This window comes from Pseudoalteromonas ulvae UL12, assembly GCF_014925405.1.
GTDB lineage: Bacteria > Pseudomonadota > Gammaproteobacteria > Enterobacterales > Alteromonadaceae > Pseudoalteromonas > Pseudoalteromonas ulvae.
This window is the reverse complement of the sequence record NZ_AQHJ01000026.1, coordinates 115,344-160,009: the sequence shown is the minus strand read 5'-3', so window position 1 is coordinate 160,009 and position 44,666 is coordinate 115,344. Positions and strand designations below refer to the sequence as shown.

General features: G+C 42.0%; 36 protein-coding genes, 22 tRNA genes and 1 riboswitch (1 of these 59 only partly in view). Of the genes, 42 read left to right on the top strand and 16 right to left on the bottom strand.

Features of this window, described 5'->3' with window-relative positions; translation table 11 throughout:
* Positions 1-105: 105 nt before the first annotated feature.
* The 7 genes from PULV_RS08100 (at position 106) to PULV_RS08070 (ending at position 3,029) form a co-directional block, all read left to right on the top strand.
* Positions 106-182, top strand: a tRNA-Asp gene (locus PULV_RS08100).
* A gap of 38 nt (positions 183-220) precedes the next feature.
* Positions 221-297 (top strand) — tRNA-Asp (locus PULV_RS08095).
* Positions 298-328: 31 nt separating this feature from the next.
* A tRNA-Asp gene (locus PULV_RS08090) sits at positions 329-405 on the top strand.
* Between the two features lie 27 nt (positions 406-432).
* Positions 433-509, top strand: a tRNA-Asp gene (locus PULV_RS08085).
* Between the two features lie 33 nt (positions 510-542).
* Positions 543-619 (top strand) — tRNA-Asp (locus PULV_RS08080).
* A gap of 759 nt (positions 620-1,378) precedes the next feature.
* Complete coding sequence (locus PULV_RS08075) at positions 1,379-1,963, top strand: ABC transporter ATP-binding protein (protein WP_086743589.1); 585 nt, start codon at positions 1,379-1,381, stop codon at positions 1,961-1,963.
* On the top strand, positions 1,956-3,029 hold the full coding sequence (locus PULV_RS08070; RefSeq protein ID WP_193331413.1) for a DUF6136 family protein: 1,074 nt from the start codon (positions 1,956-1,958) through the stop codon (positions 3,027-3,029). Before PULV_RS08075 ends, PULV_RS08070 begins: the two co-directional genes overlap by 8 nt.
* Here PULV_RS08070 and fadE read toward each other — a convergent pair.
* Positions 3,026-5,473 (bottom strand): acyl-CoA dehydrogenase FadE, encoded by a 2,448-nt coding sequence (fadE, locus tag PULV_RS08065; RefSeq protein WP_193331412.1) that lies wholly within the window; start codon positions 5,471-5,473, stop codon positions 3,026-3,028. The genes PULV_RS08070 and fadE overlap by 4 nt on opposite strands.
* Before the next feature lie 163 nt (positions 5,474-5,636).
* Here fadE and PULV_RS08060 point away from each other — a divergent pair, with 163 nt between their 5' ends.
* A complete protein-coding gene (locus tag PULV_RS08060; protein WP_086743586.1) occupies positions 5,637-6,401 on the top strand; it encodes a class II glutamine amidotransferase in 765 nt (254 codons plus the stop codon).
* 37 nt (positions 6,402-6,438) lie between these two features.
* On the opposite strand, the gene PULV_RS08055 is transcribed toward PULV_RS08060, so the two are convergent.
* The 5 genes from PULV_RS08055 to cmoA form a co-directional block, all read right to left on the bottom strand.
* Positions 6,439-7,107: a DUF3108 domain-containing protein gene (locus PULV_RS08055; RefSeq protein WP_227009376.1), complete on the bottom strand. Its 669-nt coding sequence runs from the start codon at positions 7,105-7,107 to the stop codon at positions 6,439-6,441.
* 37 nt (positions 7,108-7,144) lie between these two features.
* Complete coding sequence (gene purN / locus PULV_RS08050) at positions 7,145-7,789, bottom strand: phosphoribosylglycinamide formyltransferase (RefSeq protein WP_086743585.1); 645 nt, start codon at positions 7,787-7,789, stop codon at positions 7,145-7,147.
* Complete coding sequence (gene purM, locus PULV_RS08045) at positions 7,790-8,839, bottom strand: phosphoribosylformylglycinamidine cyclo-ligase (RefSeq protein ID WP_086743584.1); 1,050 nt, start codon at positions 8,837-8,839, stop codon at positions 7,790-7,792.
* A 200-nt stretch (positions 8,840-9,039) separates the two neighbouring features.
* The gene (gene cmoB, locus PULV_RS08040) at positions 9,040-10,008 is read right to left on the bottom strand and encodes a tRNA 5-methoxyuridine(34)/uridine 5-oxyacetic acid(34) synthase CmoB (protein ID WP_086743583.1); all 969 of its coding nucleotides are present in this window, start codon (positions 10,006-10,008) and stop codon (positions 9,040-9,042) included.
* 10 nt (positions 10,009-10,018) lie between these two features.
* Entirely contained in the window at positions 10,019-10,744 is a 726-nt protein-coding gene (gene cmoA, locus PULV_RS08035) for a carboxy-S-adenosyl-L-methionine synthase CmoA (RefSeq protein ID WP_086743582.1), read from the bottom strand.
* 142 nt (positions 10,745-10,886) lie between these two features.
* Between cmoA and PULV_RS08030 the strand changes: the two genes are divergently transcribed.
* On the top strand, positions 10,887-11,567 hold the full coding sequence (locus PULV_RS08030; protein WP_193331410.1) for a DUF3334 family protein: 681 nt from the start codon (positions 10,887-10,889) through the stop codon (positions 11,565-11,567).
* A gap of 29 nt (positions 11,568-11,596) precedes the next feature.
* On the opposite strand, the gene PULV_RS08025 is transcribed toward PULV_RS08030, so the two are convergent.
* Both PULV_RS08025 and PULV_RS08020 read right to left on the bottom strand, forming a co-directional pair.
* Entirely contained in the window at positions 11,597-12,106 is a 510-nt protein-coding gene (locus tag PULV_RS08025; protein WP_086743580.1) for a M48 metallopeptidase family protein, read from the bottom strand.
* A gap of 55 nt (positions 12,107-12,161) precedes the next feature.
* The gene (locus PULV_RS08020; RefSeq protein ID WP_086743579.1) at positions 12,162-13,010 is read right to left on the bottom strand and encodes a DUF72 domain-containing protein; all 849 of its coding nucleotides are present in this window, start codon (positions 13,008-13,010) and stop codon (positions 12,162-12,164) included.
* Positions 13,011-13,242: 232 nt separating this feature from the next.
* On the opposite strand from PULV_RS08020, the gene aspS reads away from it, so the two are divergent.
* The 28 genes from aspS to PULV_RS07880 all read left to right on the top strand — a co-directional run bounded on the left by aspS (position 13,243) and on the right by PULV_RS07880 (position 26,655).
* The gene (gene aspS, locus PULV_RS08015; protein ID WP_086743578.1) at positions 13,243-15,006 is read left to right on the top strand and encodes an aspartate--tRNA ligase; all 1,764 of its coding nucleotides are present in this window, start codon (positions 13,243-13,245) and stop codon (positions 15,004-15,006) included.
* 137 nt (positions 15,007-15,143) lie between these two features.
* Complete coding sequence (gene ruvC / locus PULV_RS08010) at positions 15,144-15,665, top strand: crossover junction endodeoxyribonuclease RuvC (RefSeq protein ID WP_086743577.1); 522 nt, start codon at positions 15,144-15,146, stop codon at positions 15,663-15,665.
* 7 nt (positions 15,666-15,672) lie between these two features.
* Positions 15,673-16,290: a Holliday junction branch migration protein RuvA gene (ruvA, locus tag PULV_RS08005; protein WP_193331409.1), complete on the top strand. Its 618-nt coding sequence runs from the start codon at positions 15,673-15,675 to the stop codon at positions 16,288-16,290.
* Between the two features lie 18 nt (positions 16,291-16,308).
* Positions 16,309-17,313 carry a Holliday junction branch migration DNA helicase RuvB gene (ruvB, locus tag PULV_RS08000; RefSeq protein WP_193331408.1) on the top strand — a complete coding sequence of 335 codons (1,005 nt, stop codon included), beginning with the start codon at positions 16,309-16,311 and terminating at the stop codon, positions 17,311-17,313.
* Positions 17,314-18,019: 706 nt separating this feature from the next.
* On the top strand, positions 18,020-18,712 hold the full coding sequence (tolQ, locus tag PULV_RS07995; RefSeq protein ID WP_193331407.1) for a protein TolQ: 693 nt from the start codon (positions 18,020-18,022) through the stop codon (positions 18,710-18,712).
* The gene (gene tolR, locus PULV_RS07990; RefSeq protein ID WP_086743573.1) at positions 18,712-19,137 is read left to right on the top strand and encodes a protein TolR; all 426 of its coding nucleotides are present in this window, start codon (positions 18,712-18,714) and stop codon (positions 19,135-19,137) included. The genes tolQ and tolR overlap by 1 nt, the downstream gene beginning before the upstream one ends.
* A gap of 2 nt (positions 19,138-19,139) precedes the next feature.
* Positions 19,140-20,075, top strand: coding sequence for a cell envelope integrity protein TolA (tolA, locus tag PULV_RS07985; RefSeq protein ID WP_193331406.1), 936 nt, complete (start codon positions 19,140-19,142; stop codon positions 20,073-20,075).
* 8 nt (positions 20,076-20,083) lie between these two features.
* On the top strand, positions 20,084-21,439 hold the full coding sequence (gene tolB / locus PULV_RS07980; RefSeq protein ID WP_086743571.1) for a Tol-Pal system beta propeller repeat protein TolB: 1,356 nt from the start codon (positions 20,084-20,086) through the stop codon (positions 21,437-21,439).
* A 42-nt stretch (positions 21,440-21,481) separates the two neighbouring features.
* Positions 21,482-22,015 carry a peptidoglycan-associated lipoprotein Pal gene (pal, locus tag PULV_RS07975; RefSeq protein ID WP_086743570.1) on the top strand — a complete coding sequence of 178 codons (534 nt, stop codon included), beginning with the start codon at positions 21,482-21,484 and terminating at the stop codon, positions 22,013-22,015.
* A 17-nt stretch (positions 22,016-22,032) separates the two neighbouring features.
* Positions 22,033-22,779, top strand: coding sequence for a tol-pal system protein YbgF (ybgF, locus tag PULV_RS07970; protein ID WP_193331415.1), 747 nt, complete (start codon positions 22,033-22,035; stop codon positions 22,777-22,779).
* Between the two features lie 203 nt (positions 22,780-22,982).
* Positions 22,983-23,058, top strand: a tRNA-Lys gene (locus PULV_RS07965).
* Positions 23,059-23,127: 69 nt separating this feature from the next.
* Positions 23,128-23,203: transfer RNA gene (locus PULV_RS07960), tRNA-Lys, on the top strand.
* Positions 23,204-23,272: 69 nt separating this feature from the next.
* A tRNA-Lys gene (locus PULV_RS07955) sits at positions 23,273-23,348 on the top strand.
* A 69-nt stretch (positions 23,349-23,417) separates the two neighbouring features.
* A tRNA-Lys gene (locus PULV_RS07950) sits at positions 23,418-23,493 on the top strand.
* Positions 23,494-23,562: 69 nt separating this feature from the next.
* Positions 23,563-23,638 (top strand) — tRNA-Lys (locus PULV_RS07945).
* Positions 23,639-23,707: 69 nt separating this feature from the next.
* A tRNA-Lys gene (locus tag PULV_RS07940) sits at positions 23,708-23,783 on the top strand.
* A gap of 69 nt (positions 23,784-23,852) precedes the next feature.
* Positions 23,853-23,928: transfer RNA gene (locus PULV_RS07935), tRNA-Lys, on the top strand.
* Between the two features lie 69 nt (positions 23,929-23,997).
* Positions 23,998-24,073: transfer RNA gene (locus PULV_RS07930), tRNA-Lys, on the top strand.
* Between the two features lie 69 nt (positions 24,074-24,142).
* Positions 24,143-24,218 (top strand) — tRNA-Lys (locus tag PULV_RS07925).
* A gap of 69 nt (positions 24,219-24,287) precedes the next feature.
* Positions 24,288-24,363 (top strand) — tRNA-Lys (locus tag PULV_RS07920).
* A 69-nt stretch (positions 24,364-24,432) separates the two neighbouring features.
* Positions 24,433-24,508, top strand: a tRNA-Lys gene (locus PULV_RS07915).
* A gap of 69 nt (positions 24,509-24,577) precedes the next feature.
* Positions 24,578-24,653, top strand: a tRNA-Lys gene (locus PULV_RS07910).
* 69 nt (positions 24,654-24,722) lie between these two features.
* A tRNA-Lys gene (locus PULV_RS07905) sits at positions 24,723-24,798 on the top strand.
* Positions 24,799-24,867: 69 nt separating this feature from the next.
* A tRNA-Lys gene (locus PULV_RS07900) sits at positions 24,868-24,943 on the top strand.
* A gap of 69 nt (positions 24,944-25,012) precedes the next feature.
* A tRNA-Lys gene (locus PULV_RS07895) sits at positions 25,013-25,088 on the top strand.
* Between the two features lie 69 nt (positions 25,089-25,157).
* Positions 25,158-25,233 (top strand) — tRNA-Lys (locus tag PULV_RS07890).
* Positions 25,234-25,356: 123 nt separating this feature from the next.
* On the top strand, positions 25,357-26,409 hold the full coding sequence (gene nadA, locus PULV_RS07885; RefSeq protein WP_086743568.1) for a quinolinate synthase NadA: 1,053 nt from the start codon (positions 25,357-25,359) through the stop codon (positions 26,407-26,409).
* A gap of 158 nt (positions 26,410-26,567) precedes the next feature.
* Positions 26,568-26,655: transfer RNA gene (locus tag PULV_RS07880), tRNA-Ser, on the top strand.
* A gap of 49 nt (positions 26,656-26,704) precedes the next feature.
* On the opposite strand, the gene PULV_RS07875 is transcribed toward PULV_RS07880, so the two are convergent.
* Positions 26,705-29,098 carry an EAL domain-containing protein gene (locus PULV_RS07875; protein ID WP_086742343.1) on the bottom strand — a complete coding sequence of 798 codons (2,394 nt, stop codon included), beginning with the start codon at positions 29,096-29,098 and terminating at the stop codon, positions 26,705-26,707.
* A 200-nt stretch (positions 29,099-29,298) separates the two neighbouring features.
* Between PULV_RS07875 and pyrC the strand changes: the two genes are divergently transcribed.
* Positions 29,299-30,327, top strand: coding sequence for a dihydroorotase (gene pyrC / locus PULV_RS07870; RefSeq protein ID WP_086743172.1), 1,029 nt, complete (start codon positions 29,299-29,301; stop codon positions 30,325-30,327).
* 109 nt (positions 30,328-30,436) lie between these two features.
* On the opposite strand, the gene PULV_RS07865 is transcribed toward pyrC, so the two are convergent.
* Positions 30,437-31,492: a phospholipase effector Tle1 domain-containing protein gene (locus PULV_RS07865; protein ID WP_193331405.1), complete on the bottom strand. Its 1,056-nt coding sequence runs from the start codon at positions 31,490-31,492 to the stop codon at positions 30,437-30,439.
* Between the two features lie 241 nt (positions 31,493-31,733).
* On the opposite strand from PULV_RS07865, the gene PULV_RS07860 reads away from it, so the two are divergent.
* Entirely contained in the window at positions 31,734-32,801 is a 1,068-nt protein-coding gene (locus PULV_RS07860) for an OmpA family protein (protein ID WP_193331404.1), read from the top strand.
* Between the two features lie 194 nt (positions 32,802-32,995).
* Here the strand turns inward: PULV_RS07860 and PULV_RS07855 are convergent, their stop codons facing one another.
* From PULV_RS07855 to PULV_RS07845, 3 genes are read right to left on the bottom strand one after another with little or no spacing between them, the layout of a single operon-like run.
* On the bottom strand, positions 32,996-35,779 hold the full coding sequence (locus tag PULV_RS07855) for a coiled-coil domain-containing protein (protein WP_193331403.1): 2,784 nt from the start codon (positions 35,777-35,779) through the stop codon (positions 32,996-32,998).
* Positions 35,779-36,321: a condensin complex protein MksE gene (locus tag PULV_RS07850; protein WP_086742338.1), complete on the bottom strand. Its 543-nt coding sequence runs from the start codon at positions 36,319-36,321 to the stop codon at positions 35,779-35,781. Before PULV_RS07850 ends, PULV_RS07855 begins: the two co-directional genes overlap by 1 nt.
* A gap of 1 nt (position 36,322) precedes the next feature.
* The gene (locus tag PULV_RS07845) at positions 36,323-37,585 is read right to left on the bottom strand and encodes a hypothetical protein (protein WP_086742337.1); all 1,263 of its coding nucleotides are present in this window, start codon (positions 37,583-37,585) and stop codon (positions 36,323-36,325) included.
* 160 nt (positions 37,586-37,745) lie between these two features.
* Here PULV_RS07845 and nhaD point away from each other — a divergent pair, with 160 nt between their 5' ends.
* Positions 37,746-38,999, top strand: coding sequence for a sodium:proton antiporter NhaD (gene nhaD / locus PULV_RS07840; protein ID WP_193331402.1), 1,254 nt, complete (start codon positions 37,746-37,748; stop codon positions 38,997-38,999).
* Positions 39,000-39,107: 108 nt separating this feature from the next.
* A riboswitch (Lysine riboswitch) is annotated at positions 39,108-39,282 on the top strand.
* Between the two features lie 87 nt (positions 39,283-39,369).
* Entirely contained in the window at positions 39,370-40,713 is a 1,344-nt protein-coding gene (lysC, locus tag PULV_RS07835) for a lysine-sensitive aspartokinase 3 (RefSeq protein ID WP_193331401.1), read from the top strand.
* Positions 40,714-41,104: 391 nt separating this feature from the next.
* Here lysC and PULV_RS07830 read toward each other — a convergent pair whose 3' ends face one another.
* Positions 41,105-41,854 carry a 4'-phosphopantetheinyl transferase family protein gene (locus PULV_RS07830; protein WP_193331400.1) on the bottom strand — a complete coding sequence of 250 codons (750 nt, stop codon included), beginning with the start codon at positions 41,852-41,854 and terminating at the stop codon, positions 41,105-41,107.
* Positions 41,855-41,983: 129 nt separating this feature from the next.
* On the opposite strand from PULV_RS07830, the gene PULV_RS07825 reads away from it, so the two are divergent.
* Complete coding sequence (locus PULV_RS07825; protein ID WP_193331399.1) at positions 41,984-43,306, top strand: sodium-dependent transporter; 1,323 nt, start codon at positions 41,984-41,986, stop codon at positions 43,304-43,306.
* Positions 43,307-43,385: 79 nt separating this feature from the next.
* Here PULV_RS07825 and PULV_RS07820 read toward each other — a convergent pair whose 3' ends face one another.
* Positions 43,386-44,363 (bottom strand): 2-hydroxyacid dehydrogenase, encoded by a 978-nt coding sequence (locus PULV_RS07820; RefSeq protein WP_193331398.1) that lies wholly within the window; start codon positions 44,361-44,363, stop codon positions 43,386-43,388.
* A gap of 1 nt (position 44,364) precedes the next feature.
* Positions 44,365-44,666: the 3' portion of a glutathione peroxidase gene (locus tag PULV_RS07815; RefSeq protein WP_086742331.1), read on the bottom strand. Its footprint extends 178 nt past the window's final position; the window shows 302 of its 480 coding nt (coding positions 179-480); its start codon lies off the right edge, out of view; it ends in the stop codon at positions 44,365-44,367.

Below are 44,666 nucleotides of genomic sequence, written 5' to 3'. Positions count from 1 at the left end.
TTAGAATACCGGCCTGTCACGCCGGGGGTCGCGGGTTCGAGTCCCGTCCACTCCGCCAAATACTTACATCGCCGAAAGGCACTTTATTGAGTTATATTCCTTTGTGGAGTGGTAGTTCAGTTGGTTAGAATACCGGCCTGTCACGCCGGGGGTCGCGGGTTCGAGTCCCGTCCACTCCGCCAACAGAATATAATTTAATAAGTTGAATAACGCATTATGCGGAGTGGTAGTTCAGTTGGTTAGAATACCGGCCTGTCACGCCGGGGGTCGCGGGTTCGAGTCCCGTCCACTCCGCCAACATGCAATATTCAACAGATTTACTTACAGCGGAGTGGTAGTTCAGTTGGTTAGAATACCGGCCTGTCACGCCGGGGGTCGCGGGTTCGAGTCCCGTCCACTCCGCCAACAAGTAAATAGCATTAATATCTCTGCGGAGTGGTAGTTCAGTTGGTTAGAATACCGGCCTGTCACGCCGGGGGTCGCGGGTTCGAGTCCCGTCCACTCCGCCAACAGATATTAAGCATCAAGTTATATACCACTGCGGAGTGGTAGTTCAGTTGGTTAGAATACCGGCCTGTCACGCCGGGGGTCGCGGGTTCGAGTCCCGTCCACTCCGCCACTTGATTTATCAAGTCTCTCAGATTTATCCTAAAATCCTAAAATCCTAAAATCCTAAAATCCTAAAATCCTAAAATCCTAAAATCCTAAAATCCTAAAATCCTAAAATCCTAAAATCCTAAAATCCTAAAATCCTAAAATCCTAAAATCCTAAAATCCTAAAATCCTAAAATCCTAAAATCCTAAAATCCTAAAATCCTAAAATCCTAAAATCCTAAAATCCTAAAATCCTAAAATCCTAAAATCCTAAAATCCTAAAATCCTAAAATCCTAAAATCCTAAAATCCTAAAATCCTAAAATCCTAAAATCCTAAAATCCTAAAATCCTAAAATCCTAAAATCCTAAAATCCTAAAATCCTAAAATCCTAAAATCCTAAAATCCTAAAATCCTAAAATCCTAAAATCCTAAAATCCTAAAATCCTAAAATCCTAAAATCCTAAAATCCTAAAATCCTAAAATCCTAAAATCCTAAAATCCTAAAATCCTAAAATCCTAAAATCCTAAAATCCTAAAATCCTAAAATCCTAAAATCCTAAAATCCTAAAATCCTAAAATCCTAAAATCCTAAAATCCTAAAATCCTAAAATCCTAAAATCCTAAAATCCTAAAATCCTAAAATCCTAAAATCCTAAAATTTCATGACGTAACTATTCAGTTAATGTCCTCATTTGGGTGCTTGAAAGTGTTCAATGATTATTGAAATGGTGTAGGTTTCGTTGATTGGTTGATATCATGACGAAAAACTTAATCGGTGTATTATGTTAGCCATAACAGGTTTAAATCATCATTTTAATAATAAACCCCTGTTTCAAAACTATTCTGTGTGTCTTGCATCGACGAGGACATGCTTAGTTGCAGCCAATGGGCGAGGGAAGACCACTTTATTTGCCATTATTGCAGGGCTAATTAAGGCTCAATCTGGCAGTCTTGAGCTTTTTGGCCAACAACTAAAAAATGCAAATCAACAGGTGGCTTTGGCGTCGGATAAAATTCAATTCCCTGAGTTTCTGACTGCAAAGCAAGTCATAGAGCTGGTGTGTGCCTGCTGGCAATTGCCTTGGCCTGTAGCGCTTATTACAGGGCTGTCTTTTGATATTCAATTAAATACTCAGGTTGGCGATTTATCTTCGGGCAGTTTAAAAAAATTACAATTGATCACAGCATTAGCTCGTGATGTCCCTTTAACCTTGTTAGATGAGCCTAGTGCTGCCTTGGATGAAACAAGCCTGCAATTTTTATTAACCTTACTGACGAAGAGAAAAGGTCAGGTGATCATTACTTGCCATGAACCCGACCCCTTTGTAGGCATTGGATTTGAATTACAGGCTCTTGATAATGTTTAGCGCGTTTTATCGTTATCGTAGCCAAGCCTTTCGATATGAAATCAGTCTGTTATCGCAGCAATTAAAGCAATTGTTAGGCTTTTTATTTATGCTGTTGGCCAGTGCACTGCCTGGCATTGTTTTGCTGATTTTTATGAGTTTAGGCAAAGTCATTAAAGCGCAAGGAGGCGAGGTCGTCCAAGCATGGGTGGCGTGGTGTTTTTTGGCAGGTCAAACGCTTTATTTTTATGCGCTTAATCATGCACTATTAAATACAAAACAGCGTAGTTTTCAACGCAGTTTAGCCCAAAACTCTTGGTGGTTATGGCTCGCTGATGCACGTAATTTACTACTGTCACATGTATTTATTTGGTGTTCGCTGTTTGTATTATTGTCGATGAACGCCGCACAAATTAAGCAAAACAGCCCGTTTATTCTCTTTATTGTTTTACAGCTCTTACTTGGTTTTTTATCTTTGTATCGGATGCAACAAAGTGTGATTTTCTGTTTCCTCGCTGCGATATCGAGTGTGTATTGGTCTGAATTAAGCTTATTCGCTATTATGGTGAGTTGGTGCTTTATCACGCTGTTATGTCTGTTTATACCACCTATTAGTTGGCAAAGTCGCTTTTCAGTCACAGATCAAAGACGGCTATGGCTGAGCTTTTATCTTCATCATTATCAGATATTGCTTTGGCGTATGGCGTGTATTCTGGTGATTTTTTCTGCGATGTGTGTGTTGGCGACTGAACGAGCTGATATGATTTATTTGGCGGGTTATTTCTCTGGCTTTTTAACCTTGCTGTTATTACTTACACTGCATATTGAGGTCAAGAAGATAGCCAAAGACTACGAGTTATTTTTGCTTTCACTTAATCAAGCTTGGCCATTTAAACGCATGCGCTTATTGAGTAGTGTCGTTGGCTGTACTTTACTGACTATCGCTATATTTGTTGTGTTTGGTCAGGGTTATCTTGCCATCATTTTATGGTGGATCAGTATCATGTGTTTATATTTTGCAGAAAAAAAACCAGAGCACATCGCTCTGGTTTGGGGAATATATCTGGTTGGAGGCTTATTTATTTAAGCCGCTTTACTCTTTTTACTGCTGCGTGCTGCACCAGCTTTAAGATCTTCAGGATCAAAGTCATCAACATCAATGACTTGTAATCGAGCGACTTCTGCCTTAATCAGCATGTCAGCTTCTTTTTCATTGATCACATTTAGTTCAAGACCCATTGCTGCGACTTTATCTAAAGCAAAGAATGGCAGTTTTTGACCTTTAGCTAAGCAGATTTTATCAAAGATAGGCTCAACAGCTAAAATATCCTTTAGTGTCTGTTCCTGACGTCCGATTAAGTTATTCGGTTCATTAGTGAGATAAATATGATTGGCTAGGCGATCACGTGTTGCACTTGGAACTTGTAATAAGTGTGCAACTTTATGTTCTAATGTATCCGTTGGTTTGCGAACGGGACGGCCCCAAGGGAATAAAATAACCTTTAACAATGCACGTAACGGTGCAAAAGGCATGTTATTAATTAAGTCCGCCAATGCGCGTTGGCAGTGATAGAGATGCTCTTGACAGCTCCACTGTACCAGTGCGAAGTCTTCTTTTTTGCGACCTTCATCGTTATAACGCTTAAGTGTTGCTGAGACTAAATAAAGATAACTGAGTAAATCACCTAAACGAGCAGATATCCGCTCTTTACGTTTTAATGAGCCACCAAATACCGCCATACAAATGTCTGACATAAGTGCTAACGAAGCACTAAAGCGAGACGCTGTTTGGTAAAACTCAGCGGTTTCATCTTTAAACGGTGTTTTTGCAAATTTAGCGCCGGTTAATCCTAACCAGAATGTGCGGACAAAGCTTGAGATGGTGTAACCGATATGACCCATTAATGCGGTATCGAAGGCACGTAGGGCCTCTTCTTTATCTTCAATAGAACATGATGCAAGCTCATCTAATACAAACGGATGGCAACGGATTGCACCTTGACCATAAATGATCATGTTACGGGTGAGGATATTGGCCCCTTCTACAGTAATTGCAATAGGCGCACCTTGATAACCGCGACCAAGATAATTGTTTGGCCCAAGCATGATCCCTTTACCACCATGAATGTCCATAGCATGCATAGTTGAATCACGCATTTGCTCAGTCAAGTGATACTTAATAATTGCAGAGACAACCGAAGGTTTCTCACCTAAATCGACAGCACCAGTTGACATGCTCACAGCGGCATCAGAGCTATACGCATAACCGGCTAATTTAGCCAAAGACTCTTCAACACCTTCCATTTGGCCAATCGGTAAACGGAACTGGCGACGAATACGACTATACGAGCCACTCGCTAGTGCAATTGCTTTTACACCACCGGCTGAATTAGATGGCAGAGTGATCGCACGACCAACAGAAAGACATTCAACCAACATTCTCCAACCTTGGCCGGCCATTTTTGGACCACCAATGATGTAGTCGATAGGCACAAATACATTCTCACCTTTGGTTGGACCATTTTGAAATGGCACATTGAGTGGGAAGTGACGACGGCCAATCTCAACTCCAGGCGTATCCGTAGGGATAAGGGCGCACGTGATCCCAGGCTCTTTATTGTTTCCAAGCAAGCCATCAGGGTCGCGCAGTTTAAACGCTAAGCCTAGTACTGTCGCAACAGGAGCAAGGGTGATATAACGCTTGTTCCATGTTAAATTCAAACCGAGTACTTCTTCACCTTGCCACATTCCTTTGCAGACCACACCATAGTCAGGAATGCTACTCGCGTCAGAGCCTGCTTCAGGAGAGGTAAGGGCAAAACAAGGGATTTCTAGTCCACTGGCTAAGCGAGGTAAGTAATGATCTTTTTGCTCTTTCGTTCCATAGTGCTGTAATAGCTCACCTGGACCTAACGAGTTAGGAACACCGACGATTGATGAAAGTAGGGTTGATTTACTGGTCAGCTTTTGTAACACACATGATTGTGCAAATGCTGAAAACTCAAGACCACCGTATTCTTTTTTGATGATCATGGCAAAAAACTTATTGTCTTTTAAATATTGCCAAACATCTTGTGGTAAATCGGTTAGTTCATGAGTCGCTTCCCAGTCATCGAGCATGCTACACACAGTCTCAACTGGACCATCCATAAACGCTTGCTCTTCAGTGTTCAAACGAGGAACTGGGTATTTGTGGAGTTTATTCCAATCAGGATCACCACAAAATAAATCCGCTTCCCACCAAGTTGTTCCGGCATCGATAGCAGATTTTTCTGTTTCACTCATGGTTGGCGTCACTTTTTTAAATGCCGCAAAAATAGGTTTTATAATGTATTGCTGGCGTAAACTTGTTACAGACAGCGGAAGTACAATTGCCAAAAATATCAACCAACTGAACGTTGAAAATGCACCGAGGATACTGCCTATCAACATAAACGCGATACTTATACCTACACAAGTATGCCAGTTTGCACGGTGATAACTGGCGATTGCTAAAAATGTTAGCAAGCTGGCTACCAAGATAATTGTCATGTTTATTTTCCTTATTAGAGGTCTGACCACTACTGTGTAAGAGTAGCGTGTTGTGAAATTGGTTGCAAGTAGTGAAATTTATAATAATTCATAGTGCTGAAATTGCTATTTTTAATGGCTTGAGTAAACTGCCAATAAGTTCGAGTTGTATGAGTTTTGTTTTATGTGTGAGTTACTTGGCATGTCTGCAAATGTGCCGACAGATATATGTTTCAGTTTTTCTGGCTTATTAGAGCGTGGCGGTAATACAGGCCCGCATCGTGATGGCTGGGGGATTACTTTTTATGAAGGCAAAGGCTGTCGTACTTTTAAAGACCCACTACCCAGTTGTGAGTCAGAAATAGCCAAGTTAGTCAGGGCCTACCCAATCAAAAGCTGCTCTGTGATCAGTCACATTCGTCAAGGCAATCGAGGGCGTACGTGTCTTGAGAACACTCATCCCTTTACACGAGAGTTATGGGGTAAAGAAATAACCTATGCTCATAATGGCCAACTTTCTAACTATCAAGACTTAAAACCCGAGTTTTATCGGCCGGTTGGCAACACAGACTCTGAACTTGCGTTTTGTTGGTTGCTTGATAAAGTGCGAGAAAAATACCCAAATAAACCAAACAGCATGCTGACGGTTTTTCGATATATCGCTAAGTTAGCCCATACACTCAGAGAAAAAGGGGTGTTTAATATGTTATTAACCGATGGCGTGTATGTTTTAGCATATTGTACGAATAACTTGCATTGGATCACTCGTCGAGCGCCGTTTGGAAAAGCGACGTTAATTGATGCTGATTTGATTGTCGACTTTCAAAAAGAAACGACTCCCAATGACATTGTCACCGTAATCGCCACTCGTCCGCTTACGAACGATGAGCAATGGCATCAAATGGCACCTGGTGAGTCAGTGATTTTTAAGCTGGGTGAAATTCAATAAGAAAACGTCTCCAGAGGAGACGTTTATAAGTTGATGATTACTGTTTGGGGTTAAATGATTTCAGTTGAACATCGAACTGTTCAACATTTTTTTCACCTTTCCACATTCTTACCAATAAATAGTCCATTTCAGGGCAGAGCCAAGCGATGGCTTGGCGTTTGTCATTATCGTAAACGCGTTCGATTTTAATCGCTTCGACATTGCCAATCGGTAATGTGATGGTTTCTTTGCCGAGCACCTTAAATTTATAATGACGAACATTGCCTTTTTTATCGACTAGCTCGTAATCAAACTCTTCTTTACCTTGCTTGAGTTCTTGGCGCATCTGTACTTGATATGAGATCCCATCTTGCCAATGATCATCCCATTCAATTTTAAGGGGGAACTTCTCTTGATTGCTGATCACTTGTTTTTTATCGGTATCAAAAAACAGTTGATAGTCTTTGTCCCGGCCTGTGCCTTCACGGAGCATGCGATAATTGATAGGGGTGATTTGACCTTCTAAATAAGAGAATACTGATGACTCGGTACGTTTATCAGAAAAAACCATCCAGCTAATATCGCTTTTATAACGAATTTCGTAGTGGCCATCATCACGTTGTGTAAGTGTGCGAGTTGCACTGCCGTAACGCTCGCCTTTACGTAATACATCGTATTCAGCAGAATATTGGCTTAATTGAGTTGCAAAAGAGGGGGAAATAATCAAAGCGCTCAACAGTAGAGAAAGAGCACTTTGATTGTTTTTAATTGTATTGCGCGCCTTCAGAAGGAAGTTCTTTGTTATCAAGAACAGCATAATGTGCTTCCATAGTTAGTCGTTGTTCACTGAACCACTTGACCACCAAAGGATAAATAATATGCTCTTGTTGATGAACGCGTTGCGCGAGTGTATCGGCTGTATCATTTGGAAGGATATCAACTTTGGCTTGTACTATGACAGGACCGCCATCTAATTCTTCTGTCACAAAATGCACACTTACACCGTGAACGCTGTCACCTGCATCAATCGCTCTTTGATGGGTATTCAGACCTTGATACTTAGGCAACAAAGAAGGATGAATGTTCAACATTTTTCCTTTAAATTTTTGCACTAAGCTTGGGGTTAGAATACGCATAAAACCAGCTAATACAACCAAATCTGGTGTAAAACTCTCAATTTTATTCATCAAAGCGGCATCATATGCATCCCGAGACTCAAATTCTTTATGATCAAGAGTCACGGTTGTGATGCCTGCTTTTTCTGCACGTTCCAGACCCAACACATTGGGTCTGTTACTGATCACAGCGCAAATATCGGCTTGGATATCACCCGCTTGAACCGCGTCGATGATGGCTTGTAAATTCGAGCCACTGCCCGAAATTAACACCACAATCCGAGTGCGGTTCATTTATTTAGCGCTCGTGATTTCAACTTGCTCTTCGCCAGCGGCTGCATCTTGGATTTCACCAATATGCCATGCATTTTCGCCAGCAGCTTTGAGGATGTCTAAGCTCTTCTCAACATCTGCAGCCGGAACAACGATGATCATACCGACACCACAGTTAAATGTGCGATACATTTCGTGAGTTTCGATGTTACCGTTTTCTTGTAACCAGTTGAAAACAGCAGGCCATTGCCAGCTATCGCCCTTGATAACAGCTTTTGCTGATTCAGGAAGTACACGCGGGATATTTTCCCAGAAGCCACCACCTGTGATGTGTGACAATGCGTGCGCATCAACTTGCTTTAGAAGCTCTAAGACGGGTTTAACATAAATACGAGTTGGCGTTAATAGGTGTTCACCTAGCGTTTTACCTTCAAACTCGGCATTAGTATCAGCGCCTGAAACTTCAAGTACTTTACGCACTAATGAGTAGCCATTCGAGTGAGGGCCACTAGATGCTAACGCAATGATTTGATCGCCCGCTGCGACTTTTGTACCGTCGATAATTTTTGATTTTTCAACAACACCAACACAGAAACCAGCCATGTCATAGTCTTCGCCTTCGTACATACCTGGCATTTCAGCAGTTTCACCACCGATTAATGCACAGTTTGAAAGCTCACAACCTGCGCCAATACCTGTCACAACATCTGCAGCAGTATCGACATCAAGTTTGCCCGTCGCATAATAATCAAGGAAAAACAGTGGTTCTGCACCTTGAACGATGAGGTCGTTGACACACATAGCAACAAGATCAATACCGACGGTATCGTGCTTTTTAAGGTCAATTGCAAGACGAAGTTTAGTACCAACACCATCAGTGCCGGCTACGAGTACGGGTTCTTTATAACCAGTTGGTAATTGACAAAGCGCGCCAAAACCACCAATTCCGCCCATAACTTCAGGACGTCTGGTTTTTTTTACAACGCCTTTAATGCGTTCAACCAGTGCGTTGCCTGCATCGATATCGACACCGGCGTCTTTATAACTTAGAGACTGTTTTTGTTCGCTCACAGAATTTCCTTAACAGTTGCATGTGGGTTGCATAGAAAACTGGCGCATTTTACATGAAATTCGCGGGTGCGGCTAGGACTAAACGGGAGGTAATCGGGGAATTTCCCTCAATCGGGTTGGCTTTTAATAAATGTGTCATAAAACGAAAAAGGTCATACCAGCGTATGACCTTATAACTGCACCAAGAAACCCTATTTTACTTAAACAGTTGCAATAAAAATTGCACGCAGTGGCGCGGGATACCCTTCGATGGTTTTAGTTGGATCGAGAGGATCAAGGAAATCACTTAAAGACTCAGTGGGCATCCATGATGTTTTACGTTGCTCGTCTAGTGAAGTGACATCTTTATTCACTACTTTGATATCTTTAAAGCCAACGCGTTCCATCCATAATTTAAGTGCATCACAGCTTGGGATATACCAAACATTACGCATTTTCGCATAACGGTCAGTAGGCATCAGAACGGCTTGTTCATCCCCTTCGATGACCAATGTTTCTAGGACTAACTCACCTCCTGGTTTGAGCTGGGCTTTAAGCTGAGCTAAGAAATCAATGGGCGAGCGACGATGATATAATACGCCCATAGAAAACACGGTATCAAAGGCTTTTAATTCTGGTAAGGCCTCGACTCCTAAGGGGAGTAAATGGACATTTGGATCAGGGTTATAGTGCTTGATTGCTTGGAATTGACATAAAAACAAGTCAGAAGGGTCAATACCAACAACAAATTTTGCCCCTGCGCCGCGCATGCGCCATAAATGGTAACCTGAACCACAGCCGATATCGAGTACCGTTTTATCCTGTAAAGGGGAGATATGCTCAACTAATCGATCCCATTTCCAATCGCTGCGCCATTCGGTATCAATTTCAACACCATGAAGTGTAAACGGCCCTTTTCTCCACGGCATTAAGCCTTTGAGTAGATGTACCATTTGCTTTTTTTGGCCATCAGAGAGCTCATCTTCGAAACCAAATTCGACTTTAGAAGTAATATTGATATGCGAAGTGGTGGATACGGGCAAATTTTTCAGTGCTTTTTGCCATTTAGGTAAATCACCGTGAGCGGCTTCTTTTTGCCAATGAGCTAATTGAGCAGGCAAGGTTTCTAGCCAAGCACTCAGCTGCGTTTCGGCAATTTGGCCGTAAAATTGATTAAACCAATTGTTCATATTGTCTCTTCTATTTAATCGCGATCATTGAGCAAAAGTTAAAGCATTGATACCACACTTGCGTTTGGCTAAAGCCTATTGATTGCAAACGGGTGAGATGTTGTTCCAGTGATTCTGGTCGCATCACGTTTTCGATAGCGGTGCGTTTTTGACTAATTTCTAATTCAGAATAGCCATTTGCTCGTTTAAAATCATGGTGCAAATCAATTAGTAATGAATCAGCTTGTTCGTCATTACCACGGAATTTTTCACTTAAAAGTAAAACGCCACCGGGCTTTAAACCTTGATATATGTTGCTCAGCAACGCTTGACGTTTTTCAAGAGGAATGAATTGTAAGGTAAAATTAAGTGCCACCACCGATGCATTTTCAATATTTGATTGCGTGATATCACCTAAGCGGATATCAACCGGGACCTGCGAGCGAAAGCCACTTAAATGGAGTTTACATCGTTCTACCATTGCAGCGGAATTATCAATTCCGATGATGGCGCAGTTCTCTTTATCAATATTACGGCGCATCGATAAGGTGACCGCACCTAATGAACAACCTAAGTCATACAAATTTGAGTTGTTTTGTGCAAATTGGCCGGCTAATTTACCCATTGTGCTGACAATGGTCGCGTATCCTGGCACTGAACGCTGGATCATATCAGGGAAAACTTCAACCACTTTGGCATCAAAAGTAAAATCTTCTACAGCCTGCGTGGTGGCATAAATGTTGTCTTTATTGCTCACGCTATTGTACCTATACATCAATAATTGGCGTATTTTACGCATTTTCATCGCATTCGTCAGTGTTAAATTGTCATGACGTTAAGTTCGGCAAAAATATTTATCACTTCTATACTAAGGATAAGTCTTTCTAAGAGTGAAAAAAATGACGAAAAATAAAGTAATTAGCACAGAAGCAATCTTATCGACATTATGTAATTCCGTGACGGAAGTTTTATCATCAGCCAGTGGCAATGAAATTGGTTACTCAGCAATGGTGCAAAAAATAACACGAACCTGTATGCGCCCAGATATTGGCTGTTTTGTGTTGTTTGATGGAGGATTTACCGGGTTGGTGATTACTAACTTTACATCACAAGCTGCGATGGAGATTTATGGTGATTATATGCGCAATATGGGAATGCCAGAATCTGAAATCGCCCATAGCCATTTATCGGATGATGTCTCTAATGTTATGGGAGAGCTCATGAATCAGATTGTAGGTGATTTTACTGGGAAAGTACGTTCGCAATTACACACCTCTATTACTCAAAATCAGCCAAAAATGATGGCGATTAATAAACAAGTACAAATCTCCGTTGATACCAATATGGATCGTCCTCAAGCACGGCGAGTGACGTTTACAACAGGCAATCAAAATATTTTTTATCTTGAACTGGCGATGGATAAAACCGAGTTCATTAAACTGCATGATTTTGACATCGTAGAAGATGAAGATCCCGATACCATTATTGCAGCAACAAAAAAACAGCAAGAAAGTAAATCTGCTAAAGCGGCTGAGCCAACAGATCTCGATGATGATTTTATGGCTGATTTAGGACTGTAAATATCGATGTTTTGGGCGCAGGATGCGCCTTACTTTTCATATAACCCTTCAAAAAACTCACATTGGTAGATAAACAAACGTAAATCAAGCTCCAGTTGATGATATTCAGGCAGCATATGCTCACATAAATTATAAAATGCTTTGTTATGATCTTTTTCTTTAAAGTGGGCTAATTCATGCACCACTAAAACTTTTAATAACGGCTCAGGTGCATTTTTTAGCTGCATTGCGATGGCTATTTCATGGCTACTTTTGAGTTTACCGCCATGATTTTTACTGCTGAAGGTGTGGGTTCCTAAGGCATTTTTGACCAGATCTTTTTGTTTTTTATACAGTGCTTTATTAATCACAGGTGTATTTTTTAAATAGCGCTGCTTTAGCTCATTTGTATAGTGAAACAATGCTTTATCAGAAATAATCTGATGGGGGCTTGGGTACTTATTTAACAAATAATGCTTTAGCTTTCCTTGTGTGATCAGTTGACTAACTTGCTGCTGAATAGCCGGTGGATAACCTAAAAAGTACTGCTTTTCACTCATTCATTTTGCCCCTTATTAAAATGAAAGTTTACCAAATCTAGTCTCAAAAGTAGCGCTAAAAAAGACTGTTTTGCTGCATTTGTTTTTCGGCCGGAAAAGGCTCCAAAACAGGGTGAGATTGCTGCAGATCGCGCATAAATTGTCTGGCCAGTAAGGGGGAATCGTGATTGTCAGCGGTATGAAAAAAAACATACGGTGACTTACCTTCATCGAGCCAGAGTTTAATTTTGCTCAACCAAGGGCGATAAAAAGCACGATTATTTTCCAGTTCACTGCAGCCGACAAAGCGGATAATCGGAGTGTTGGCCGTACTAATGACATGCAGTGGCACTCGGGGCTTCTTTTGCTGTGCATCAATAATCGCGGCGGTTGTGGCGGCTTCATTAAATAGCGGGCGAGTGTCCATCATCACACGATCAACGTTATGCTGCATAAGCAATTGATTGAGGTATTTTTCATTATCATCTTTTTTGAAAAAATCTAAGTGCCGGACTTCCACACTGAGTTGCAACTGCTCAGGTACTTGCTGCAAAAAATTTTCGAGCAAAGGCAAATGATAAGGAGAAAACTGACTGGGCAGTTGTAGCATGACACTGCCAATTTGTGCAAATAACGGGCTGAATAAGTGACACCATTTCGCAAAATCTGCGTCAATATGCTGCAAGGCCGACTCATGAGAAATTCGCTTTGGCACTTTAAAGGTAAAACGAAAATCAGGGCCAACGGCATCGAGCCAGCGGGTTAAGGTTTCAGGGCTAGGATCAGCATAAAAACTTGTATTCCCCTCAACGGAATTAAATATTTGGCTGTATTGATGCAGCATGTCGGCATTTTTACAATCAGCACTGAAAAATCGACCTCGCCAGTGTGCCGAGCCCCATTGTGGACAGCCTAGATAAAGCATAACAATTTACTCACAGAACAAATAAATGGAAATAATAACAAAGGCGTCACTGCTAGGCGATGAATCTGTCCCTTGGCTATCAAAAAACCGCAGTGATTAAAAATAATTGGTGAGATTGTACATCCCGTGATGACATTAACTGTGATTTTTATATAATTGGCGATTAATTTGTTAAATGAATCGAGTTTCCTCGCCAAAAATTTAGGCTTGAGGTGACATACACAGGATAAATATGCGCTCTATATATTGCGGACAGCTAAATAATACACATGTAGAACAAACGGTTGAGCTTTGTGGTTGGATCAACAAACGCCGCGACTTAGGTGGCCTTATTTTTATCGATTTACGTGACCGTGAAGGGTTAGTCCAAGTTGTGTTTGACCCTGAAGTTGCGGGCTTAATGGATATTGCCAATCAATTACGTAATGAATTTTGTGTCAAAGTAACTGGTATTGTGCGCGCACGTCCACAAAGCCAAATCAATAGCGATATGGCCACAGGTGAAGTTGAAATTTTAGGCCAAGGACTTGAAATTATTAATCGTTCTGAGCCGTTACCACTTGATTTCAATCAGCAAAACTCTGAGGAAATGCGTTTAAAATATCGCTATTTAGACCTACGTCGTTTAGAAATGAGTGATCGCATTAAGCTTCGTGCAAAAGCAAGTAGTTTTGTGCGTCGTTTCTTAGATGAACAGGGCTTTTTAGATATTGAAACGCCGGTATTAACAAAAGCCACGCCAGAAGGCGCACGCGATTACCTTGTGCCAAGCCGTGTTCATAAAGGCAGTTTTTACGCATTACCGCAATCACCGCAGTTATTTAAGCAATTGTTGATGATGTCTGGTTTTGATCGCTACTACCAAATTGTTAAATGTTTCCGCGATGAAGATTTACGCGCTGATCGCCAACCTGAATTTACTCAGATAGATATTGAAACCTCGTTCATGACATCAAATCAAGTGCGTGAGGTAACAGAAAAACTCGTCCGTGATATGTGGCAATCGTTACTTGAAGTCGATCTTGGCGACTTCCCTGTGATGCCGTATGCAGAAGCGATGACTCGTTTTGGTTCAGACAAACCTGATTTACGTAATCCAATGGAACTGATAGACGTTGCTGACTTAATGAAAGACGTTGAATTTAATGTCTTTTCAGGCCCAGCAAATGACGAGAAAGGGCGTGTTGCTGTTTTAACAGTTCCGGGTGGAGCTGTGCTTTCGCGCAAACAACTTGATGATTACACTAAGTTTATCGGCATCTATGGTGCAAAAGGCTTAGCTTGGATGAAAATCAACGATCCGGCACAAGGTGCTGAAGGTGTGCAATCACCTGTTGCTAAATTTCTATCAGTAGAGATTATCGAACAGCTGCTTGTACGCACACAAGCCAAAGCCGGTGACATCATTTTATTCGGCGCAGATAAGAAAAATGTTGTGAACGAAGCAATGGGAGCCTTGCGTTTGAAGATAGGTTTAGACCTTGAATTAACCGATTTAAATGCGTGGGCGCCACTTTGGGTTGTTGATTTCCCAATGTTTGAAGAAGATGACGAAGGCACATTACATGCTGTTCACCATCCATTTACGGCACCAAAAGGGATTTCAGCCGCTGAATTAGAAGCCGCCCCAGCCGGTGCGATTTCAGATGCCTATGACATGGTGCTCAATGGTTATGAAGTCGGTGGTGGTTCGGTTCGTATTTATAATGGTGATATGCAAGAAGCAGCATTTCGTATTTTAGGTATTGATGCGAAAGAACAACAAGATAAGTTTGGCTTCTTACTGGATGCTCTAAAATATGGTACGCCGCCACATGCTGGATTAGCATTTGGATTAGATCGCCTTGTGATGTTGTTATGTGGCACTGAGAATATCCGCGATGTCATTGCATTCCCTAAAACAACACAAGCCAGTTGTTTATTAACGAATGCACCAAGCAAAGCGAATCCAGACTCGTTAACTGAGCTGGCCATTGCAGTGAAAGAAAAAGAGTAAAAATACTCATTGCTAAAAGCGGCCAATGGCCGCTTTTTTTATCACTATAAAAACTCAGTAAACTTAAAATGCACTGGTAATTTATACAGTTGTCAGGCATGATGGCAACATAAAATCACAATGCTATGAGGCACTGTTTGGCCATTATATTAGGGATCGATCCCGGTTCTCGTTTAACTGGTTATGGTCTAGTTGAGTTTCAAGGCGCAAAATATACGTATGTTGCCAGTGGTTGTATTCGTTTAGGTGAAAAACCTTTAGCAGAACGACTCAAGATGATTTTTTTGGGTGTGAGCCAAATTATCGAGCAATACCAGCCTGATACATTTGCAATTGAACAAGTGTTTATGGCTCATAATCCTGATTCAGCGTTAAAATTAGGCCAGGCTCGTGGGGCTGCAATTGTCGCTGCAACCATGAGTGATTTGATGGTTAGCGAATATTCAGCACGGCAAGTAAAGCAAGCGGTTGTGGGTAACGGTGGTGCGGATAAAAAACAAGTGCAGCATATGGTTAAAACTTTGCTTGCTTTGCCTAGTATGCCACAAGCTGATGCCGCCGATGCGCTGGCAATCGCGATGTGTCATGGCCACTCGGAACAAAATTTAATAAAACTTGCCGGAAAAGCGAAAAAAACAGTACGTGGCAGATTAAGGTAACACAATAATGATTGGACGATTAAGCGGGCTACTAATTGAAAAACAGCCACCGCAAATTCTACTTGATGTAAACGGTGTAGGGTATGAAATCAGTTTACCTATGACGTGTTTTTATCACTTACCCAAAGAAGGTGAACAAGCAACCTTATATACCCACTTTGTTGTACGTGAGGATGCGCAGTTATTATTTGGCTTCAACCATAAGTCCGAACGAGCGTTGTTTCGTGAGCTGTTAAAAGCCAATGGGGTCGGGCCTAAACTCGGTTTGGCTATTTTATCAGGCATGTCTGCAGAGCAATTTGTGCAATGTGTACTTAATGAAGATGCCACAACCTTAGTGAAATTACCGGGTGTTGGTAAAAAAACAGCTGAGCGACTTGTCCTTGAAATGAAAGATCGTCTTAAAGATTGGGGCATGGATCTTTTCAGTGACTCGAGTAAAGAGCTGGTGCTAGAAATGCAATCAACCCCAGCAAGTCAAGATAATGCACAGGATGATGCCATTGCAGCTCTGGTTGCCTTAGGGTATAAACAAGCTCAAGCAGAAAAGACTGTCAAAGCGTTGCGTGCACCGGGCAAAACCTCAGAGGTTCTGATCCGCGAAGCATTGAAATCGATGCTGTAAACTGAACAAGAGAATCCCATGATAGAAGCTGATCGTTTAATTGCTCCCAGTGAATTAGCCAATGAAGATACCATTGATAGGGCGATACGCCCTAAAATGTTGGCGGACTACACCGGTCAACCTCATGTAAAAGGTCAAATGGAGATTTTTATTCAAGCAGCTAATTCTCGGGAAGAGGCGCTTGATCACTTGTTAATATTTGGCCCTCCAGGATTAGGTAAAACCACCTTAGCCAACATTGTTGCCAATGAGTTAGGTGTGAGCATTAAAACGACTTCAGGTCCTGTGCTCGAAAAAGCGGGCGATTTAGCCGCGATGTTGACAAACTTAGAGCCTCATGATGTGTTGTTTATTGATGAAATCCATCGGCTCAGCCCTCACATTGAAGAAATACTGTATCCAGCCATGGAAGATTATCAATTGGATATCATGATTGGTGAAGGCCCAGCTGCACGGTCAATTAAACTCGACTTACCGCCTTTTACCCTGATTGGTGCAACAACGCGTGCTGGTTCACTCACATCGCCTCTTCGTGATCGTTTTGGTATTGTCCAGCGTTTAGAGTTTTACTCAGTGGCTGATTTATCCAGTATTGTTAAACGCTCTGCTCAATATTTGAATTTAAAAATGGATGAAGAAGGCGCTATAGAGATCGCAAAGCGATCACGTGGGACACCGCGTATTGCTAACCGGTTATTGCGTCGTGTCCGTGATTATGCACAAGTAAAAGCCGATGGTGATGTCAATCAAGAAGTCGCGAGCTTGGCACTTGACATGGTTGATGTAGACAAGCACGGTTTTGATTTTATGGATCGTAAATATCTCTTAGCAATTATCGAAAAGTTTATGGGTGGTCCCGTTGGGCTTGATAACATTGCCGCAGCAATCGGGGAAGAGCGCGAGACAATAGAGGATGTACTCGAGCCTTATTTAATCCAACAGGGCTTTATTCAGCGAACACCACGTGGGCGCATTGTATCTGATCGTGCTTTCGCCCACTTTGGTTTATCAAAATCAGAGTAATATTATCAAACAGTGAAAAGAGTCGTTTTTAACGGCTTTTTTTTATGCAAAAATGATAGGCAAAAAAAAGCCCGCATAATAATGCGGGCAAAACAACAAGTTGAAGGAAGTATCCAGGGAACATTAAATGTCTGACGTTTAATGTAGAGTAAAATGAAAAATCAGAATCACTTTACTAGTAACTGTTTAAGAACAAGTGTTCGTTCAGTACAAGGCGGATAATACAGATGGTCGTGACCGTAATCAAACTAGAAAAATTTAATTTTGACATTAGTTTTTTTTATGTGAGTGTTTTTTTATTTTGTTTATTGTTGATTAATATTTAATCACTTCGCTTCAATGGTGCTGATTTTTATAGATAAATCTTATTATAAAAAGCCACAGCCTAATTAGATTTAGTATTGTGAATAATCGATAAGGCTGTGGTTTTGGTCGCTTATTCATTTAATGTGCATAAAGTTCGTGTTTTATGATGTTTTTCTAAATATTTATGATAACTTAAATCGATAACAAAAAAGTCACTGTAATTTCAGTCAAAAAAGCGTCATTCGTCTTGTAAGCCATTGTCAGCACCTCATTCGCTAGTTACACTAGAGCGCACAAAAAGGCTGGCGAATTTAATTCATTCCTGTTGAACTTTATCGCATTCATTATAACTAAGTAGCCAATTAACAAAGAAAACTACACATATTTGGAGAATAAAGTAGTGGGATCAGAAATGTCATTTATCGATTTAATTTTAAAGGCCAGTTTTTTAGTTCAGTTAGTGATGTTGATGTTAGTGGCGATGTCAGTGATTTCGTGGACCATGATTTTCCAGCGCCATAAAGCATTGAAGCATGCCCAAATTCAAGCAAAAAAGTTTGAAGATAAATTCTGGTCAGGCACTGACTTAAGCAAAATTTACACTGAACTTTCTGCTCGTGCGCAAACTCCTGATGGGTTGGAGTCTTTATTCTGTTCTGGATTCAAAGAGTTTGCCCGTTTATCTAAAAGCAATCTGACAGCTGCTGGGACAATAATGGACGGTACTCACCGAGCAATGCGAGTTGCACTATCACGTGAAATCGAAAAATTAGAGTCGAGTCTGTCTTTTTTAGCGACTGTTGGCTCAATTAGCCCCTATATCGGATTATTTGGGACTGTTTGGGGGATCATGAATGCCTTTATTGCACTTGGCCAAGTCAAGCAAGCAACATTACAAATGGTGGCACCTGGTATCGCTGAAGCACTTATCGCAACCGCCATTGGTTTATTTGCAGCAATCCCAGCTGTTATTGCGTACAACCGTTTTGCTCATAAAGTAGAAAAACTTGAATCAAGCTACGGAAATTTTATGGAAGAGTTCTCAAATATCTTACACCGTCAAGCTGTTGCGCAAAATGAGGCGAAAGCGTAATGTACCACCGTAAAAAACGCCGCCCAGTGTCGGAAATTAACGTCGTACCATATATTGATGTGATGCTAGTTTTGTTGATTATTTTTATGGCGACAGCCCCTTTGATTACACATGGTGTTAAAGTTGAATTACCAAAAATGGAGCAGTCAGAGCTTGTAGAGAGCGATGGCTCGCCACCGATTGTGGTTTCTATCAATGCACAAGGTCAGTATTTTGCCAGTATTGGGATTGACCCTGAAACTCCGATGGATGCCATCGATATTGCGGCGCAAGTCAAACTTGCGTTGGATAAAGATCCAAAAACACCTGTAATGCTCAAAGGTGATGGCCGAGTATCGTATCAAGAAGTTTTATTATTAATGGATTTTTTGAAAAAAGCAGGTGTGCCGTCTGTGGGCTTAATGACTGAATCATTCGAGGAGTAAACGTGGTTTTTAAAGAAGTACTCCCATCACTCGCAAAATCTTCTGTGTTGCATGTGGCTATTGTCGTGGTCTTAGTATTAAGTGCGAGTTTCCCTGCACCTGAGCCTCGTGTTTTAGAGGTGCAATTAAATTCACCTGTAACTCCTGATAATAAGCAAGCTGTTGAAGCAATTTCAGTTGATCAGCAAGCGGTTGCAAAACGCATTGAAGAGTTAAAAAATAAAGATGCAGAACAAAAACGTCAAGAGCAAAAGCGGATCAGCGATCTTGAAAAGCGTGCGAGTGATGCAAAAAAACAACGCGAAGCGGAAGCGCGTCGCATTAAAAAGCTTGAGCAACAGCGTAAGCAAAAAGAGTTAGAAAAGCAAAAAGCCGACAAAGCAGCGGCTGATGCGAAGAAAAAACAACAATCTGAACAACGTAAAGCTAAAGAAGCCGAGGAAGCAAAAAAACAATCTGAGCAGGCGGCTAAAAATGCCCTCGCTGAGCGTAGAAAGCAAGAAGAAGCGCTGAAAAAAGCTGAGGCTGAACGCGTAGCGAAAGAACAAGCAGCCAAAGCAGAAGCTGAGCGAAAACGGTTACAAGCGCAGCAAGAGCAAATGATGCAAGAGCAATTGGCACAAGAGCAGGCTGCACGTAATCGAGCGCGCCAACAGCAAGTATTAACTGAAGTTGAAAAGTACCAAGCAATGATCCAAGCGCGTATTCAGCAAAATTTATTGCAAGATGAGAAAATGAAAGGCAAACAGTGTAAGGTCAATATCCGTCTTGCATCATCAGGATTTGTCACGAAAGTTGAGTCGCTTGGTGGTGATAAATTGGTTTGCGAAGCGGTCATTCGCGCTATTCGCATGGCTGACACGTTACCCGTTTCAAAAGATAAAGATGTATTTGAGCAGCTTAAAAATATTAATTTAACATTTAAACCTGAGCTATAAGAGGTCGTATGTTTAACCGTTTAAAGAATGTCGCAGTTTTTGCGTTACTGTTTTCAAGTTTACAGGCGTTTGCCGCACTTGAAATTTTCATTACTGAAGGTGTTAATTCCGCAAGGCCGATTGGTGTTGTGCCTTTTAAGTACATTGGTACTGGAGAAATGCCAAGCCGTATCTCTGAGGTGGTTGCCGCGGATTTACGCAGAAGTGGAAAATTTAATCCTATCGCTGCTATTAATATGCCCCAGCGTCCATCAAAAGATAGTGAAGTGGATTATGGTGCTTGGGCTGCCGAAGGGATTGAAGCGGTCGTTGTTGGTACGGTTGAGCAACAAAGTGGCGATCGTTATTTGATTAGTTATGAGTTAATTGATGTGTTGCGCGGTCAATTAACCGGTGGTCAAACACAAATGTTAACTAACGGAAAGTTAGTGAATAACCAAGATCATGTGTTAGATGCACGTCAAACTGTCATTACAGGAGATAGCTTTCGTCGTTATGGTCATCGAATCAGTGATGTTGTTTATGAGTCATTGACCGGTGAGCGTGGTGCGTTTTTAACTAAAGTTGCCTATGTGATTGTCCGAGATGACGAACCAATGCCTTATCAATTAGTTGTCGCTGATTATGATGGTTACAATGAACAAGTATTATTGCGCTCAAAAGAGCCTCTTATGTCGCCAGATTGGTCACCAGATGGTACGAAGTTAGCGTATGTGACCTTTGAAAATCGTCAAAGCCAAATTTATATCCAAGATATTTATACTGGTAAACGTGAGCGTCTTACTTCTCACCGTGGTATCAATGGAGCCCCGAGATTTTCGCCTGATGGCAAAAAATTAGCGTTAGTTTTGTCTAAAGATAAAGGCGGAGCGACTGAAGTTTATGTGATGGATCTCAAAACTCGTCAAGAGAGACGCGTTACTCGCCATCGTAGCATTGACACAGAACCTAGTTGGCACCCAAACAGTCAGGAAATTGTTTTTACATCCGAAAGGGGTGGTAATGCTCAGATTTATAGCGTAAATTTAGCTACTGGAAAAACGCGTAGGTTGACTTTTAATGGTGATATGAACCTTGCAGGTTCAATAACGCCTGATGGAAAAGACCTAATTATGGTAAATCGTACTCAGGGTCGTTACCATATTGCGAAAAAAGAACTCAAGACAGGCGATTTTCAAGTACTCACGCGAACTCGACTGGATGAATCACCGAGCATAGCACCAAATGGCTCGATGATAATTTATAGTACTTTACACGATAATAAGCAGGTCCTGGCTCTTGTTTCAATGGATGGACGTTTTAAAGCGCGTCTTCCTGTTGCAAACGGACAGGTTAAAGCACCAGCTTGGTCGCCATTTTTATAATAATAGGTACTGGTTTCATTTTTAATAAAGGAATCTAACTCAATGCAACTTAATAAAATTTTAAAAGGTCTGCTAATTGCAGTGCCAGTAATGACATTAGCAGCGTGTAGCTCATCATCAAATGTTGATGAAGGTGCTGTACAGCAAGAGCAAACAAATCAAGTCGAACAAACAGAAAATGTTCAAGTTGAAACAATTGCGCGTGAGAAAACAGCTGAAGAGAAATTACGTGAAAAATATGAAGCGCTTCGTCAAGAGCAAATCATTTACTTCGATTTTGACAAAGCAACAGTGAGTGGTCAGTATGCTGAGTTACTTCAAGCTCATGCTGATTTCTTAGTAAATAACTCATCAGTTAAAGTACTGATCGAAGGTCATGCCGATGAGCGTGGCACACCAGAGTACAATATTGCGCTTGGTGAGCGTCGTGGTGACGCGGTTGCAACTTACCTACAAAGTTTAGGTGTGTCAGCAAGCCAAATTTCAGTTGTTAGTTACGGTGAAGAAAAACCACTCGTTAAATCTCGCACAGAAGATGCATTCGCTAAAAACCGTCGTGCGGTTTTAGTTTACTAATAGATAAGAAAGCGATGATGAAGCCAAAAATTATTTTGGCGGCTATTCTTTTGAGCGGGAGCACCCAAGTTTGGGCTGCTCCCGCTCCTGTTTCTGATATTGCAAATAGTCCAAGCGATATTGAAACACGCTTAGCCGCTCTGGAAAACATGATTAAATCACGCAACTTATTACAAGTTGAGTTACAACAACAATTTCAAATCTTGCAAGATGAAGTGAACCAGTTACGTGGCACTACTGAAGAGCAAGGCTATAAAATAGAGAAAATGCTACAGCGTCAGCGTGAGCTGTATCAAGAGATTGAAGAACGGGTCTCTAGTGCATACAGTCAGCCGACTAGTGTCTCACCAGAGGCAGTGGATAGCGCAGCATCACCCATTAGTAGTAATTTGTCTGAAAATGATGCGTATGACCGTGCCGTTCAGATGATCATGCAAGATAAACGCTATGAGCAAGCGATTCCGCAGTTCCAAGCATTTCTGGGTCAATACCCAGATTCAGTGTATGTGCCCAATGCGCATTATTGGTTAGGCCAATTATTATCAATGAAAAGTGATGACGATACGGCTAAAACTCATTTTGCCGCTGTTGTTGAACAGTTCCCTAATTCAAATAAGCGCCCAGATGCGATGTTGAAGCTGGCAACTGTCCATCAAAAGCAAAATAACATTCCTGAAGCGAAAAAAATTCTGCAAAGTTTAATCGAACAATACCCTGATTCAACGGCAGCAAAACTCGCAATTGATCGGATAGCAAAACTGTAAAAAGCAATTTTAGACTGCTTTTTAGTTAAAGCGGTCTAAAATTAGTCAACCAAGTGTAAAAACTAAAGAAAAATGGATTTTTAGGTTGCACTCAATATTTAAATAAGTATTATAAGCGCCCGCAGCCGCTAGTTAGTTACCTAACGAATGACTGTGTCAGTTTAAGGCTTAATAAACTTAAATTTAAATAGAAACAGTCGAGCGGGTCATTAGCTCAGTTGGTAGAGCAGTGGACTTTTAATCCATTGGTCGATGGTTCAAGTCCATCATGACCCACCACGTTTTTAGTTACGTATTTAACTAAGCAACCGAACGCTTTCATCGGGATATAAATAGAAACAGTCGAGCGGGTCATTAGCTCAGTTGGTAGAGCAGTGGACTTTTAATCCATTGGTCGATGGTTCAAGTCCATCATGACCCACCACGTTTTTAGTTACGTATTTAACTAAGCAACCGAACGCTTTCATCGGGATATAAATAGAAACAGTCGAGCGGGTCATTAGCTCAGTTGGTAGAGCAGTGGACTTTTAATCCATTGGTCGATGGTTCAAGTCCATCATGACCCACCACGTTTTTAGTTACGTATTTAACTAAGCAACCGAACGCTTTCATCGGGATATAAATAGAAACAGTCGAGCGGGTCATTAGCTCAGTTGGTAGAGCAGTGGACTTTTAATCCATTGGTCGATGGTTCAAGTCCATCATGACCCACCACGTTTTTAGTTACGTATTTAACTAAGCAACCGAACGCTTTCATCGGGATATAAATAGAAACAGTCGAGCGGGTCATTAGCTCAGTTGGTAGAGCAGTGGACTTTTAATCCATTGGTCGATGGTTCAAGTCCATCATGACCCACCACGTTTTTAGTTACGTATTTAACTAAGCAACCGAACGCTTTCATCGGGATATAAATAGAAACAGTCGAGCGGGTCATTAGCTCAGTTGGTAGAGCAGTGGACTTTTAATCCATTGGTCGATGGTTCAAGTCCATCATGACCCACCACGTTTTTAGTTACGTATTTAACTAAGCAACCGAACGCTTTCATCGGGATATAAATAGAAACAGTCGAGCGGGTCATTAGCTCAGTTGGTAGAGCAGTGGACTTTTAATCCATTGGTCGATGGTTCAAGTCCATCATGACCCACCACGTTTTTAGTTACGTATTTAACTAAGCAACCGAACGCTTTCATCGGGATATAAATAGAAACAGTCGAGCGGGTCATTAGCTCAGTTGGTAGAGCAGTGGACTTTTAATCCATTGGTCGATGGTTCAAGTCCATCATGACCCACCACGTTTTTAGTTACGTATTTAACTAAGAAACCGAGTGCTTTCATCGGGATATAAATAGAAACAATCGAGCGGGTCATTAGCTCAGTTGGTAGAGCAGTGGACTTTTAATCCATTGGTCGATGGTTCAAGTCCATCATGACCCACCACGTTTTTAGTTACGTATTTAACTAAGCAACCGAACGCTTTCATCGGGATATAAATAGAAACAATCGAGCGGGTCATTAGCTCAGTTGGTAGAGCAGTGGACTTTTAATCCATTGGTCGATGGTTCAAGTCCATCATGACCCACCACGTTTTTAGTTACGTATTTAACTAAGCAGCCGAACGCTTTCATCGGGATATAAATAGAAACAGTCGAGCGGGTCATTAGCTCAGTTGGTAGAGCAGTGGACTTTTAATCCATTGGTCGATGGTTCAAGTCCATCATGACCCACCACGTTTTTAGTTACGTACTTAACTAAGCAGCCGAACGCTTTCATCGGGATATAAACAGAAACAATCGAGCGGGTCATTAGCTCAGTTGGTAGAGCAGTGGACTTTTAATCCATTGGTCGATGGTTCAAGTCCATCATGACCCACCACGTTTTTAGTTACGTATTTAACTAAGCAGCCGAACGCTTTCATCGGGATATAAATAGAAACAATCGAGCGGGTCATTAGCTCAGTTGGTAGAGCAGTGGACTTTTAATCCATTGGTCGATGGTTCAAGTCCATCATGACCCACCACGTTTTTAGTTACGTATTTAACTAAGCAGCCGAACGCTTTCATCGGGATATAAATAGAAACAATCGAGCGGGTCATTAGCTCAGTTGGTAGAGCAGTGGACTTTTAATCCATTGGTCGATGGTTCAAGTCCATCATGACCCACCACGTTTTTAGTTACGTATTTAACTAAGCAGCCGAACGCTTTCATCGGGATATAAATAGAAACAATCGAGCGGGTCATTAGCTCAGTTGGTAGAGCAGTGGACTTTTAATCCATTGGTCGATGGTTCAAGTCCATCATGACCCACCACGTTTTTAGTTACGTATTTAACTAAGCAGCCGAACGCTTTCATCGGGATATAAATAGAAACAATCGAGCGGGTCATTAGCTCAGTTGGTAGAGCAGTGGACTTTTAATCCATTGGTCGATGGTTCAAGTCCATCATGACCCACCACTCCTAAATAGCTTCTATTTGATTTTCAATCATTATTCATACTTTTGCCACAATACTGTCTTTTACACTCAGTTTTACGTATAATTCGCAGCAATTTTTAATGTGGACTTTGTGGTCGAGAAAATGAGTCTAGCTGAACAGATTATGCCTGAGGATTATATTTTTCCTCCTAAACCAATGCCTTTAAATGAAGATGAAAAAGCGGCTTATAAAGCGCGTATCAAGCAATTACTGATAGATAAAAATGCAGTACTTGTTGCTCATTACTATACCGATCCTGAAATTCAAGCCTTAGCTGAAGAAACCGGTGGTTGCGTAGCAGACTCACTTGAAATGGCACGCTTTGGTAGCAAGCACCCTGCTAAAACAATTGTTGTGGCCGGTGTGCGCTTTATGGGTGAAACAGCCAAAATACTCACTCCTGAAAAAACAGTTGTGATGCCAACACTTGAAGCAACTTGCTCACTTGATGTGGGATGTCCAATCGAAGAGTTTTCCGCTTTTTGTGATCAACACCCAGACCGTAAAGTGGTGGTGTATGCCAATACGTCAACTGCCGTTAAAGCGCGTGCAGATTGGATCGTGACGTCAAGCTGCGCCCTCGAAATAGTGGAGCATTTGGATGAACTAGGTGAGAAAATCATTTGGGGACCTGACAAACATTTAGGTGCCTATATCCAAAAAAATACGGGCGCTGACATGATCATGTGGAATGGCGCATGCATTGTTCATGATGAATTCAAAACCAAAGCGCTCAAAGATATGAAAGCGCTTCATCCAGATGCGGGTGTGCTCGTTCATCCTGAGTCACCGCAAGAGATTGTTGATTTAGCCGATGCAGTCGGCTCAACAAGCCAGCTAATAAAAGCCGCGCAAACAATGGATAACCAAAAGTTCATCGTGGCCACTGATCGCGGTATTTTTTATAAAATGCAGCAACTATGCCCAGATAAAGAGTTCTTTGCTGCTCCTACCGCTGGTGAAGGCGCAACGTGTAAAACATGTGCGCATTGTCCTTGGATGGCGATGAATGGCCTCAAAGCGATTGAAGAAGCATTAACACAGCCGCAAGGCCGAGAAGTGTTTGTTGATATGGACTTACGTGAAGGGGCACTACGTTCGCTCAATCGCATGTTAGATTTTGCAGCCACTATCACCTTAGCTAAAAATGGCTAAAATAGTCTAAGCGTCTAATTAATCATCAGTTAAACGCCAATTGGCAGAAAAGCCTTGCAGCGTTTAACACGATTGAATACTATACGCAGCGCATTGGCGCTCAATGCAGTAAAGTGTTTCTTTACAACATACTGAATAAATAATATCAGTGTAAGCGAGGTGAGGTGTCCGAGTGGCCGAAGGAGCACGCCTGGAAAGTGTGTATACGGAAACGTATCGAGGGTTCGAATCCCTCCCTCACCGCCATTATTTGAAAAAAGCGACGTCAGTCGCTTTTTTTGTGCCTGCTGTTTACCTATTTGTGCTCGTTAAGATATAAAATGGCTTCCGCTGCAGGCATGGGTTTGGCAACTAAGAAGCCTTGTCCGTAATCACAGTTGGTTTGCTTCAGCACATCTAATTGGCTTTGTTGCTCTATTCCCTCTGCAACCACATCCAGTTCGAGCGATACTGCCAATGTCAGTATTGCTTCGACTAATGGATTGTTTTTGCCATCTTTTAAATTATCGATAAAGCTTTTATCAATCTTGAGTACGTGGATCGGGAGTTGGTGTAAATAACCCAATGCCGAATAACCAGTGCCAAAATCATCCAAACAGAGTTTGACTTGATGTGGTGCTAACCCTTCGATAATTTTTGTTGCTAAGCTTAAATTTGCGATTAAGCCTGACTCGGTGATCTCGATACATAAACTACCGGGTTTAAGTTGATAACTTTGATACAAATTATCAATAAAACTCACAAAATCGAGATTAGCAAAATGCCGTGAAGAAACATTAACAGTGATCCTAAACGGAGTCTTTATCGTCTTTTGCCAGCACTGCAACTGTTTGGCAGCTTGTTCGAGGAGGTGTAAGTCCAGCTGCATAATCAAACCGCTATCTTCAGCAACAGGTATAAAACTATCAGGAGTGACAAAACCTTTATCTGGGTGATGCCAGCGCACGAGCGCTTCAAACGCTGCTACACTGCCATCGGCGATTCGAAAAATGGGCTGATAGTAGAGCTCAAATTCGTTGTGTTGAATGGCGCGTTGGATATCGGTTTCGAGCAATGCTGCGCCTTTGAGTTTTTGCCGCATCGATTCACTAAAAAATTGTACTTGACCTCGGCCTAATGACTTAGCTTCGTACATCGCCGCATCAGCGCGCTGTAAAATTTTGTACGCGACATCAGTTTCATGGCACGCAAATGCAACGCCGATACTGGTTGAACCTTGTAGCAAATTACCATCAATCTCGATGGGATCTTCAAGCGCTTTTTGAATGCGTTTCACTAAGCTTTCAACTTCATGGGTTGATTGAATATCTTCAACTAAAATAGCGAATTCATCACCCCCTAATCGGGCTAAGGTATCTATTTGTCGGATACAGCTTTGAATAATGGCGCATATTTCGATTAAAAATTTATCACCCACTTGGTGACCAAGGGTATCATTGATTATCTTGAATCGATCAAAGTCTAAGTAAAGTAATGCGTGCATACTGTGATTAGACTGCCTTGAAAACCGACTAATCGCTTGATTAAACCGATCGATTAATAAAGCACGATTAGCCAGGCCAGTTAATTCATCATGCATCACTTTGTGCTCTAAGCTTTGTCGGGCGAGCTCTCGGTTAATAGCTAAGCTAATTTGTCGACTAATGTAGGTGAGAATATCTAAATCGTGCTGGGTATATTGATATTGCTCATCATAACTTTGTACCACCACAATGCCGTTGTAGGCATTGTTGACTTCAAATGGCACCCCAAGCCACGAGTGGGGCAATCCGCCAACCAGTTCGAAATGCCCTTGCTCAATATGAGAGAGGTAATCCGCTTGATTGAGCAACATGGAACGATTGGATTTGATCAAATACACAGAGGCCGTGTTGCTAAATTGCTTAGTATTGAAGCGTTTTTGTGCAGTATTGCGCACGCCTGCTTCAACAATATAAGGAATTTCTAAAATACCGGTTTTTTTCTCATATAGGGCAATAAACAAGTTTTGTGCATTAATGAGCGACTTAACGATGTGGTGCAAGTCTTGATAAAAAAGATCAACGTCTGCAGATTCGTATGTGAGGCTGGCTATTTGTAGCATGCCTTTTTCGAGAGTTTGCGCTTGATTGAGCTGTTGCACAGTTTGCTTCAAATCAATCAGAGTGTGGCACTGGTTGATTTTTGCACTGAGCATAGATGCCACTGTAGTCAAAATTTCTAAGTGCTCATCTGTAAAATAATGTGTAAGTGGGTGCTCACAATCAATTACACCTAAGACCTGATGATTGTAGATTAGCGGAACACATAACTCAGACAATGCAGGGCGAGAGTCGGCTAAATAACGCGGATCATTGGAGACATCATCAATCAATAAGGGCAGACCTGTTTTTGCAACATAGCCTGTGATCCCCGCATTAAGCGGAATTTGCTGCTGCGCGATAATGTAGTCTTCATCGGCCGATTTATCACCTCTTGCCGCTACTTGCGTCAATACTTGACGTGAGTAATCACACAAATAAATAACGCAGTCGACAAAGCCTAATTGGCTGACCACTTCGGTGGTGACATAATGAAAAAGCTCATCGAGTTCATTGATTTCTATCAGCGATAGCGAAAAACGATTGATAATACTTAATTGCTGGCTTTTTTGCTGTAGCTCGGGCAAGTCGTTTGATATCGCGGCAGAAACGATGGGTTTTTTATGCATGAAAAAAGCCAAAAGAACACGTCAGTAATTGAAAAGGTACTATAAAAAGTGGTGTTTGACGACTCAAATTAGACAATCGGCCCCGTTGCGAGGCCGCACAGGTTAAAAATCCGAAATTTGAAAGCTAATTGAGTAATCCACTTTACAGGTTAGCCGTCTATGAATATGATCGTCTAAATTTCGCAATGGAAAATAAAGCAATGACAAGTATTACGATTACCCGCCCTGATGATTGGCACATTCATTTAAGAGATGGCGAACAACTTAATGATACGGTTCGCGATGTCAGCCGCTACATGGGCAGAGCGATTATCATGCCAAATCTTGTCCCTCCAGTGACCAATACTGAACTGGCACTTGCTTACCGTGAACGAATTTTAGCCCAGCAGCCGCAAGGCAACTTCAAACCGTTAATGGTGTTGTATTTAACAGATAAAACAAGCCCAGAAGAAATCAAAAAAGCCCATGCAACAGGACACGTGTTTGCAGCCAAGCTTTACCCTGCTGGTGCAACCACCAATTCAGACTCGGGCGTGACTTCTATTGAAAATATGGCACCTGTGTTTGCTGCAATGGAAGAAGTGGGCATGTTATTGCTTGTGCATGGCGAAGTGACTGATTCAAGTATTGATATTTTTGACCGTGAGAAAATCTTTATTGAAACTAAGCTCAAAAAGCTAGTGAGTGACTTCCCAACATTAAAAGTTGTGCTTGAGCATATCACCACGGCCGACGCGGTGGCGTTTGTAAATGAAGCTGGAGACAATATTGCTGCGACCATCACGGCACATCATTTATTGTATAACCGTAATCACATGTTAGCCGGTGGGATCCGTCCACACTTTTACTGCTTACCGATTTTAAAACGCAATATTCACCAAGATGCATTAGTGAAAGCTGCAACGAGTGGCTCTAAAAAGTTCTTTTTAGGCACTGATTCGGCTCCACATATGAAAGACAAAAAAGAAGCGGCTTGTGGTTGTGCAGGTTCATACACAGCACATGCGGCCATTGAACTTTACGCTGAAGCGTTTGAACTGGCAGGGGCATTAGATAAACTCGAAGCGTTTGCCAGCCATAATGGCCCTGATTTTTATAATTTACCGCGCAACTCAGATACCATTACATTAGAAAAAGCCAGTTGGAATGTGCCCGAGTTTTATCCGCTAGGAGGCGATAAAGTGGTTCCTATTCGTGCTGGCGAAACAATTGAGTGGCAAGTTAAGTAACAGTCACCTTAATTGTAAGCTTAAAAAAGGCGTGTATTTTTGATACACGCTTTTTTTTGCTCTGACATTTGAATAGGCGCCGCTTGTTAACTCAGTTGGTTCTCTATGTTCAACACTGATTGTTTCGAGGCAAACGCAAATCGGCAATCCCCGTTTTGACATCAGATAACTCGCCGCTGGGCAAATAAATTTGATACGTTTGATTGCGAAGTGATACTGGTCGATAAGCGGTGACCGAATTGATGCGTTCGAGCACACTGTGATGAATGATAGGGATTAGATCAGTCGCAGGAAGATCATTGTTATGCACACAGAGTTGGCGCGGTGCTAATGTTTGACGCGCCATCTTTTGAGAGCGTTGCAAATCATGAAGTACACCATCAATCAAAGGCACAATATCAATATCGTCTGCACCGATAGACAGCCCATGATCATCATTTAACTGGCTAAAGTCGATATCGTTGGGTTGTAAAAACTCCAAGCCAGCGAGATAGGCTTGTTGCATCATAAATGAAAGGGTGATGTCTGAGAGGCCATCGAACCAAAACCCACCACCGATGTCAGAATGCGCCCCGGCAAACCACACCTCAAGTACATTTTCTGATTGATTAAATAAAGTAGGCTGAAAAGCGAGGCGTCGTTCATCTAATGCAACAAGGTGGACAGCATGGCGCACGTTATCACTTAATGAGCCATTTTCGAACACCACATCGCTGGCAGGGCGAGTCGTCGCATTAAGATCGGTGAGTCCGATGGCTGCAACAGTATCGAACACGCCCAAAAACGCGACATGGTGAGATATAGACGCGGCAAATCGTCTCGCTAACGCTGCGCCTCGGCTAAAACCAAAGATGAACACTTCGACATCTTGTTCTGCATATAATGCGAGGTCTTGCTGCGCTTGTGCCAAGATGGTTTTTACGTCTGCAAATTCAGGTGCAAACACTGAGTTAAAGGCTCTGCTTAACCAAGAGCCATAGGTGCCAACGCCCGAATAATAAAAACTGGTTTGCGGTTGCTCATTTGCGGCGCTCGGATTGTTTAAATCGCCAGCTAACAGTAAATGTAATTTAACAATATTGGTAATGCTGGTATCTGAGACATAATCCTCGTTATCGGCAGGGTGGTTACAGGTGCCATCAAAGCAAAATATAAGCTTTTTCATTGTGTCCTCTCCTTGGAATTTCTAAGCCTCGAGTCTATCTTAAAGTAGAAATAGGAACAAGCGAGCGCGTCTAGCCGAGGAAAAATCAATTATTTTCGTGGTGATTAAAAATTAAACATCTAACTTGATGTTAATTCATTGATTTATTTTAGTGATTGCCTTGTTATTGTCATTTGGTTTCTCTAAAATGCAGCCATCGGAAATAAGCATTACTTTTACCTCCTACAGGGATTATTTATTCATGTCTAAATTATCGACCGCGTTGACACTAGCGACCTCTGTCTTAAGTACTTGTCTTTTCTCTTCGTCAGTATTTGCTGCTGACGCAAACAATGAGGAAGGGTTTAATTTTAAAGATTGGTATATCGGTGGTGAGTTTGGCCGCAAACGTCAAGATGATTTATGTAATCCGGCTTTCATTAGCTGCGATAGCAGTGATAGCGCTTGGAGTGTGTTTTCAGGTTATGAATTCACGCAAAACCTCGCATTAGAGTTTGGTTATACTGATTTAGGTGACTACAGCACCACTTCATTGCTAAATACGATGCAAAATAAAGCCGTTACTAGTATGCGTGGTTATGAGCTTGCTGGTGTGGTTAATCTTCCAGTTACTGAACATGTCAATATTTTCACTAAATTAGGTGCTATGTATTATGACGGTGAAGAACGCAGCATTGCCGGTTCATTTGACGATAAAGGCTGGGCTGGTTTATTTGGCCTAGGTTTAAGCTATGACTTTACACCAAGCTTGCAAGCACGTGCTGAATATAACTTTATCCACGACTTAGGCGACAGAGAATTCGCTGGCGATCATGGTCACCTGACTACACTAGGTTTAGTGTATCGCTTTGGTAAAAACCAAGCATCAGCACCGGTTAAATCTGCACCAGTAGTTGAAGAAGCAATCGTAGAAGAAACGGTCGTCGAAGAAGTTGTCGCAGAGCCAGTTGTTGTTGCACCTGTGGTTGTTGAAGCAGTTCAAGCACACGCATTATTTGATTTTGATAAGTCAGAAGTAAAAGTAACGGCTGAGTTAGCACAAGTTGCGGCGCACCTTGTTAACTACCCACAAGCAAATGCAGCCTTAATGGGCTTTACAGATAGCTTAGGCTCTAACGAATATAATGAAAAGCTAGCACTTCGCCGTGCTAATGCAGTTGCAGCTTACCTTATCAGTCAAGGTGTATCTGAGTCACAACTGAGCATCAAGCCTGTCGGTGAAACAGAAAAATTTGGTGATAATACGATTCTAAGTGAGCGTTTTAAAAACCGCCGCGTTAGTATCGAAATTGCAGAATTTAATAAATAAGTCGATGATTAACGACTTTAAGAGCCTCGCTTAATGCGGGGCTTTTTTATAGGTGTTTTAAAGATCTAATTTCGGTGGTGATATGTGCGAGATACAAAGCAAACAATCCGAATATTCTGGATGGTTTGCTTTGTTAAACAGCTCCCTGTTTAACAGTGCCATGTTCAGCGGTGCTGTATTTAACGGTTCGTTGTTTAATTCTTGGGGTGTTGTACTTCAATCCAATCCTTTTCATCCACCCAGTTTTGAGCTCCTTGTTCAACGGTACGGATCGGCACAATGTAATCACAGCTGATTTGAGGTTTCACTGAAGCAAAAATGGGCACAAAACCAAAGCTCAGCGCTGTTTCAATAATGGCTTTTTGATTTTGTGGATCGATGTCAGCCGCTTCATCAATATAAATCGGAATGCGGTAGCGATTTTGTTCCTGATCCGATAATAGATAACGGATAAAGAGCATGCCGCACAAGAGTTTAATCGTGATACGGGTACCATTTGAGCCAGCAGAATCTATTTTATCAAAATGATCAATATCGCCTGCACGATTGACCACTTCAAAACGAATATCAAACAAATCTGCGAGTGTGAGCCCAGCTTTGTCGCTGGCAAACTGAATTAAATGATCTTTGGCTGCATTGACGACTTTTTCATCGGCAGGTTCACTTGACAGCAAATCAAGGGTATCGCCTTGTTCGTAAAGGTTAGCAGCACCAATAATGGTATCGATACTCTCAATTAACTGTTTACGAGGCAGCACATTGATTTTAAACGCTTGAAGATTTGAGATCTGATGCTGGCTAATGCCTTTATTGAAACTATTCATTTCTCGGCGTAAACGGTCGAGATCTTCTCGCAGGCCTTTTATGGTGGCGGCGACTTCAGTGAGTGCTACCCGAGCTTGGCGCTCTACCGCTTCGCGCTCATTATCAAGATTATGAAAGGCCGCGATTAATTTTTGGTATTTGGTTAGCTCGTCAGGTTCGTTGTCAAATTTTGCAATGCCCGCATTATAAATGTGCAGGTAAGTATTGCGCACATTGATGTCAAAATTGCGCAGCTCTTGGCAATCTTTATTAAAACGATGCACTAAATCAGCTAAATTATCAAAATCGATCATGATATCGATTAAATAAGGTGTGACCTTACCTGAGTAGTAATCGAGAGTGTGATCAATACGCTCCGATTTCACTTGGCGCAAGCGGTCGGCTTGGCGCTGGAGTTGATCTTTTTTACTTTTTACAATTGAACGGCGATCAGTAATGCCTGCTGCATCTCGTTGTACTTCTTGTAGTAAGTCGGCCACTTGTTCTTGCTCGGCTGTTAGTTGCTCTTGTAGCATCGCCTGTGCGGCTTCACTTTGCAGCATAGTGTGGTAGGTAGCAAAGCGCTCTAGTGCACTTTCAATTCCCATGAGCTCTTGATAAAGCGCTTCTTTTTCGGCTTGTTTACCAGCGACATTGGCCGCAACGTCTCGTTGGCGAGCAAAATCAACTAGGGCCGTTTTTAATGCTTCAAGCTGCGCTTGAATATGCTGTTTATCATCGCCAGTTTGCATGTGCAGAGCGGGCAGTTTTTTTAGTTTGATGTTCGCGCCTGGAAGCGTTAAAACACCGCCTTTGACTGCATCTGATAATACCGTCAAAAACTCACCAAAGGCTTGCTCGTCATCAATGGTGACATCCCCTTGGCTGCCTGTAGCCAAACTAAATAAATCAGGATTAAAAATACGGGATATTTCTTCGACTTCTTTCAGTGACAGCTCTTCTCGCATGCGAGTAAATAAATTGTATTCAAGATTTTTGAGTTGTAACTTCAGGCTTTTGATTTGTTTTTCGGTTTCTTTGATTCGAAAATCTAAGGTATGCAGACTTTGCCCTTGCGCACTGGTAATCGAATGAGACAACTGATCATATTGTTGTCTTAAATTGGCTAAATTGGTTTTTAAAGTACTTTCATCGGCTAACTCAAATTCATGAGACAAGGCATTGAATTGGTTAAACCATTGCTCAAGCTGGGCTGATTTACGTTCTATGTCCCGTAACTGCTGCACATATAAATTTTGCTTTTGCTCAAAGTCGTGTTTTTCAGTTTCGATTTCGGCGAGGTTATGCTCAAGCTCATCGAGTTGAGCTTGCTGGTATTGCTCAAAATCCACCAGAGCTTGATCGATTTTTGGTGCGTGCGTAGCGAGTTTTCCTTTTAGCACACTTTGATTTTCAAGCATTGCTTCAAGGGCGCTGATGGGCTCTTGCATGGATTCGAGAGCTTTGAGTTCACGCCGTGAACGATTGACTTTATCAAATGCGCGGCGCCAAACTTCATAAAAGTCGACCTTAGAGTTAGACATATGACGCTCAAAAACACGTAACATAAAGCGCTTAACATCGGGGGCACCGAGCTTGTGTAAGTTTAAGATCTTACGGAAAATTTCTTTGTAAATCGCCGAGTCTTGTACATTGTTAAGTGGAATCATTTTAAGACTGATTTCACTGTCGAACGGGCTCGCGCCACCTGTTAGTAATGCATTGAGTTCTTGGGCTTTTAATTCAAACGGTGAAAAACTGAGTGACTTTAAATGATTAAATAACTGCGTGTATTTAACGATGGTTTTACCTTGGGTGTAGTCAGTAATATTCAGTTTACCGTTGTAACAAAAAAACTGATGGGCAAACCCAGCTATTTTTCCAAGGCCCGCCACACCTATCACCACCGGCCCATGAGGCAGCTCTGCTTCGAGTAAAATATAGGATTGATCTGAACTAAAATAGAATTTTCTGGTTTCTTCTAAATCATGGCCATCCCACTCTGTAAGGCGCAAATCATTAATTAGTGGAAACTGTAAGGCATTAATCACCGAACTTTTACCGGTGTTGTTCGGCGCGCAGATTGAGCTACTTTTATCAAGTGGGATCACACACTTGGCATAGCCTGCGGTGTTGAGAAGGGCTAATTTGGTTAAGCCGAATAATTGTTCCATTATTGTTGCTCCTCCTCATCAATATGATTAATTTCCATAAGCGCATCAAGGTAGCGATAAATGGGGCTTTGTACTACAAAACCTTGTTCTACTTCTTTGGCTAAACCAAAACGGTTCATACGCATAAACACATCTTTACGTAAGTCTGAGCCTGAAAAAATTTCGAGTTGGTCAAACAAATGTTTATTGTTTTGCACTAACGTTTGCATCAGCTCTAAATCGCAGACGTGTTCGAAGAGGGCGCGCAGGGGATCTTTACCTTGATTGGCGAAATGTTCGACCAACACATAGGTAGTTAAGGCAAAGGCTCGGGATATTTTGCCCATGTTTGGGGTGCTGTCTTCGATCTCGAGGTAATAAAACCCTCGGCCGTCTTTGATTAGTTGATGGCCCAGCGCCTCAAATAGCGCAGTATATTGCTCGTGATAATGGTCGAGTTGTTGCCAAAGTTGCACATCTTGTTCACTGATATGGTAACCACTGACGAGTTTTTTATTAATGGTTTGTAGCTCAGTAAGTTCAGCTAAATTTATCTGTGTCATATTAGTTAGTTTTTAAAGTGGCCTGATACGGGTGAAGTTTAAATTGCGTATCGGCAAGAGTAATAATGGTTGCGTCGTCACTGTGGGCGACGTGTAACTGATCGTCATTAGCTAATTTCTGATACAGAAAAAGCATTTCATCGGCTTCAAGAGCCGGATAGGTGGTGTCGAGCCAATTGATAATATTGTGCGGTTGTGCGTTGTCACTGGATAAAGCCAGCTGCGCATTAAAGCGAGTTTTGACCGCGTTGTACTCGGGAATATTCGGGTTGATAAAGGCCGGCACATGAGATTGATCGGGCAATTGGTATTCCTCTTGCTCAAATTGTGCAATGTGAGCCATGTAGGCGACCATTTGATGAGCTTGACCGAGAGAAAACTTTTGTAGATCTGAAGTGATATGAGGTTGGCTGTGGCTTAATGTGGCATCGACCCCTTGTTTACGGATCACCCCAAGCACTTTTGCGACTTGTCGCGTTAATAACGTATTGCGGCGCAGCTCTTCCCGCAGTGGCATCAGCATATCGGCACTTTTGCGCAAGCTTTCGCGGCCACTGAGGTGCATATCTAAAATTCGGGTACGTAATTGTTCAAGTTGACGTTTTTCACTAAATAATTTACCCGAGAGGCTAATTTGCTCAAGTAAATCGCTGATGTGAGTTTCGATGGTGGTAAAACAGGCTTTGAATTCCCCGCCGATATCAATCATTTCGAGCATGGGTTCGATGTATTGATCAAAGGCTTCAATCACTGCTTGGTAGCGTTTGGCCAACGAACGGTGTGATTCATCCGCTTTGGCTTGTTCAACGATGTTTAAAATTGCATTTTCGTTGTGGTAAAAAAGTTTAACAATTTTTCGCACCCGTTCATCCATAATACGGGCATAACGGCGCAACTCATCAATGTCTTCATCTTGGCCTGCTTGAGTTAAACGCTGGCCTAAACGGGCTAAATCACGCACCAGCACGTGCACTTCTTCAGCAATACCTAAATTTTCTTCTTGTAATAAGTATTGAGCAAATTCTGCGATCGAACGATTGAGCTCGAGCTGAGATGATTTGGCGAGCGGAATAACAATATCGTGTGTGAGCAGGCGGTTGGCTTCTTTAAAAACTTTTTCGCCTGTCCAGCTTGGGTATTTTGCTTTTAAAATGGTTTGCACATCGTGGATGTTGAAATCGGCCATGTTAAAACGGGTGATCAAGGTCTCAATTAGAGGCCAATGTTCAGACAAAATATTGAGTATTTTTTTCGGTGGGATCATAACTATCCACTGCTTGATTAATATCTATTCTGATTTGAGTTACCACGACTAAAATCGTCGGTACACTCCGGTAGTTTTATGTACTTTTAAGTGCTAGACTACGCGCCGCTTGATTGTAACGCAAATATTTTACTTTTCTATTAAAGGTTGTTAACGAAAAATGGTTACCGGTATCATTCTGTCGCTAATTGCACTCGCGTTTGTGCTTATCGTTATAGAGGATATTATCCATGTAAACAAGGCCAAAACCACGCTTTTTTTTGGTACTTTATGTTGGATAATCGCTTTTATCTTCCCAATTCATGGCCAAAGCCCTGAAACTATACAACATGAGCTAGATCACAACATCTTAGAGATAGCCACTTTATGGCTCTTTTTAATGGCTGCGATGACCTTTGTTGCGTACTTAAACTCCAAAGGGTTTATTCAAAATTTAGTACAAAGAGTGATGCCCAAACAAATCAGTGAACGCAAGCTGATGTTTTTGGTCGGCGGCTTTGCCTTTTTGTTCTCGTCGATTTCTGACAATGTTACTGCCACACTTATTTCGTTAGCTGTGGTGATGTCGCTGAAGTTAGATGGTAAAAAGCTCATCAAATACACCACCTTAATTATTTTTGCGGTTAACTCTGGCGGAGTATCATTGATTACAGGTGATGTCACCACTTTGATGATTTTCTTAGCCGATAAAGTCACCATAGGTCATTTATTGTTATTGATTGCGCCAGCGGTTGTCAGTGTGATTGCACTTGCTGGGATGTTATCTGTAGGGATGAATGGCACGGTAGTGTTTGAAGAGCAAGCCAACCGCCGGGTAGAAAAAACCGATATCACCATCGCAGTTATTTTTCTTTCGACTATTTTTGGTACCTTGGCGCTCAGCGTTTTGTATTCTGTACCGCCATTATTAACATTTTTGTTCGGTTTAAGCTTAATGTTTTTAGTCGCACAATTTTTAATGCGCAAAAAAGACGTCAACAAAAAAATCATCGATTATATTCGTGAAATTGAATACGACACCTTGCTGTTTTTCGTAGGAGTTTTATTGCTCGTTGGCGCGATGAAAGAAGTGGGGGTTTTGAAACAATTTACCCATCTGTATGAAATTTTAGCCCCAGAATATGCCAATTACATTATGGGTTTACTGTCGGCAGCTGTTGATAATGTGCCCCTGACAGCGGCGTTGCTCAAAGCTGATATTGCAATGGATGCACGTCAATGGTTGACCTTTACGTATGCCACTGGCGTAGGCGGCTCGATGCTCATTATCGGCTCTGCGGCAGGTATTATTGCAATGAGTAAAGTCAAAGAGCTGACCTTTGTGAGTTATTTACGCCAGAGTGTCTACTTGCTTATTGCTTACACCATTGGTTATGTCGGTTCGTACTTTGCGGGCTTTATGATGACAATGTAAGTGGGCAGCCCTGTTGTCAAATAAATTAATGATTGACAGCTAGACGTCTAAACGTTAGATTTAAAACCCCGCTTTCGAGTGGGGTTTTTATTGCCTGTTTTAGACAGGTAATTCAGAAGAGGTGCGAAGGCCAGGTAGTACATATGAGGACGCGGTGTCTAGTGACTATGTATCGAGGGGGACCTTCGCCGAGGGAAAATGCACACCGCAGTGTTATTTTCTCGGTTTTAGAGGCTGAATCCTCTGAACTGTCACCAATTAATGGTGGAGAGCTTCTGGCAGTGGATTACATCGATTACCTTCAGTACCCTTGCCGTGCAGTTCTCCTTGAGTAGCATTTATTAGCCTTGCTAATAAATAAGGAGACCCAATGAATTCATCTTATGTTGTTGCCAAGTTTGGTGGCACAAGTTTAGCCGATTACCCTGCAATGCAGCGCTGTGCGCAAATTATCCATGACGATAATCATGTTCGCCTGGTGGCTGTTAGTGCCAGTGCGGGTGTCACCAATCACTTAGTGGCGTTAAGCCAAAACAATATTTCTGCCGATGAGCGCCAATCTCATATTGATGGTGTGTTGGCTATTCAAAATAATATTTTGGCGCATTTAACCCTTGAAGCTGATTTAGCCACAGTGTTTTCGCAAACTTTGGCGGAATTTGAGCGTTGTGCTGCAATTATCAGTACCAGCGAACAACATAACGACGAATTACTTAGTTTTGGTGAGCGTTTATCATCGTGTTTATTCAGCCAAGTATTGCGTGACGTTGGGGTGAATGCACAGCGCTTTGATGTACGTACAGTATTAAAAACCGACGCCCATTTTGGTAAAGCCTCTCCCAATGTTGCTGCGACCAAACAAGCTGCTGAGGCTCACTTAGTACCCTTACTGGATGATGCGGTGATAGTGACACAAGGTTTTATTGGCTCTGATCAGCATGGCCGAACAACCACTCTTGGGCGCGGTGGCTCAGATTACAGTGCAGCATTACTGGCCGAAGCGGTTTCGGCAAAAAGTGTCCATATTTGGACCGATGTGGTGGGGATTTTCAGTACCGATCCGCGTTTATGTGAAAAAGCCCGCCCAATCGCAAAACTAAGCTTTGATGAAGCAGCCGAAATGGCCACGTTTGGTGCAAAAGTCTTACACCCTGCCACTATTTTACCGGCCAGCCGCGCTGGAATTAGTGTATTTGTCGGTTCAAGCCGTGAGCCTCATCAAGGAGGCACTTGGATTGAAAAAGAAAAATCGCAGCATCCGGGCATTCGCGCGGTTACTCAGCGTAAAAACCAAATACTCTTGACGTTAAAAAGCCCAGAAATGCTGCTCGCCAGTGGCTTTTTAGCACGAGTGTTTACGATTTTATCTGAGTCGAACATTTCGGTAGATCTCGTTACTACCTCAGAAATCAGCGTGGCGTTGACGTTAGATAATGCGCCCAATGCCAGTCGCCCAGAACTTGATCAGGCGTGTCTAGAGCGTTTAAGTGAGTTTTGTCATGTCACGGTTGAAAACAACTTAACTCTAGTTGCTTTAGTTGGCTCTGAAATTCAATTACGCCAGCACGAAATGAACCTGATGCAAGTGTTAGCTGATTTTAATATTCGGATGATTTGCCACGGTGCGAGCAAACATAATTTGTGCTTTTTGGTTGAACAGACAGAATCAGATGCTGTGGTGCAATCGATTCACCGTCGATTACTTGAAGCATAATTAAAGCATCAGAATGTAAAAACGAGCCAACAGGCTCGTTTTTTGTGTCGGATTATTTATTTAGTGATTTTTCGTTAAATAGTGAATGGTAGATATTTGTGAAAGAAGAGGGAACTGTTAGGGTCTGTTGACCTTTGCGGATTAAAATTTGTTCAAACTAGGAGCGATTTAATCGCGGCGTGAGGTTTGTAACCTAGCGGGCTAAGTCAAAACCGAGCAACAAAGAGTAATTCGCTCCTGGGCAGAACCCGAAGGGCAGCGCCTGTTTGGCATTGATGCTGCGTTATCACCTATTTATGGGGAACACCACACCACATAGGTGCTGCCTTGCCTAAATACCAAACAGACTGCTGCAAATTTAACCCTGAAAGGTCAACAGACCCTAATTAAATCAATTTATTGACAAACTCTTTTCATTGAGTGTAGAGGCTTGGATGTGTTTAAATTCGAGAGGCGAAGCACAGATCAAACTTAAATCAAACTGGTTGATTTGCGTGCTCTGGCTATGTAACTGATTGGATTGAATGAGTTCGAATACGTTAGGGCGTAGCAATTGTGCAATGGGCTTTTTGAGTGTCTTGGCGAGTGCTTCTTTAAGCGTCCAAATCCGATAAAAACAGGCAGCTTGTTGCTCATTAGCTGCACTTTGTTCAATTAGTTCGACTTCGTCTGGATGATAAAAGTGCTTGGCGAGTTTTAAAAAAGCGCGGGGTTTATTGGTGCGCTCTAAATCAAGGCCAAATGCGTGGTTGCCAAGGCTCATTGCCACAGCCACAAAGCCGTTCGAATGGGATAAACTCACCGAAACGGGTAAAAGTTGGTCATGATGCCAAAGCTGTAATTGTCTTTGCTCAGCATCAAAGCGGCTAGCAAACTCGGTGGCGTTTGCGCCAAAGGTGCTCACCAATACACGTTTGATAATCATTCGGCTGATGCAATATTCTTGCTGAGCTTGCTGTTTTTTACGCTGCGCTAAGATGCAATGTTCATCTGGATGAAGAATTTGCTTAAGATTGAGTGTTTGTAGATCGGCATTTGAGCCATCACATAACCAAACAGCCAGCTGTTTTTCTGACAAGCTAAAGTCATCTTCAGTGCCATGTTGAATGGTCAGAGTGTTGGCAAAATAGTCAATTGGCATAAAAACTCAGCAATTAAGTTCAATTGGTTATGAATTATACCTAAGTAAGTGATCCTTGGTACTGTTTTAGCTATATGAAGCGCGTTCAATATGGTTTAATAGCGCAAAATAACAAAAGATGAGCGGAAAATGGCACAACTAAGAGATGGCTTTCAAAGCCGATTAGGTTTTGTTTTAGCTGCAGCCGGGGCAGCGGTCGGGCTAGGTAATATTTGGGGTTTTCCAACACAAGCGGCCAATCACGGCGGTGGTGCATTTTTACTGGTGTATTTTATTGTTATCTTTTTGTTGGCTTTACCGGCTTTATATACTGAGTTGTATTTAGGTCACAGTGCACAAGCAAACCCAGTCGTTGCACTTAAAAAAGCCTGTGCAGAGCAAAGCGCGAAAATGGGCGCGGCTGCGGGGTACATAGGGTTAAGTGGTGCCATCGTCATGCTGAGTTTTTATTCGATAGTCGCAGGTTGGATGATTGCTTACAGTATTGAGCCCATTGCGACATTTTTTGGTTGGCAAGCCCTTGCTGAGTTTCTAAACAGCGATACTATGCTGCGGAACTTTATTTTTACTCCCGTGATTTTATTCTTTACCGCCTTAATTATTCTACAAGGGGTGAAATCAGGCATTGAAACTTGGTCTCGCCGCTTAATGCCCATGTTGTTGCTGTTGCTGGTTGGATTGATTGTGTATATCGGCACATTAGAAGGGGCGATGGCTGGGTTTTCGGCATATTTGGTGCCTGATTTTTCGCAAATTCGCGATCCTGATTTAATTATTGCAGCCATGGGACAAGCGTTTTTCTCTTTGTCGCTTGGGGTTGGTTGTATGATGATTTATGGCTCGTATTTAAAGCCTAATGAAAACTTACCTAAGCTTGCTTTATCGGTGGCACTGCTCGATACCAGTGTGGCATTTTTAGCTGGATTGTTGATTATTCCGGCTATTTTTGTTGCTCAACAACAAGGTGTGGAAGTGTTTCAAGATGGTAAGCTCATTGGTGAAGGGCGCTTAATTTTTGCTGTCTTACCTGAGTTGTTTGCAACTATGGGCCAAATAGGGTTATTGGTTGGGTTTTTCTTTTTTGTGTTGATGTCGATAGCTTCTATTACTTCGACTATTTCTTCGACAGAAATTCCGGTTGCGTTTTTAGTTGAAAATCATCAAGTCAGTCGTAGTAAAGCCACTTGGTTAGTGACCTTAGTCATTTTTGCGTGTTCTAGCTTAATTATTTTAAATTTTGAATGGTTATTTGGCCTAGTCATTCAGTTATTTACACAGTATCAATTGCCGTTAATGGGGCTGTTTTACTTTATTACTGTGGGCTGGTTGTGGCGTCGTGGTAATCAATTACGCGAAGTGACCAGCGGTTTTCATTATTGGTTTGCCCAGTATGTACGGTTTGTTTGCCCTGTTTTAATGACCGCGGTCTTTTTAAACGTCGCGTTTGGTTAGCATAAAAGTTAAGAAAAAGCCGCTCAAGTTGTGATGACTTAAGCGGCTTTTTTATTGGCTAGAGGCTAGAGGCTAGATGTTAGGGCAAAACTTGATTGGTAAAGGGTTGGTTTTGCACTAATTGTTCGATGTTTTGATGAGTGATATGAGCAATTTCTTGTAGTGCCTCTTGAGTAAAAAAACCTTGATGGCCAGTGATAAGGACATTTGGAAAGGTCAGCAAGCGCTGAAACTCATCATCTTGAATAATTTCTTCACTCATGTCTTTAAAGAATAATTCTGACTCTTGCTCGTACACATCTAAACCTAAGTAACCTAAGGTTTTGCTTTTGAGTGCCGCAATAGTGGCACGAGTGTCCACTAAGGCTCCGCGGCTAGTATTAATCAGCATCACGCCTTTTTTCATTTTTTCATACGCGGCATCATCGATTAAATGATGAGTCTCAGGCGTAAGAGGGCAATGTAAGCTGATGATATCGCTTTGTGTTAATAGCATATCCAAAGGGACATAGTTTAGAGTCTCGATACTAGGAGCGGGATCATAAGCTAAAACGTTGGCGCCAAAGCCACTTAAAATACGGCACAGTGCTTGGCCAATTTTACCTGTGCCAATTACACCCACTGTTTTGTTGTGCAAGTTAAATCCTAATAAGCCATTCAGGTCAAAATTACCTTCTTTGACTCGGTTGTAAGCTTTATGAGTTTTTCGGCTCAAGGTCAGCATGAGCGCGATACAATGCTCTGCCACGGCTTCTGGGCTGTAGGCCGGCACGCGAGTGATTGGCAGACCCAAAGAATTGGCGGCCGCGAGGTCAACATTGTTAAACCCTGCACAACGTAAGGTCACAAGCTTAACATTGAGTGCACTTAATGTTGCTAATACCTCAGCGCTGAGATCATCGTTAACAAAGGCGCAGACAACTTGGCAATCTTCGGCTAATTTAGCCGTTAATGTGTTTAATGGTTCAGAAAAAAAACGTAAGGTATGGTTTGCCAGATTGTGGGCATTAAAAAAAGGTTGTTCGTATTTTTGGGCACTAAAAAACGCAATGTTCATCTTATAAAATGCTCTCTATTACGGCACTGATAGCATCTGGCTTAGTACGAGGGGCGTACCGAGCTTCGACTTGACCAGCGCGGTTAATTAAAAACTTGGTAAAGTTCCATTTAATTGCCCGAGCATGCATTAAGCCGCGAGAGTTTGTTTTAAGAAAGTTAAACAACGGAAGCGCATCTGGGCCATTGACAGCGACTTTTGAGAATATCGGGAAGCTGATACCGAATTGTAGCTCACAAAACTGTTTTATTTCATCATTTTGCGCCGGTTCTTTGTTTTCAAATTGATTACACGGGAACGCCA

Bases quoted from the DNA above. Each gene is read 5' to 3' on its own strand.
- ruvB (WP_193331408.1), top strand. From the start codon at position 16,309: ATGATAGAAGCTGATCGTTTAATTGCTCCCAGTGAATTAGCCAATGAA.
- PULV_RS08060 (WP_086743586.1), top strand. From the start codon at position 5,637: ATGTGTGAGTTACTTGGCATGTCTGCAAATGTGCCGACAGATATATGT.
- pyrC (WP_086743172.1), top strand. From the start codon at position 29,299: ATGACAAGTATTACGATTACCCGCCCTGATGATTGGCACATTCATTTA.
- PULV_RS08030 (WP_193331410.1), top strand. From the start codon at position 10,887: ATGACGAAAAATAAAGTAATTAGCACAGAAGCAATCTTATCGACATTA.
- fadE (WP_193331412.1), bottom strand. From the start codon at position 5,473: ATGACAATTATCTTGGTAGCCAGCTTGCTAACATTTTTAGCAATCGCC.
- pal (WP_086743570.1), top strand. From the start codon at position 21,482: ATGCAACTTAATAAAATTTTAAAAGGTCTGCTAATTGCAGTGCCAGTA.
- tolR (WP_086743573.1), top strand. From the start codon at position 18,712: ATGTACCACCGTAAAAAACGCCGCCCAGTGTCGGAAATTAACGTCGTA.
- ruvA (WP_193331409.1), top strand. From the start codon at position 15,673: ATGATTGGACGATTAAGCGGGCTACTAATTGAAAAACAGCCACCGCAA.
- ybgF (WP_193331415.1), top strand. From the start codon at position 22,033: ATGAAGCCAAAAATTATTTTGGCGGCTATTCTTTTGAGCGGGAGCACC.
- cmoB (WP_086743583.1), bottom strand. From the start codon at position 10,008: ATGAACAATTGGTTTAATCAATTTTACGGCCAAATTGCCGAAACGCAG.
- nhaD (WP_193331402.1), top strand. From the start codon at position 37,746: ATGGTTACCGGTATCATTCTGTCGCTAATTGCACTCGCGTTTGTGCTT.
- PULV_RS07845 (WP_086742337.1), bottom strand. From the start codon at position 37,585: ATGATCCCACCGAAAAAAATACTCAATATTTTGTCTGAACATTGGCCT.
- PULV_RS07830 (WP_193331400.1), bottom strand. From the start codon at position 41,854: ATGCCAATTGACTATTTTGCCAACACTCTGACCATTCAACATGGCACT.
- tolB (WP_086743571.1), top strand. From the start codon at position 20,084: ATGTTTAACCGTTTAAAGAATGTCGCAGTTTTTGCGTTACTGTTTTCA.
- PULV_RS08070 (WP_193331413.1), top strand. From the start codon at position 1,956: ATGTTTAGCGCGTTTTATCGTTATCGTAGCCAAGCCTTTCGATATGAA.
- lysC (WP_193331401.1), top strand. From the start codon at position 39,370: ATGAATTCATCTTATGTTGTTGCCAAGTTTGGTGGCACAAGTTTAGCC.
- nadA (WP_086743568.1), top strand. From the start codon at position 25,357: ATGAGTCTAGCTGAACAGATTATGCCTGAGGATTATATTTTTCCTCCT.
- PULV_RS08020 (WP_086743579.1), bottom strand. From the start codon at position 13,010: ATGCTTTATCTAGGCTGTCCACAATGGGGCTCGGCACACTGGCGAGGT.
- PULV_RS07850 (WP_086742338.1), bottom strand. From the start codon at position 36,321: ATGACACAGATAAATTTAGCTGAACTTACTGAGCTACAAACCATTAAT.
- PULV_RS07855 (WP_193331403.1), bottom strand. From the start codon at position 35,779: ATGGAACAATTATTCGGCTTAACCAAATTAGCCCTTCTCAACACCGCA.
- PULV_RS08075 (WP_086743589.1), top strand. From the start codon at position 1,379: ATGTTAGCCATAACAGGTTTAAATCATCATTTTAATAATAAACCCCTG.
- PULV_RS07865 (WP_193331405.1), bottom strand. From the start codon at position 31,492: ATGAAAAAGCTTATATTTTGCTTTGATGGCACCTGTAACCACCCTGCC.
- PULV_RS08025 (WP_086743580.1), bottom strand. From the start codon at position 12,106: ATGAGTGAAAAGCAGTACTTTTTAGGTTATCCACCGGCTATTCAGCAG.
- aspS (WP_086743578.1), top strand. From the start codon at position 13,243: ATGCGCTCTATATATTGCGGACAGCTAAATAATACACATGTAGAACAA.
- PULV_RS07860 (WP_193331404.1), top strand. From the start codon at position 31,734: ATGTCTAAATTATCGACCGCGTTGACACTAGCGACCTCTGTCTTAAGT.
- PULV_RS07820 (WP_193331398.1), bottom strand. From the start codon at position 44,363: ATGAACATTGCGTTTTTTAGTGCCCAAAAATACGAACAACCTTTTTTT.
- PULV_RS07875 (WP_086742343.1), bottom strand. From the start codon at position 29,098: ATGCATAAAAAACCCATCGTTTCTGCCGCGATATCAAACGACTTGCCC.
- PULV_RS07825 (WP_193331399.1), top strand. From the start codon at position 41,984: ATGGCACAACTAAGAGATGGCTTTCAAAGCCGATTAGGTTTTGTTTTA.
- purN (WP_086743585.1), bottom strand. From the start codon at position 7,789: ATGAACCGCACTCGGATTGTGGTGTTAATTTCGGGCAGTGGCTCGAAT.